General features: G+C 73.3%; 56 protein-coding genes and 1 pseudogene (2 of these 57 only partly in view). 33 read left to right on the top strand and 24 right to left on the bottom strand.

Features of this window, described 5'->3' with window-relative positions:
* Positions 1 to 142 carry the beginning of a helix-turn-helix transcriptional regulator gene (locus tag OC439_RS10385; RefSeq protein WP_262013208.1) on the bottom strand. It extends 851 nt beyond the left edge of the window, so 142 of the gene's 993 nt are visible here — the first part of the coding sequence; it begins with the start codon at positions 140 to 142; its stop codon lies beyond the left edge, outside the window.
* A gap of 40 nt (positions 143 to 182) precedes the next feature.
* Between OC439_RS10385 and OC439_RS10380 the strand changes: the two genes are divergently transcribed.
* Positions 183 to 974 (top strand): EI24 domain-containing protein, encoded by a 792-nt coding sequence (locus OC439_RS10380; RefSeq protein ID WP_262013207.1) that lies wholly within the window; start codon positions 183 to 185, stop codon positions 972 to 974.
* A gap of 1 nt (position 975) precedes the next feature.
* Positions 976 to 1,494 (top strand): O-acetyl-ADP-ribose deacetylase, encoded by a 519-nt coding sequence (locus OC439_RS10375; protein ID WP_262013206.1) that lies wholly within the window; start codon positions 976 to 978, stop codon positions 1,492 to 1,494.
* Here the strand turns inward: OC439_RS10375 and OC439_RS10370 are convergent.
* The 7 genes from OC439_RS10370 to OC439_RS10340 form a co-directional block, all read right to left on the bottom strand.
* Positions 1,487 to 2,392 (bottom strand): GNAT family N-acetyltransferase, encoded by a 906-nt coding sequence (locus tag OC439_RS10370; RefSeq protein WP_262013205.1) that lies wholly within the window; start codon positions 2,390 to 2,392, stop codon positions 1,487 to 1,489. The two genes, OC439_RS10375 and OC439_RS10370, sit on opposite strands and share 8 nt — an antisense overlap.
* Before the next feature lie 61 nt (positions 2,393 to 2,453).
* Complete coding sequence (locus OC439_RS10365; RefSeq protein WP_135242205.1) at positions 2,454 to 3,461, bottom strand: LacI family DNA-binding transcriptional regulator; 1,008 nt, start codon at positions 3,459 to 3,461, stop codon at positions 2,454 to 2,456.
* A gap of 19 nt (positions 3,462 to 3,480) precedes the next feature.
* A complete protein-coding gene (locus tag OC439_RS10360) occupies positions 3,481 to 4,848 on the bottom strand; it encodes a GH1 family beta-glucosidase (RefSeq protein WP_262013204.1) in 1,368 nt (455 codons plus the stop codon).
* Positions 4,845 to 5,678 (bottom strand): carbohydrate ABC transporter permease, encoded by an 834-nt coding sequence (locus OC439_RS10355; protein WP_030504579.1) that lies wholly within the window; start codon positions 5,676 to 5,678, stop codon positions 4,845 to 4,847. Before OC439_RS10355 ends, OC439_RS10360 begins: the two co-directional genes overlap by 4 nt.
* Positions 5,675 to 6,664: a carbohydrate ABC transporter permease gene (locus OC439_RS10350; RefSeq protein WP_262013203.1), complete on the bottom strand. Its 990-nt coding sequence runs from the start codon at positions 6,662 to 6,664 to the stop codon at positions 5,675 to 5,677. The genes OC439_RS10355 and OC439_RS10350 overlap by 4 nt, the downstream gene beginning before the upstream one ends.
* Before the next feature lie 70 nt (positions 6,665 to 6,734).
* The gene (locus OC439_RS10345) at positions 6,735 to 8,042 is read right to left on the bottom strand and encodes an extracellular solute-binding protein (RefSeq protein ID WP_262013202.1); all 1,308 of its coding nucleotides are present in this window, start codon (positions 8,040 to 8,042) and stop codon (positions 6,735 to 6,737) included.
* A 179-nt stretch (positions 8,043 to 8,221) separates the two neighbouring features.
* Positions 8,222 to 8,977, bottom strand: a complete 756-nt coding sequence (locus tag OC439_RS10340) for a maleylpyruvate isomerase family mycothiol-dependent enzyme (protein WP_262013201.1) — start codon at positions 8,975 to 8,977, stop codon at positions 8,222 to 8,224.
* A gap of 70 nt (positions 8,978 to 9,047) precedes the next feature.
* Here OC439_RS10340 and OC439_RS10335 point away from each other — a divergent pair, with 70 nt between their 5' ends.
* Complete coding sequence (locus OC439_RS10335) at positions 9,048 to 10,139, top strand: UDP-N-acetylmuramate dehydrogenase (protein WP_262013200.1); 1,092 nt, start codon at positions 9,048 to 9,050, stop codon at positions 10,137 to 10,139.
* Between the two features lie 308 nt (positions 10,140 to 10,447).
* Here OC439_RS10335 and OC439_RS10330 read toward each other — a convergent pair whose 3' ends face one another.
* Positions 10,448 to 11,230, bottom strand: coding sequence for a class I SAM-dependent methyltransferase (locus OC439_RS10330; protein ID WP_262013199.1), 783 nt, complete (start codon positions 11,228 to 11,230; stop codon positions 10,448 to 10,450).
* A gap of 115 nt (positions 11,231 to 11,345) precedes the next feature.
* A complete protein-coding gene (locus OC439_RS10325) occupies positions 11,346 to 12,110 on the bottom strand; it encodes an SDR family NAD(P)-dependent oxidoreductase (protein ID WP_262013198.1) in 765 nt (254 codons plus the stop codon).
* A gap of 171 nt (positions 12,111 to 12,281) precedes the next feature.
* Between OC439_RS10325 and mshA the strand changes: the two genes are divergently transcribed.
* The 3 genes from mshA to OC439_RS30280 all read left to right on the top strand — a co-directional run bounded on the left by mshA (position 12,282) and on the right by OC439_RS30280 (position 15,340).
* Positions 12,282 to 13,643: a D-inositol-3-phosphate glycosyltransferase gene (gene mshA / locus OC439_RS10320; protein WP_262013197.1), complete on the top strand. Its 1,362-nt coding sequence runs from the start codon at positions 12,282 to 12,284 to the stop codon at positions 13,641 to 13,643.
* A 51-nt stretch (positions 13,644 to 13,694) separates the two neighbouring features.
* On the top strand, positions 13,695 to 14,228 hold the full coding sequence (locus OC439_RS10315; RefSeq protein WP_262013196.1) for a YbjN domain-containing protein: 534 nt from the start codon (positions 13,695 to 13,697) through the stop codon (positions 14,226 to 14,228).
* Between the two features lie 287 nt (positions 14,229 to 14,515).
* A complete protein-coding gene (locus OC439_RS30280) occupies positions 14,516 to 15,340 on the top strand; it encodes a hypothetical protein (protein ID WP_410054906.1) in 825 nt (274 codons plus the stop codon).
* A 374-nt stretch (positions 15,341 to 15,714) separates the two neighbouring features.
* On the opposite strand, the gene OC439_RS10300 is transcribed toward OC439_RS30280, so the two are convergent.
* The gene (locus tag OC439_RS10300; protein ID WP_262013194.1) at positions 15,715 to 16,965 is read right to left on the bottom strand and encodes an MFS transporter; all 1,251 of its coding nucleotides are present in this window, start codon (positions 16,963 to 16,965) and stop codon (positions 15,715 to 15,717) included.
* Positions 16,966 to 17,045: 80 nt separating this feature from the next.
* A complete protein-coding gene (locus OC439_RS10295; protein ID WP_262013193.1) occupies positions 17,046 to 18,371 on the bottom strand; it encodes an MDR family MFS transporter in 1,326 nt (441 codons plus the stop codon).
* A 151-nt stretch (positions 18,372 to 18,522) separates the two neighbouring features.
* Between OC439_RS10295 and OC439_RS10290 the strand changes: the two genes are divergently transcribed.
* Positions 18,523 to 19,290 (top strand): phosphoglyceromutase, encoded by a 768-nt coding sequence (locus OC439_RS10290; protein WP_262013192.1) that lies wholly within the window; start codon positions 18,523 to 18,525, stop codon positions 19,288 to 19,290.
* Positions 19,291 to 19,336: 46 nt separating this feature from the next.
* Here OC439_RS10290 and phoU read toward each other — a convergent pair whose 3' ends face one another.
* The gene (gene phoU, locus OC439_RS10285; RefSeq protein ID WP_262013191.1) at positions 19,337 to 19,981 is read right to left on the bottom strand and encodes a phosphate signaling complex protein PhoU; all 645 of its coding nucleotides are present in this window, start codon (positions 19,979 to 19,981) and stop codon (positions 19,337 to 19,339) included.
* 200 nt (positions 19,982 to 20,181) lie between these two features.
* Here phoU and OC439_RS10280 point away from each other — a divergent pair, with 200 nt between their 5' ends.
* The 3 genes and pseudogenes from OC439_RS10280 to OC439_RS10270 form a co-directional block, all read left to right on the top strand.
* A complete protein-coding gene (locus OC439_RS10280) occupies positions 20,182 to 21,474 on the top strand; it encodes a sensor histidine kinase (RefSeq protein ID WP_262013190.1) in 1,293 nt (430 codons plus the stop codon).
* Positions 21,475 to 21,495: 21 nt separating this feature from the next.
* Positions 21,496 to 22,179 carry a response regulator transcription factor gene (locus OC439_RS10275; protein WP_262013189.1) on the top strand — a complete coding sequence of 228 codons (684 nt, stop codon included), beginning with the start codon at positions 21,496 to 21,498 and terminating at the stop codon, positions 22,177 to 22,179.
* Between the two features lie 449 nt (positions 22,180 to 22,628).
* Positions 22,629 to 22,967, top strand: a pseudogene (locus tag OC439_RS10270) (hypothetical protein); the annotation flags it as partial.
* A 43-nt stretch (positions 22,968 to 23,010) separates the two neighbouring features.
* On the opposite strand, the gene OC439_RS10265 reads toward OC439_RS10270, so the two are convergent.
* The gene (locus OC439_RS10265; protein ID WP_262013188.1) at positions 23,011 to 23,817 is read right to left on the bottom strand and encodes a hypothetical protein; all 807 of its coding nucleotides are present in this window, start codon (positions 23,815 to 23,817) and stop codon (positions 23,011 to 23,013) included.
* Positions 23,818 to 23,891: 74 nt separating this feature from the next.
* Between OC439_RS10265 and OC439_RS10260 the strand changes: the two genes are divergently transcribed.
* The gene (locus tag OC439_RS10260; protein ID WP_135242189.1) at positions 23,892 to 24,836 is read left to right on the top strand and encodes a Ppx/GppA phosphatase family protein; all 945 of its coding nucleotides are present in this window, start codon (positions 23,892 to 23,894) and stop codon (positions 24,834 to 24,836) included.
* Between the two features lie 75 nt (positions 24,837 to 24,911).
* Positions 24,912 to 25,718, top strand: a complete 807-nt coding sequence (locus OC439_RS10255; RefSeq protein WP_262013187.1) for a sugar phosphate isomerase/epimerase family protein — start codon at positions 24,912 to 24,914, stop codon at positions 25,716 to 25,718.
* A gap of 55 nt (positions 25,719 to 25,773) precedes the next feature.
* Here the strand turns inward: OC439_RS10255 and OC439_RS10250 are convergent, their stop codons facing one another.
* Genes OC439_RS10250 through OC439_RS10240 form a run of 3 tightly spaced genes read right to left on the bottom strand, consistent with a single transcriptional unit; the run spans position 25,774 to position 27,803 of the window.
* Positions 25,774 to 26,340 (bottom strand): CGNR zinc finger domain-containing protein, encoded by a 567-nt coding sequence (locus OC439_RS10250; protein ID WP_135242188.1) that lies wholly within the window; start codon positions 26,338 to 26,340, stop codon positions 25,774 to 25,776.
* Between the two features lie 19 nt (positions 26,341 to 26,359).
* Complete coding sequence (locus OC439_RS10245) at positions 26,360 to 27,526, bottom strand: glutathionylspermidine synthase family protein (protein WP_262013186.1); 1,167 nt, start codon at positions 27,524 to 27,526, stop codon at positions 26,360 to 26,362.
* Position 27,527: 1 nt separating this feature from the next.
* A complete protein-coding gene (locus OC439_RS10240) occupies positions 27,528 to 27,803 on the bottom strand; it encodes a hypothetical protein (RefSeq protein WP_225319763.1) in 276 nt (91 codons plus the stop codon).
* Positions 27,804 to 27,920: 117 nt separating this feature from the next.
* On the opposite strand from OC439_RS10240, the gene OC439_RS10235 reads away from it, so the two are divergent.
* Positions 27,921 to 28,841: a proline dehydrogenase family protein gene (locus OC439_RS10235; protein ID WP_030502864.1), complete on the top strand. Its 921-nt coding sequence runs from the start codon at positions 27,921 to 27,923 to the stop codon at positions 28,839 to 28,841.
* A gap of 1 nt (position 28,842) precedes the next feature.
* On the opposite strand, the gene OC439_RS10230 is transcribed toward OC439_RS10235, so the two are convergent.
* Positions 28,843 to 29,247 (bottom strand): VOC family protein, encoded by a 405-nt coding sequence (locus OC439_RS10230; protein ID WP_262013185.1) that lies wholly within the window; start codon positions 29,245 to 29,247, stop codon positions 28,843 to 28,845.
* A 76-nt stretch (positions 29,248 to 29,323) separates the two neighbouring features.
* On the opposite strand from OC439_RS10230, the gene OC439_RS10225 reads away from it, so the two are divergent.
* From OC439_RS10225 to OC439_RS10175, 11 genes are all read left to right on the top strand, one after another.
* Positions 29,324 to 30,118 carry an alpha/beta fold hydrolase gene (locus OC439_RS10225; RefSeq protein WP_262013184.1) on the top strand — a complete coding sequence of 265 codons (795 nt, stop codon included), beginning with the start codon at positions 29,324 to 29,326 and terminating at the stop codon, positions 30,116 to 30,118.
* Positions 30,111 to 30,680, top strand: coding sequence for a TetR/AcrR family transcriptional regulator (locus OC439_RS10220; protein WP_262013183.1), 570 nt, complete (start codon positions 30,111 to 30,113; stop codon positions 30,678 to 30,680). Before OC439_RS10225 ends, OC439_RS10220 begins: the two co-directional genes overlap by 8 nt.
* The gene (locus OC439_RS10215; protein ID WP_262013182.1) at positions 30,677 to 31,012 is read left to right on the top strand and encodes a YrdB family protein; all 336 of its coding nucleotides are present in this window, start codon (positions 30,677 to 30,679) and stop codon (positions 31,010 to 31,012) included. The genes OC439_RS10220 and OC439_RS10215 overlap by 4 nt, the downstream gene beginning before the upstream one ends.
* Positions 31,013 to 31,128: 116 nt before the next feature.
* Positions 31,129 to 32,763: a hypothetical protein gene (locus tag OC439_RS10210; RefSeq protein WP_262013181.1), complete on the top strand. Its 1,635-nt coding sequence runs from the start codon at positions 31,129 to 31,131 to the stop codon at positions 32,761 to 32,763.
* Between the two features lie 28 nt (positions 32,764 to 32,791).
* Complete coding sequence (locus OC439_RS10205; RefSeq protein WP_262013180.1) at positions 32,792 to 34,189, top strand: efflux RND transporter periplasmic adaptor subunit; 1,398 nt, start codon at positions 32,792 to 32,794, stop codon at positions 34,187 to 34,189.
* Positions 34,186 to 35,040: an ABC transporter ATP-binding protein gene (locus OC439_RS10200; protein WP_262013179.1), complete on the top strand. Its 855-nt coding sequence runs from the start codon at positions 34,186 to 34,188 to the stop codon at positions 35,038 to 35,040. The genes OC439_RS10205 and OC439_RS10200 overlap by 4 nt, the downstream gene beginning before the upstream one ends.
* Positions 35,037 to 36,221, top strand: a complete 1,185-nt coding sequence (locus tag OC439_RS10195; protein WP_262013178.1) for an ABC transporter permease — start codon at positions 35,037 to 35,039, stop codon at positions 36,219 to 36,221. The genes OC439_RS10200 and OC439_RS10195 overlap by 4 nt, the downstream gene beginning before the upstream one ends.
* A 213-nt stretch (positions 36,222 to 36,434) precedes the next feature.
* On the top strand, positions 36,435 to 36,644 hold the full coding sequence (locus OC439_RS10190; protein WP_013288759.1) for a helix-turn-helix domain-containing protein: 210 nt from the start codon (positions 36,435 to 36,437) through the stop codon (positions 36,642 to 36,644).
* A gap of 221 nt (positions 36,645 to 36,865) precedes the next feature.
* A complete protein-coding gene (locus OC439_RS10185) occupies positions 36,866 to 36,967 on the top strand; it encodes a 30S ribosomal protein bS22 (protein ID WP_007465623.1) in 102 nt (33 codons plus the stop codon).
* Between the two features lie 119 nt (positions 36,968 to 37,086).
* Positions 37,087 to 38,160, top strand: a complete 1,074-nt coding sequence (locus tag OC439_RS10180; RefSeq protein WP_262013177.1) for an NAD-dependent epimerase/dehydratase family protein — start codon at positions 37,087 to 37,089, stop codon at positions 38,158 to 38,160.
* Between the two features lie 341 nt (positions 38,161 to 38,501).
* Positions 38,502 to 39,359: a lysophospholipid acyltransferase family protein gene (locus tag OC439_RS10175; RefSeq protein ID WP_030269196.1), complete on the top strand. Its 858-nt coding sequence runs from the start codon at positions 38,502 to 38,504 to the stop codon at positions 39,357 to 39,359.
* 6 nt (positions 39,360 to 39,365) lie between these two features.
* Here the strand turns inward: OC439_RS10175 and OC439_RS10170 are convergent, their stop codons facing one another.
* The 3 genes from OC439_RS10170 to OC439_RS10160 form a co-directional block, all read right to left on the bottom strand.
* A complete protein-coding gene (locus OC439_RS10170; RefSeq protein ID WP_262013176.1) occupies positions 39,366 to 40,244 on the bottom strand; it encodes an HAD family hydrolase in 879 nt (292 codons plus the stop codon).
* Between the two features lie 111 nt (positions 40,245 to 40,355).
* On the bottom strand, positions 40,356 to 41,213 hold the full coding sequence (locus tag OC439_RS10165; RefSeq protein WP_262013175.1) for a DUF5667 domain-containing protein: 858 nt from the start codon (positions 41,211 to 41,213) through the stop codon (positions 40,356 to 40,358).
* Positions 41,214 to 41,496: 283 nt separating this feature from the next.
* Entirely contained in the window at positions 41,497 to 42,468 is a 972-nt protein-coding gene (locus OC439_RS10160; protein WP_262013174.1) for an ECF subfamily RNA polymerase sigma factor, BldN family, read from the bottom strand.
* Between the two features lie 494 nt (positions 42,469 to 42,962).
* On the opposite strand from OC439_RS10160, the gene OC439_RS10155 reads away from it, so the two are divergent.
* The 3 genes from OC439_RS10155 to OC439_RS10145 are packed head-to-tail and all read left to right on the top strand — an operon-like array spanning position 42,963 to position 45,549.
* Positions 42,963 to 44,639: an AMP-binding protein gene (locus OC439_RS10155; protein WP_262013173.1), complete on the top strand. Its 1,677-nt coding sequence runs from the start codon at positions 42,963 to 42,965 to the stop codon at positions 44,637 to 44,639.
* The gene (locus tag OC439_RS10150; RefSeq protein WP_013288752.1) at positions 44,629 to 44,883 is read left to right on the top strand and encodes a glutaredoxin family protein; all 255 of its coding nucleotides are present in this window, start codon (positions 44,629 to 44,631) and stop codon (positions 44,881 to 44,883) included. The genes OC439_RS10155 and OC439_RS10150 overlap by 11 nt, the downstream gene beginning before the upstream one ends.
* Before the next feature lie 24 nt (positions 44,884 to 44,907).
* Positions 44,908 to 45,549, top strand: a complete 642-nt coding sequence (locus OC439_RS10145; RefSeq protein WP_262013172.1) for an HAD family hydrolase — start codon at positions 44,908 to 44,910, stop codon at positions 45,547 to 45,549.
* A 9-nt stretch (positions 45,550 to 45,558) separates the two neighbouring features.
* Here the strand turns inward: OC439_RS10145 and OC439_RS10140 are convergent, their stop codons facing one another.
* The gene (locus tag OC439_RS10140; protein WP_262013171.1) at positions 45,559 to 46,215 is read right to left on the bottom strand and encodes a LuxR C-terminal-related transcriptional regulator; all 657 of its coding nucleotides are present in this window, start codon (positions 46,213 to 46,215) and stop codon (positions 45,559 to 45,561) included.
* A gap of 102 nt (positions 46,216 to 46,317) precedes the next feature.
* Positions 46,318 to 47,622 (bottom strand): sensor histidine kinase, encoded by a 1,305-nt coding sequence (locus OC439_RS10135; protein ID WP_262013170.1) that lies wholly within the window; start codon positions 47,620 to 47,622, stop codon positions 46,318 to 46,320.
* Between the two features lie 390 nt (positions 47,623 to 48,012).
* Between OC439_RS10135 and OC439_RS10130 the strand changes: the two genes are divergently transcribed.
* The 6 genes from OC439_RS10130 (at position 48,013) to OC439_RS10105 (ending at position 54,860) form a co-directional block, all read left to right on the top strand.
* Complete coding sequence (locus OC439_RS10130) at positions 48,013 to 48,783, top strand: redox-sensing transcriptional repressor Rex (RefSeq protein WP_262013169.1); 771 nt, start codon at positions 48,013 to 48,015, stop codon at positions 48,781 to 48,783.
* Positions 48,780 to 50,153: a glutamyl-tRNA reductase gene (locus tag OC439_RS10125; RefSeq protein WP_262013168.1), complete on the top strand. Its 1,374-nt coding sequence runs from the start codon at positions 48,780 to 48,782 to the stop codon at positions 50,151 to 50,153. The genes OC439_RS10130 and OC439_RS10125 overlap by 4 nt, the downstream gene beginning before the upstream one ends.
* Positions 50,150 to 51,136 (top strand): hydroxymethylbilane synthase, encoded by a 987-nt coding sequence (gene hemC / locus OC439_RS10120; protein ID WP_262013167.1) that lies wholly within the window; start codon positions 50,150 to 50,152, stop codon positions 51,134 to 51,136. The genes OC439_RS10125 and hemC overlap by 4 nt, the downstream gene beginning before the upstream one ends.
* Positions 51,133 to 52,713, top strand: a complete 1,581-nt coding sequence (locus tag OC439_RS10115) for a bifunctional uroporphyrinogen-III C-methyltransferase/uroporphyrinogen-III synthase (protein WP_262013166.1) — start codon at positions 51,133 to 51,135, stop codon at positions 52,711 to 52,713. The genes hemC and OC439_RS10115 overlap by 4 nt, the downstream gene beginning before the upstream one ends.
* Before the next feature lie 14 nt (positions 52,714 to 52,727).
* A complete protein-coding gene (gene hemB, locus OC439_RS10110; RefSeq protein ID WP_262013165.1) occupies positions 52,728 to 53,711 on the top strand; it encodes a porphobilinogen synthase in 984 nt (327 codons plus the stop codon).
* 486 nt (positions 53,712 to 54,197) lie between these two features.
* Entirely contained in the window at positions 54,198 to 54,860 is a 663-nt protein-coding gene (locus tag OC439_RS10105; RefSeq protein WP_262013164.1) for a multiprotein-bridging factor 1 family protein, read from the top strand.
* A 32-nt stretch (positions 54,861 to 54,892) separates the two neighbouring features.
* Here the strand turns inward: OC439_RS10105 and OC439_RS10100 are convergent, their stop codons facing one another.
* Positions 54,893 to 55,776, bottom strand: partial view of a lamin tail domain-containing protein gene (locus OC439_RS10100; protein WP_262013163.1) — the end only. It continues 2,386 nt past the right edge of the window; only the last 884 of its 3,270 coding nucleotides appear in the window; its start codon lies off the right edge, out of view — the gene reads right to left on this strand; the stop codon is at positions 54,893 to 54,895.

The raw sequence follows: 55,776 nt of genomic DNA, 5'->3' as shown, positions 1-55,776 counted from the left end.
GGACACCGGCGGCGGAGAGCGCCAGCACGTCCCGGTAGACGGTCCGCTCGGACACCTCCAGCTCGCGGGCAAGCTCGGCGGCGGTCATCGTCTCCCGCGACTGGAGCAGCAGCACAAGCGAGATCAGCCGGGACGCACGCACCCGCCCATTGTGGTGCACCGGCAGATTAGGCTGTGCCGTCGTGAACGCCTCCCGTACGATCGCGCCGGTCACCGGCGCGGCCACCCGCTTCCTCGGCGGTGCCGGGCTGCTGCTGCGCGGCTTCGGCATGTACGTCCGCAGCCCGAAGCTGATGCTGCTCGGCGTGATCCCGGCGCTGATCACCGGCGCGCTCTACGTGGCCCTGTTCGCCACGCTGCTCTACTTCGTCGACGACCTGGCGGGCTGGCTCACCCCGTTCGCCGACGACTGGTCGTCGCCCTGGCGCGGGCTGCTGCGGGTCGCCGCCGGGCTGGCGGTGGTCGGGGTCGCCGGGCTGGTCGGGGTGCTCACGTTCACCGCCGTCACGCTCGTCATCGGCGACCCGTTCTACGAGGCGATCTCCGAGCGGGTCGAGGACCGGCTCGGCGGCACCCCCGGCGCGGTCGACGTGCCGTTCTGGTCCTCGCTGCGGCGCAGCCTCGCCGACTCGCTGCGCCTGGTGGCGCTGTCCGCGCTGATCGGCGTACCCCTGTTCGCCGCCGGTTTCATCCCGGTGGTGGGACAGACGGTGGTCCCGGTGGTCGGTGCCCTGGTGGGTGGCTGGTTCCTGGCGCTGGAGCTGGTCGGCGCGCCGTTCTACCGGCGCGGGATGCGGCTGCCGGACCGGCGGGTGCGGCTGCGGGCCGACCGGCCGACGGCGCTCGGTTTCGGGGTGGCGGTCTTCCTGTGCTTCCTGATCCCGCTCGGCGCGGTGCTGGTCATGCCGGCCGCCGTCGCCGGGGCCGCGCTGCTGGCCCGCCGCTCGCTGGGCCAGCCGATCGAGGAGAGCTGAGATGGACACCGTCCTGATCGAGGGGGACATCACCGCGCAGCAGGTCGACGCGATAGTCAACGCCGCCAACTCGTCGCTGCTCGGCGGCGGCGGAGTGGACGGCGCGATCCACCGGCGCGGTGGACCGGCGATCCTGGAGGAGTGCCGCGCGCTGCGCGCCTCCCGCTACGGGCGCGGGCTGCCCACCGGCCAGGCCGTCGCCACCACCGCCGGCAACCTGCCCGCCCGCTGGGTGGTGCACACGGTCGGCCCGGTCTTCTCGCCGCGCGAGGACCGTTCGGCGCTGCTGCGCGACTGCTACGCCAACAGCCTGCGCATCGCCGACGGGCTCGGCGCGACGAGCGTCGCGTTCCCGCTCATCTCCGCCGGGATCTACGGCTGGCCGGTCGAGGACGCGGTGGCGCAGGCGCTCACCGTGCTGCACGCGGCCACCCCGGAGCACGTCACCGAGGCGCGGCTGGTGCTGTTCGGCGCCGACACGTACGCCGCAGCGGTGCGGGTGGCCGCCGGGCTCAGCTGAGCGTGCGCCGGCACGACCACTGGCTGTCCACCGGCCGGTAGCCGAGCCGCTCGTTCACCGCCAGCATCGGCGCGTTCGCCTCGTCGTTCGAGGTGTACGCGGTGCGTACCCCGCGCGCGGCGGCGGTGTGCAGCGCGGCCTGCTTGGCCAGCCGGGCCAGCCCTCGCCCCCGGTACGCGGGCAGCGTGCCGGTGAAGTCCGACCACATCCGGTCGCCGTCGCGCTTCACCAGGCTCAGCGCGACCAGGTCGCCGTCCACCTCGGCGAGCGTGCTCGCCTCCCGGTCCAGCCCCGGGTTGTCCCAGCACTCGTGCCGCCACAGGTCGAAGCCGAGCGAGTCCGTCGGCACGTCCCCCGGCTCGTCCCGGGACGCCTCGGCGTCGACCCGGTGCACCTGGCGCGGGTCGAGCCCGGCGGCGGACACCAGCCGTACGCCCGGCGGCGGCTGCGGCATCGGCGGGGCGGTGCTCAGGTCCAGCGCCGAGTAACGCAGCTCCCGGCTGGGTGTGAAGCCGTGCCGCTGCGCGAACGGCAGCGACTCGGTACACGCGTGGGTGAGCACCCGGGTGGTCCCGAGCGTCCGCAGGTGGTCCAGCGCGGTCTCGAACAGCGCGGTGCCGGTGCCCCGGCGGCGGTGCTCCGGATGGACGTGCAGCAGGGCCATCTCGCCCACGCCCGGTGTCGAGGTCTGCGTGTTGCGGTACGCCGACACCCAGCCCACGACCTGCCCGTCCGCCTCGGCGACCCAGGCCGCCCAGTCCTCGCCGGGCGGTGGTTCGGCGATCATGCGGTGGGTCGACTCGACGCCGCGCACCAGGTACGGGTAGACGAGCGAGCGCAACGCCACCACGGCGGGCGCGTGGTCGGGGCGCGCGGGACGGATCTCGGCTCCACTCATCCGGCGGACCCTAGCCCCGCCGCCGCCCGCCCGCGACCGGATAATCAGCGTGACCGGATGATCACGCGGACTCGCGCAGCACCAGCTCGGTCGGCAGCACCAGCGCCTGCTCGACCTGCTCGCCCGCGGCGATCCGCAGCAGTTGCCGGGTCATCGACCGGCCCAGCTCCACTATCGGCTGCCGCACAGTGGTGAGCGGCGGCTCCGTGTACGCCGCCGTCTCGATGTCGTCGAACCCGATCACCGCCACGTCCTCGGGCACCCGCCGCCCGGCCTCCCGCAGCGTGCGCAGGGCGGCGTGCGCCATCAGGTCGGAGGCGGCGAACACGGCGTCCAGTTCCGGGTCGGCGGCGAGCAGCTCCCGCATCGCGGCGGTGCCGGACTCGCGGGTGAAGTCGCCGTACGCGACCAGCTCCGGCAGCCCGGCCTCGGTGATCGCGGTGCGGTAGCCGATCAGCCGTTCGATCCCGGCGACCATGTCCTGCGGCCCGGCGATGGTGGCGATCCGCCGCCGACCGCTCGCGATCAGGTGCCGCACCGCAGTGCTCACGCCGCCTTCGTGGTCGACGTCCACGTACGGCACGTCGGCGCCGTCCAGCGGCCGCCCGCTGCACACCACCGGGATGCCGAGGCGGGCGAGCCGGCCGGGCAGCGGGTCCTCGCCGTGCAGCGAGGCGAACAGCACCCCGTCGACGTGCCGCCCGGTGGTGTACCGCTCGACCCGTTCGTGCCCGGCCGGCGAACCGGCGAGCATCAGCACGAGCTGCTTGTCCGCCGCCTCCAGCTCCTGTGCCGCGCCCCGGATGATGCCCGGGAACACCTGGTCGTCGGAGAAGACCCGGGTGGCCGCCTCGGGCATCACCAGCGCTACCGAGTCGGTCCGCTGGGTGACCAGGCTGCGGGCGGCGAGGTTCGGGACGTACCCGAGTTCCTCGACCGCCCGGCGTACCGCCTGCCGGATCGGCTCGGCGACTGTGGTCGAGCCGTTCACCACCCGGGAGACGGTGGCCCGGGACACGCCGGCCAGCCGGGCCACCGCCTCCAGGGTCGGTCGCTGTGCCGTCGTCATCCCCGTAACCACCACCTCGTCACAGCCCGTTCCGGGCGATCACCTCCTGGTACCAGCGGGCGCTGTGCTTTGGTGTGCGCCGCTGGGTCAGGTAGTCGACGTGGACGATCCCGAACCGCTTCCGGTAACCCTCGGCCCATTCGAAGTTGTCCAGCACCGACCATACGAGATAACCGCGCAGGTCCACGCCGCGGGCGATGGCTTCGTGTGCCGCGCGCAGGTGCCCGTCGAGGTAGGCGATCCGGTCGGCGTCGGCCACCCCGCCCTGCTCGTCGAGGTCATTGTCGGGGAAGGCCCCGCCGTTCTCGGTGATCATCAGGGGTAGTCCGGGATAGTCGGCCGCGACGCGCTCCAGCAGCCGGGTCAGCCCGGCCGGCTCGATCGACCAGCCCATGTCGGTCAGCGGCCCGGCCGGCGGCAGGAACTCGACGGTCCCGGCGGTCCCCGGGTACGCGTCGCCGCCCGCGCCGCCCGCACGCCCGGCCACGTAGGTGGGCGCGTAGTAGTTCAGGCCCAGCAGGTCCAGCGGCGCGGCGATCAGCTTCTCGTCCCCGTCCCTGACGAAGTCGGGCGTGACGATCCGGCTGACGTGGGCCAGCACGTCCGCCGGGTAGCCGCCGCCGGTGAGCGGGTCCAGGAAGATCCGGTTGTGCAGGCCGTCGACCAGCCGGACCGCCTCGGCGTCGGCGGCGCTGCCCGCGTCCGCCGGCTGCACGTCGGCCAGGTTGAGCGTGATCCCGAGCGTCTCCGCGCCGGCCGCGCGCAGCGCCCGCGCCGCCAGGCCGTGGCCGAGCAGCAGATGGTGTACGGCCCGGAACGCGTCACCGGCGTCGCGGCGTCCCGGCGCGTGCACCCCGGAGCCGTACCCGAGGTAGGCCGAGCACCACGGCTCGTTGAGCGTGGTCCAGGTGCGGACCCGGTCGCCGAGGCGGCCGTGCACGGCGAGCGCGTACTCGGCGAAGTGCTCGGCGGTCTCCCGGACGGTCCAGCCGCCCCGGTCCTCCAGCGCCTGCGGCAGGTCCCAGTGGTAGAGCGTGACGATCGGGTCGAGGCCGGCGTCCAGCAGCGCGTCGGTCAGCCGGTCGTAGAAGTCCAGCCCGCGCGGCTCCACCGGGCCGGTGCCGTCCGGCCGCACCCGGGGCCAGGACACCGAGAACCGGTACGCCCGCAGCCCCAGCTCCGCCATCAGCGCGACGTCCTCGGCGTACCGGTGGTAGTGGTCGCAGGCCACGTCGCCGGTGTGACCGGCGAACACCGCGCCCGGCGTACGGCTGAAGGTGTCCCAGATCGACGGGCCGCGACCGTCGTCGCGGGCGGCGCCCTCGATCTGGTACGCGGCGGTGGCCCCGCCCCAGACGAAGCCCTCCGGGAATCGGACGTTGCTCATGCCTTGACCGCACCTTCCATGATCCCGCCGATGATCTGGCGGCCGAAGACGATGAACACCAGCAGCAGCGGCAGCGTGGCGATCGCAGTACCGGTGAACACCTGCGACATGTCCTGGTAGTACCCGTCGGAGAGGGCCCGCAGCGACAGCTGCACCGTCGGGTTCTCCGGGTCGTTCAGCACCGCGTACGGCCACAGGAAGTCGTTCCAGGTGGTCATGAACGTGAGCAGGCCGAGGACGGCGGCGGCCGGGCGCAGCGCGGGCAGCACCACGTTCCAGTAGATCCGCGCGGTGTTGCAGCCGTCCATCCGGGCCGCCTCGATCAGCTCGGTGCTCACCGCCTGGCCGGCGTACTGGCGCATCATGAACACGCCGAAGCCGGTGACCAGCGCCGGCACGATCACGGCGGGCAGCCGGTCGTTCCAGTTCAGCTTCGTCATCAGCAGATAGAGCGGGATCACGCCGAGCTGGGTGGGGACCATCATGGTGGCGACGATGACCAGCAGCAGCGCGTTGCGCCCGCGAAAGCGCAGCTTGGCGAACGCGAACCCGGCCAGCGTGGAGAAGAACACCACCGAGATCGTGACGGTGGTGGCCACGATGGCCGAGTTGATCAGGCCGGTCAGGAAGTACGCGTCGGTGTTGTCGAACAGCCGGGCGATGTTGGCGCCGAGGTTGCCGCCGGGGGTGAGCGGCGGCGGCACCTGGCCCATCGTGTCGCTGGTGCGGCTGGCCACCACGAACATCCAGTAGATCGGGAAGATCGACAGGACGGCCGAGAGGGTCAGCGCCAGGTAGGTGAGCCGGCTTGCCGACCAGAGGCGGGTCATCGGGAGACCTCCTTGCGGGAGCCGCCGCCGAGCCGGCGCAGGAGCAGGACGTTTATCGCCGCGACCACGGCGATGAGCGCGAACAGCAGCCAGGCGACCGCCGATCCGTAGCCGAAGTTGTAGTGCGGCGCGAAGGCGTTCTCGAACATGTACATGGTCACCGTCTGCGACTCCCGCAGCGGCCCGCCGCGGATCGCGTTGGTGCCGGAGTTGAACATCCGCGGTTCGGTGAAGAGCTGGAGGCCACCGATCGTGGAGATGATGACCGCGAAGATGATCGTCGGCTTGAGCAGCGGCACCGTGATGGACCAGAACTGGCGGGCCCGGCCGGCGCCGTCGATCGCCGCCGACTCGTACAGGTCGCGGGGGATGGCCTGCATGGCGGCGAGGAAGATCAGCGCGTTGTAGCCGGTCCAGCGCCAGTCGACCATCGTGGAGATGGCGACCCAGGCGGCGAACCGGTTCGCCTTCCAGTCGATCGCGCTGATCCCGACGTGGTCGAGCAGCCAGTTGATCATGCCGAACTCGCGGCCGAACAGCACCGCGAACACGATCGCCACGGCGGCGGTCGAGGTGACGTTCGGGATCAGCACCGCCATCCGCCAGGTCGTCCGGGCCCGCAGCTGCCGGTTGAGCAGGTTGGCCAGCCAGAGCGCGGCGAGCAGCTGGGGCACCGTGGAGATCACGAAGATGCCCAGCGTGTTGACCACCGAGTGCCAGAAGTCCGAGTCGGCGAGCAGCTGCGTGTAGTTGTCGAAGCCGATGAACGGGTGCTCGGCGCCGAGCAGGTCCCAGTCGTGCAGCGAGACCCAGAACGTGTACGCCAGCGGGTACGCCCCGAAGACGCCGAACAGCAGGAAGAACGGGGCGATGAACAGGTACGGCGAGTACTTGGTGTCGATCCGGCTGAGCCGGTTGCCCAGGCCGGGACGGGTGGGGCGGGGTGCCGGTGCGACCGGCGGGCGGGCGTCGAGCTGGACGGCCATGACCCGGGACTCCTTTCCGCCGTGCGGGCGGCCCCCGTGGCCGGGTGGCCGCCCGCACGCGCTGCTCGGGTTACTTGGCGGCGGCCTTCTCGGCGTTGGCGACCGCGTCGGTCCAGCCCTGCTCCGGTGAGCGCTTGCCCAGCTCCACCGAGCGGACGGCGTTCTCGACCTCGGTGCGTACGGCCTGGTTCTTCGGTCCCATGTAGACCGGCTTCAGGCTCTTGGCGCCCTCGGCGAAGATCTTCCCGACCGGCGCCTCGGAGAAGTAGGCGTTCTTCGAGTCGATGATCGCCGGGTCCTCCAGCGCCTGCGGCGAGGAGGGCAGGGGACCCTTCGCCTTGAACGCGCCGATCTGACCCTTGGCGCTGGTCAGGAACTTGGCCAGCTCGATCGCCTCGGCCTGGTGCTTGCTCTGCTTCGGCACGGCGAGGAACGAGCCACCCCAGTTGCCGCCGTTGCCGGGGATCTGGGCGATGTCCCACTTGCCCTTGGCGCCGGCGCCCGCGTTGCCCTCGATCACGCCGGTCATCCAGGCCGGGCAGGCGATGGTGGCGAACTTCGACTGCTTGAACGCCGACACCCACTCCTCGGACCAGGAGCCGTACTTGCCGGACAGCCCCGAGTCGATGATGTCCATCGTGGTGTCGTACGCCTGCTTCACCGCCGGGTTGCTGCCGACGACCAGGTTGTTGCCGGTGTCGTAGTAGCTGTAGCCGCTGCTGTTGCCGGCGGTCTGGAGCAGGATCGTGTTGAACGTGTTGGTCGCGGCGTCCAGGAACGACGCGCCCGTCTTCTTCGCGGTGAACTGCTCACCGACCTTGATGTAGTCCTGCCAGGTGGGCCAGAGCTTGGACACGGCCTCCCGGTCGGTGGGCAGACCGGCCTTGGCGAACAGGTCGGTGCGGTAGCACATCGCCATGCCGCCGACATCAGTGCCGAGGCCGATGAGCTGCTTGCCGTCGGCGGTGAGCCCCTGGTTCCACTTCCAGTCGAGGAAGTTGCCCTTCAGGTCGGCCGCGCCGTGGTCGAGCAGGTTGACGAAGTTCTGCGGGTTGGCCTTGTACTCGACGAGCAGGCCCTCCTCGATGGCGACCACGTCGCCGGCGCCCTTGCCCGCGGCGAGCCACTGGGTGAGCTTCGGGGAGTACTCGTCGAGGTTGCCGCCGGTGCCCCGCTCGACGATCTTCACGCCGGGGTGGCTGGCCATGTACTCCTGGTAGAGATCGGCGTAACCGAACTGGCCGAAGACGTCGACGGTGAGCGTTATCGGCCCGTCGGCGGCGGCATCGTCACCGCCGCCGCAGGCGGTGGTGCCGAGCAATGCGGTGGCGGCGACCAGGGCCACCGCCGCCAGGCGGCGGCGCGTGAAGGTGAGCATGCTGTCCCTGACCTCTCGGGTCGTCGAAAAGGGTGGTGGAAGGCGGTTCCGGAACTAAGAGAGCGCTCTCACGACAGCGTGGTGGAGGGTCCCGGACCTTGTCAAGAGAGCGCTCTCAGAGCTGTCCGAAAAGAAACGGAGAGGGGCGGCCGCCGCCCCTCTCCGTCCGGTGCCCGTCGTCAGCCGACCCGCAGGCCCCCGAGCAGGGCCGGGTCGCCCGCCACGTCCAGCGCGTCGAAGCTGATCCGCCCCATCAGCGCCAGCAGCAGATCGCTCGCCGTACCGGACACCTGCGCCCGCGCGCGGTGGTCGTCGTGGTCGAGGATCGTCGCGGTGTCCAGCAGCGCGACCCCCTCACCCCGCAACCGCAGGTACCACTCCTGCGCCGCGTCTGTCGCATTCAGCTGCACCACGCCGCGCCACTGCCCGGGCTGCACCCGCCGACCCGCCGGCAGCCAGGTGTCCAGCACCTCGCTCACCCCGTCGGCCGCGAGCTTCGCCTCGATCGGATCACCCGCACCGATCGCGAGCTGGGCGTCCCAGCGGTGCACGGCCGTCTCGTGCGCCATCCGGCGCGGCCAGAAGGCTGCCTTCTTCGGCTGGGGCGCGAAGTTCCAGGCCGGCGCCTCCGGATCCGTCGCCTCCAGCAGCGCGGTGAGCCGCTCGTACTCCTGCGCGTACCACTGCGCCGCGGTCAGACCCGCCGGCGGCTCCGGGTCGTGCCGCTCCGGGCGCGTGGCGCCGCCCGTGGACAGCACGGTGCCCGCCCAGACGTACACACGGGTCAGGTGATGAGCGAGATCGGTGACAGTCCAGCCGGGACAGGACAGCACGGGTGTCTCGGGCGGCGCCTCGGCCACCGCCGCGGCGAAGGCGGGGCCCTCCGTACGCAGCGCGCCGATCCAGAAGTCCTTCGTGTGGTGCAGTCTGCTCATCGCCATCCTCCCGGGGGTGACCGGGCCACCAGTGGGTGCTCCGGCTACCCCTCAGCCTAGGGTGAAAGGCGTGTCAGACGTCTACGCCGAACCGGCTACTGCCGGTGACCCGACCGATCCGGCCACCCTGGCGCGCTACACCACGCTCCGGCTCGGCGGACCCGCCGGGCGGCTGGAGACCGCCGAGAACGCCGCCCAGATCGTACTAAAGGTGCAGGAAGCGGAAGCCCGAGAGCAGGCCGTGCTGGTGCTGGCGGGCGGCAGCAACGTCGTGATCGGCGACCAGGGCTTCCCCGGAACCGTCGTGCTCGTCCGCTCCCGGGGGTTCCAGGCCGTCGCCGAGGACGGCGACACCGTCACGGTACGTGTCGAAGCCGGCGAGCCGTGGGACGACCTCGTCGCCGCCACCGTCGAGCGCGGCTGGTCCGGGCTGGAGTGCCTCTCCGGCATCCCGGGCTCGGCCGGCGCGACCCCGATCCAGAACGTCGGCGCGTACGGCCAGGAGGTCGCCGAGACGATCGTCGCCGTCGAGGCGTACGACCGTACCCGCCGCGAGGTGGTGCGGATCGCCGCGGCGGACTGCGGATTCGTCTACCGGGGCAGCATCTTCAAGTACAGCGACCGCTGGGTGGTGCTCACCGTCGACTTCCGGCTCACCCGCTCCCCGCTGTCCGGCCCGGTCCGCTACGCCGAACTGGCCCGGGCGCTCGGCGTCGAGGTGGGCGACCGGGTGCCGCTCGCCGACGCCCGCGCCACGGTGCGCAAGCTGCGCGCCGGCAAGGGCATGGTGCTCGACCCCACCGACCCGGACACCTGGTCGGTGGGCTCGTTCTTCACCAACCCGGTGCTGCCGGGCGAGGTGTTCGAGCAGATGCGGGAACGCGCCGCCGACGTGGGGGAGCCGCCGCACTGGCCGGGTGCCGACGGCGCGGTGAAGGTCAGCGCGGCGTGGCTGATCGACAAGGCCGGGTTCGGCAAGGGATACGCGGGCCCGGAGGGCGTCGCCATCTCCAGCAAGCACACGCTGGCGCTCACGAACCGCTCCGGCACCGCCAGTACGGCCGCGCTGGTGGCGCTGGCGCGCGAGATCCGCGACGGCGTCCAGTCCCGCTTCGGCGTAACCCTCCACCCCGAGCCGGTCCTCATCAACTGCACCATCTGACCCATCCCCCCACCCTCGCCCGCCTCGCCCCCGCGATCTTGCACTTCCGGCCCTCGGTTTGGGCGGTTTAGCCCGCTTTGCCAGGGCAGCAAGTGCAAGATCAACCTGTCGGGAGAGGGTTCGGCCGAGATCAGGGCTCCACGGGGAGGGTGGTTTTCGCCGATCTTGGAGTTGTGGCGCCTCGAATGCCCGATAAGCGCATTTCGCGAGGCGCCACAACTCCAAGATCGGCGGCTAAACGGCTGGCGGCCAGCGGACAGCGGGCGCGGCGGGTGATGAGCGCGGGGGGCGGGGCGAGGGCGGCGCGGTCAGCGGGGGGCCACGGCGGGCCAGGGGAGCGTCAGGTAGCCGTGGCGCCAGGTGCGGGGGGTGTCCTGGATCGGCCAGCCTGACTCCTTCACCGCCTCGACCGTACGCAGCCAGCGCTGCCGAGGACCGAACGGGGCGTAGCCGGCGGCGGAGCGCCAAGCCTGTTCCAGCGCCTCGATCAGGTCGTGGACGCGTTCACCCGGCACGTTGCGGTGGATCAGCGCCTTCGGTAGCCGCTCGGCGAGCGTGGCAGGGCTCTCCAGCGTGGTCAGCTTCGCCGACAGGGTGAGGGTGCGCGGTCCGGTGGCGTCGAGCAGTACCCAGGAGCCGAGCCGCCCCAGCTCGTCGCAGGTGCCCTCGACCAGCAGCCCGCCCGGGGCGAGCCGCCCGGTGACGGTACGCCAGGCGTCGGCCACCTCGCTCTCGTCGTACTGGCGGAGCACGTTGAAGGCCCGGACCAGCGCGGGACGCAGTCCGGCCAGTTCGAAGCCGCCCCTGGCGAACGTCAGCCCGGGCGGGTCGGCGGCCGGCAGGGCGGCGGCGACGCGTACCGGATCGATCTCCAGGCCGACCACCCGCACGTCCGGGCGGACCTCGGCCGCGAGACGGGCCCGCAGTTCGACCGGGGTGACCGGGGTGGCGCCGTAGCCCAGGTCCACCACCAGCGGGTCGGCGGCGGCGCGCAGCGCGTCGCCGCAGGCCTCGACGATCCAGTTGTCCACCCGCCGGAGCCGGTTGGGGTTCGTCGTGCCCCGGGTGGCCACGCCGAGCGGACGTTCCATCAGTGCCTCCGGGTCAGCGACTGCGGGGCTCGCAAGACCGGCTCACTCCTCGCGCTTCACGCATCTTTAGGGTTCGCGACTGCGGGGCTCGCAAGACCGGCTCACTCCTCGCGCTTCACGACGTCCGGTGCACCTTGTGCTGCGCGGCCTGGGCCAGCGGGCGCACCACGAGCCGGTCGATGTTGACGTGCTGCGGGCGGGTCGCGCACCAGGCGACGCAGTCGGCGACGTCGTCGGCCACCAGCGGTTCGGCGACTCCGGCGTAGACCGCCTCGGCCCGGTCGGTGTCACCGCCGAAGCGGACCAGGCCGAACTCCTCGGTCTTCACCATGCCGGGGTCGATCTCGATCACCCGGACCGGGCGGCCGCACAGTTCCAGCCGGAGCGTGCCCGCGATCGCGGTCTGCGCGTGCTTGGCGGCCGTGTAGCCGCCGCCGCCCTCGTAGACCACGTGCCCGGCGGTGGAGCTGACGATGACGACGGTGCCGGCGCCGGAGCGCTCCAGCGCCGGGAGCAGCGCCTTGGTGACGCGCAGCGTGCCGAGCACGTTCACGTCGTACATCCATTGCCAGTCGCCCACGTCGGCGGTCTCGACCGGGTCCAGGCCGCGGGCGCCGCCCGCGTTGTTCACCAGCAGCGTGACCGGCCCGGGGGCGGCCTCGGCGGCGGCGGCCAGGCCGGCCACCGACTCGTCCGAGGTCACGTCGCAGGCCACCGCTGTAGCCGCGCCGCCGGCCGCCTCGATCTGGGCGACCAGCGCGGCCAGCCGGTCGGTACGCCGGGCGGCGGCCAGCACGTGGAATCCCTCGGCGGCGAGCCGGCGGGCGGTGGCCGCGCCGATCCCGCTGGACGCCCCGGTGACGATGGCGACTGAAGTCATCCGGACATTGTCTCCCGTCCCCGGGCCCTGCGGCGGGATGAGGTCCGTCACGCCCGGGACCCGGCGGAAAGCATTTCCGTACCCCGATGGGGAAGATGACATCCGGCACACGGGTTGACCGAGAAGCGCCGGTCGTGCGGGACGGCATCAACCGTGACAGAGGGAGCGGACGTGGCGGATTTGCACACCGGTGTCGGTCGTCAGCGAGGTGCCCTTCCGTGGCCGCGGCCCCGCCGTATCGCCACCCTGTCGGTGCACACGTCGCCGCTGCACCAGCCCGGCACCGGTGACGCGGGCGGCATGAACGTCTACATCCTGGAGGTGGCCCGGCGGCTGGCCGAGGCCGACGTCGAGGTGGAGATCTTCACCAGGGCCACCGCCGGTGACCTGCCCCCGGTGGTCGAGGTGGCGCCCGGGGTGTCCGTCCGGCACGTGACCGCCGGGCCACTGGAGGGGCTGACCAAGGAGGAACTGCCGGGTCAGCTCTGCGCCTTCACCGCCGGGGTGCTGCGGGCCGAGGCGGCCCGCCCGCCGGGCCACTACGACCTGATCCACTCGCACTACTGGCTCTCCGGCCAGGTCGGCTGGCTGGCCAAGGAGCGCTGGGGCGTACCGCTGGTGCACACCGCGCACACCCTGGCGAAGGTCAAGAACGCGCGCCTGGCCGCCGGGGACCGTCCCGAGCCGAAGGCCCGGGTGATCGGTGAGGAGCAGGTGGTCACCGAGGCGGACCGGCTGGTCGCCAACACCCGGGTCGAGGCCCGCGACCTGCTCGACCGGTACGCGGCCGAGCCGGACCGGGTGGCGATCGTGGAACCCGGCGTCGACCTGGACCGGTTCCGTCCCGCCGCGGGTGACCGGGACGCCGCGACCCGGGCCGCGCGCCGCCGGCTCGGCCTGCCGACAGACGGGTACGTGGTCGCGTTCGTCGGCCGGATCCAGCCGCTGAAGGCGCCGGACGTGCTGGTGCGTGCCGCCGCCGCGCTGCGTGAACGGGATCCGGCGCTGGCCGACGAGCTGACCGTGGTGATCTGCGGCGGGCCCAGCGGCAGCGGCCTGGACCGGCCCACCGCCCTGATCGAGCTGGCGCACGCGCTCGGCATCGCCGACCGGGTGCGTTTCCTCCCGCCGCAGACCGGCGCGGACCTGCCCGCCCTCTACCGCGCCGCCGACCTGGTCGCGGTGCCGTCGCACAACGAGTCGTTCGGGCTGGTCGCGCTGGAGGCCCAGGCGTGCGGCACGCCGGTGCTGGCCGCCGCCGTGGGCGGCCTGGTGACGGCGGTACGCGACGGCGTCAGCGGCATGCTCATCGACGGGCACGACCCGGTCGACTGGGCCCGCGCGCTGGCCCGGCTGCTGCCCGATCCGGTACGCCGTGCCGCGCTGGGCCGCGGCGCCGAGCGGCACGCCCGGGACTTCTCCTGGCACCGCACCGCCGCCGGCCTGCTCGCGGTCTACGGGGAGGCGATCACCGAGCACCGGGCCCGGCTGGCGCGGCGGCTCGGCGAACCGGCCGCGCTGTGCTCCTGGTGATCTCCACCGGCCACCGGGCGGCCCCGGTACGCCGGTCGTAGAGTGGGTGCGATGAGCCGCAGGAGTGAGGTCGCCGCGCTGATCGAGTCCGTCTGCGCGGAGCGCGAGCTGGAGTGGGAGTCCACCGGCGAGACGTCGTACGCGGTGACGCTGCCCGGCACGCACAAGCTCAAGACGATCTGCAACCTGATCGTGGGTGAGCACGCGCTGCGGGTCGAGGCGTTCGTGATGCGCCAGCCGGACGAGCGCCGCGAGGAGCTGTGGGCGTGGCTGCTCCAGCGCAACGCCCGCATGTACGGCGTCTCGTTCTCCATCGACGCGGTCGGCGACGTCTACCTGACCGGCCGGGTGAACCTGGCCGGGGTGGACGCCGACGAGCTGGACCGGCTGCTCGGTTCCGTGCTGACGTACGCGGACGAGTCGTTCGACAGCATGCTGGAGATCGGGTTCGGCACCGCCATCCGCCGGGAGTGGGAGTGGCGGGTCAAGCGCGGCGAGTCGACAGCGAACCTGGCCGCGTTCGCGCACCTCTTCGAGCCTTCCGCCGCTGCCGGATCGTCCGCCGGAGGTTCGGAGCCCTCCTGACGGGTATGCCGCCCCGCGCGGTGCGGAGCACTGGGACCCACCGCGGGCCGAGGACGGACTGTCGAGGAGCGTGTCCCATGGCTCAGCGCAACAGCTCAGGTCGCGGCACGACTGCGACCCGGATCAAGCGGCAAACCGGCAATCAGACGCCGAACACCCCGAGGGTGTCGGAGTCGGCGATCTCCCGGATGAAGGTGGACGACCTCCGCAGCCAGCTCAAGCGGCGCGGGGTCTCCGGGATCTCCGCGCTGCGGAAGCCGGAACTGGTGAAGACCCTGGCGCGGGCGATGCGCGGGGAGGGCGGCGCCGCCCGGCGGAGCACCGGCCCGGCCGGTCGGCCGTCGGCGACCCGCAAGAGCACCGCCGCGAAGAAGACCACTGCGGCGAAGCGGACCACGTCGGCCCGCCGGAGCGCCACGTCGCCGGCGAAGGCCGCGCCGGCCGCACGCGTCACCGGCGCCAGGGCCAAGGCGACGGGTACGCGCAAGGCGGCCACCGCCCGCGCCAAGGCGACCTCGTCGCGGGCGAAGGCGATGCCGGCTCGGGCCAAGGCGGCTCCGGCTCGGGCGAAGGCGGCTCCGGCTCGGGCGAAGGCGGCCCCGTCGAGGGCGAAGGCGGCCCCGTCGAGGGCGAAGGCTGCTCCTTCGCGCGCCAAGGCCGCTCCTTCGCGCGCCAAGGCCGCTCCTTCGCGCGCCAAGGCGGCGCCGGCTCGGAAGGCGTCGTCCGCCCGGGCCCAGGGGGCACCGACCCGTGGCCCGGCGTCCAGCCGGTCGATCGGGTCGTCGCAGCTCATCACGTCGCTCGCGGACCGGCCGGAGCGTCCGGGCCGGAGCCTGGTCACCCGTAACCACGAGGTGATCCAGCGCTGGGCGCGGGCGCGGGGTGCGAAGCCCGCCACCATCGCCGGCACCGAGCGCGAGGGCCGGGCCGGAGTACTGACGTTCAACATCCCCGGGTACCGGGAGAGCAGCCGGATCCGCGAGATCACCTGGGACGACTGGTTCCGCACGTTCGACCTGCGGCGGCTGAACCTGATCTACCAGGAGCAGATGCGGGACGGCCGGCAGAGCAACTTCTTCCGGACCGAGAACCCGAATCGCGAGGACGGCTGAGGTTTACGGGAATGGCCGACGGGAACGCCGTGTTTGCCACTCCAGGGACGACGACACGGACAGCCGGGTTTCCGACACGGGTGCTGTGACGGGCAAGACAGCGTTCTGGGTTGAATCCGGAATCCGGGCGAACTAACTTTATTGCACCGCGTCACGCTTGTTTACGTTCGGGGGAGCGGTGGATCGATCAGATCCGCGCAGGCGAGACGCGAAGATCGGGTGGAGCACGCCGTTGGGGGACGGTGCCACCCGTGGAACCGGCGGCGCGAGCGGGCGACGCTTACGGGGGTGAGTGTCGCCCGCCGCCGCCGGGCGTACGGTACGAGCGCCCATCTCGACGGGGGTCGGGGTGGGCGCTCTGCCGTTGCCTCCCCTCAGTGGGCGGACCTGACCGGTTCCGCCGCCGCCGCCCGCAGCGCGGCCACCCGCCGTTCCCGGCGCGGCCCGGCGAGCAGGTGCCCGGCGGCGGCCAGCAGGCCGAGCGCGCCCACCACCAGCCAGTGCCGCTCGCCCAGGTGTTCCAGGCTGAGCCCGCCGAGCGCCGGTGCCACGAACGACGCGGCCGGGAACGTCAGGTAGAACACCGACTGGTAGCGGGCGCGCAGCTCGGGCGGCGCGAGGTCGGCGTTGATCTGGGCGTTCGGCGGCGCGGCGAGCATCTGCCCGACCGTCCAGACCACCGCTGCGCCGAGGTAGAGCGGCAGCCCGTCGGCCACCGTCAGCGCGCCGAACCCGAGCGCCATCAGGCCGGTGGAGACGGCCAGCACGCTCGACTTCCGGTACGGCTCGATGAGCCGGGGCACGAACAGCTGCCCGGCCACGATTAGCGCCCCGCCGAGCGCCACCACCAGCCCGTACGCCGATGGGCGCAGACCGTCCTCGCGCATCGCCAGCGGCATGATCGTGGAGGTCTGCATGGTCAGCACGGCCAGCAGGAACGTCAGCCCGACGAACACCAGGAACGTGCGGTCGGTGAGCGCGGTGTGCAGCCCGGGACGGCGTCCCACCACCGCCCGTGGCGTGAGCGCGGGCCGCCGGGTGAGCGTCTCCGGCACCTTCAGCGCGATCACCACCGCCGCCGCCAGCGTGGCTCCGGCGTCGACCAGGAACAGCGCCGTGAAGCTCGCCTCGGCGAGGATGCCGGCCAGCAGCGAGGCCACCGCCATGCCCAGGTTGAACGCCCAGAACTGCAGGTTGAACGCGCGGGAGCGGCGCGCCTCGGGCACCACGTCCACGATGGCGGCCACGAACGCCGGGCTGGGCATCGAGTGCGCCACCCCGACCAGCGTGGCGAGTACGGCGATCGCCGCCAGGTGCGTGCTGAACGCCAGCGCCGCCATCAGGACGGCGGCGGCCAGGTGGGCGGCGAGTAGCGTGGCCCGCCGGCCCCACCTGTCGGCCAGGACGCCGCCGAGCAGCGTGCCGGCCGCACCGCCGATCCCGTACGCGCCGACCACCAGGCCGGCCAGCGACGGCGGGGCACCCCGCGCGGCGGTCAGGTAGAGCGACAGGAACAGCAGCGCGAACGCGCCGGCCCGGTTGATCAGCAGGCCGGACCAGAGGTACCAGAACGTGGCCGGTAGTCCGCCGGCCGTGTCGTCCCACCAGCGCCGCAGGCCGTGCACCAGTCCTCCAGGAAGGTTTCCTTACCGATTCCTTCCCGTACCGTATCCACCCGCCTCGGGGCGGCTGCGTCGGGGCGTACTCAGGAACCGGACCGGACCGGGGCGGCGGGTGCGGTGGCCGCGGCCTCGCCCGCCTCGGGCGCCGGGGACGCGGTGGCGGTGACCGGCGTGACGGGCGTGCCCACGGCGCGCAGCGCGACAGCGCGGCGCTCCCGGGCCGGGCCGGAGATCAGGTGGGCGACCGCCGCCACGACGCCGATGCCCGCGCAGCCGAGCCAGAGCGCGCTGTTGCCGGCGTGCTCGCGGACCAGGCCGCCGAGGATCGGCGCGGCGGCGCCGGCGAGCTGCCAGGACAGCGAGAAGACGCCCTGGTAGCGGCCGCGCAGCGCGGCCGGGGACAGTTCCGCGATCAGGGTGGCGTTGGACGGCGAGTTGAGCATCTCGCCGAGGGTCCAGATCAGCACGGTCAGGCCGTAGAGCCAGACCGTGTCGGCGAGCGCGGTGAGCCCGAACCCGGCGCCCATCACCAGCGACGCGAGCGCCAGCACGTGCGAGCGGCTGCGGCCCTTGATCAGTCGGGGTACGAACAACTGGCCCACCACGATGAGCACGCCGTTCAGTGCGATCACCGAGCCGTACGTGGCCGGGCTGAGCCCGGAGTCGCCCATGGCGATCGGCAGCATCGAGATGTGCTGGAGGAACACCAGCGCGGCGAGCAGGTTGAGCGCGACGAAGCCGAGGAACACCCGGTCGGCGAGGATGGTGCGCAGCGCCCCGGCCGGTGCCGGCATCCCCTTGACCGGGAGCGCGGTGACCGGGCCGCGGGTCTCGCCGACCTTGGCGAAGATGATCAGTGCGGTCACCAGTGTGGTGGTCGCGTTCACCAGGAACAACAGCAGGTAGCTGCCCTGGGCGGCGAAGCCGGCGAGCACGGCGGCGCAGGCGAAGCCGAGGTTGATCGCCCAGTAGTTCAGCGAGAAGGCGCGCAGCCGGTCCTTGTCCGGCACCACGTCGACCATCATGGCGCCGAAGGCGGGGCGGGCCGCCTCGGCGAACGCGCCGAGCAGCAGCGCGCCCACCGCGACCGCCCAGAGCGGGCGGGCGAAGCCGAGCGCGATCATCATGCCGGCCGCGCCGACGTGCGCGACGAGCAGCGTGGGCCGCCGTCCCCAGCGGTCGGTCAGCGTGCCGCCGATGGTGGTGCCGACCGCGCCGCCGGCGCCCCAGAGGCCGATCACCAGCCCGGCCTGGGCGGCGGAGAAGCCGCGTTCCTGGGTCAGGTAGATGGCCAGGAAGATCAGGACGAACGAGCCGAGCCGGTTGATCAGCGTGCCGGCCCAGAGGTACCAGAACGTCCGTGGCAGGCCACCGACTGTGTCCTGGAACCAGCCCCGTACCGTCCGCATCCCGACGCCCCCCGAATGGTAATGACCGACCTCTTTAATGCGCCTTACAACCTAGTGCCGGGCCGGAGCCGTGGTCATCAGGTTTTCCACGTGGTGGTCGTCACCACAGGTCGCCGCGTGTCCGCCCGCGTCGTACGGCAGGATGATCGGCATGACTGCGAGCGAGGGGCCCACCGTCGGGACGCTGGTCCTGCTGCGGCACGGCGAGAGCGACTGGAACGCCAAGAACCTCTTCACCGGCTGGGTCGACGTCGACCTGACCACCAAGGGGGAGACCGAGGCGCGGCGCGGCGGCGAGCTGCTGCGCGAGCACGGCCTGCTGCCGGACGTGGTGCACACGAGCCTGATGCGCCGAGCCATCCGCACCGCCGAGCTGGCGTTGAACGCCGCCGACCGGCACTGGATCGCGGTGCGCCGGTCGTGGCGGCTCAACGAGCGCCACTACGGCGCCCTGCAGGGCAAGGACAAGAAGCAGACCCTCGACGAGTACGGCGAGGAGCAGTTCATGCTCTGGCGCCGCTCGTACGACACGCCGCCGCCGCCGATCGACGACGCGGACGAGTGGTCGCAGGTCGGCGACCCCCGGTACGCGCTGCTGCCGACCGAGCTGATGCCGCGCACCGAGTGCCTGAAGGACGTCGTCGAGCGGATGCTGCCCTACTGGTACGACTCGATCGTGCCGGACATCCTGGCCGGCCGGACGGTGCTGGTGGCCGCGCACGGCAACTCGCTGCGTGCCCTGGTCAAGCACCTCGACCAGATCTCCGACGAGGCGATCGCCAAGCTGAACATCCCCACCGGCATCCCGCTGCGCTACGACCTGGACGCCGACCTGCGTCCGCAGGTGCTCGGCGGGACGTACCTGGACCCGGAGGCGGCCAAGGACGCCGCCGCCGCGGTCGCCAACCAGGGCCGCTGACACGGCGTGGGCGGGGCCTCCCCCGAGGCGGCCCCGCCCACGGTTCTCAGCCGGACGTCGAGCCGGTGATCAGGTAGACCACGTGCTCGCCCGCGTTCACCGCGTGGTCGGCGAAACGCTCGTAGAAGCGGCCCAGCAGCGTCGCGTCGATCGCCGTCTCCACCCCGTACGGCCAGTCGTCGCCGAGCAGCACGCCGAACAGGCTCTTGTGCAGGTCGTCCATCGCGTCGTCGTCGCTGTCCAGTTCGGCGGCCACGTCCGCGTCCGGCTTGGCCAGCACCGAGCCGATCTTCTCGGCCATCCGGTCGGCGATCCCGGCCATGTCGGTGAAGACCGGCCGCAGCTCCGCCGGCACCGCCGGGGACGGGTGCCGGCGCAGCGCCGTCTTCGCCACGTGGTCGGCCAGGTCGCCCATCCGCTCCAGATCGGCTGCCACGTGCAACGCGGTGATCATCGCCCGCAGGTCGGAGGCCACCGGCGCCTGCCGGGCCAGCAGGTCACAGACCCGCTCCTCCACGTGCCGGTAGAGGTCGTCGATCTCGGCGTCCCGCGCGATCACCGTCTCGGCGGCCGTCCGGTCGGCGGTGAGCAGCGCCTTGGTGGCCTGCCGCATGGCCGCGCGTACCGCCTCGGCCATGTCCACCAGCAACTGGCTGACAATCTGCAGGTCGGCCCGGAACTCGTCGCGCATCGTCACTTCCTGGGGTCGGTGGCCGCCACCCCGAGGGGTACGGCAGGAGCAGGTGCGCGCCCCACGCTAGGCCGAACGGTCGGCACCAGGGTGAACGCGGATGAACGACGCTGGGCCCGCAGGTGAACTTTGCCGAAAGCGAGAGTGGTTCGTCCCTTTGTGCCCGATACCCGGGTTAACAATGACCCTACGATCGCCGGGTGGAATGGGCGGTGGCCGTCGTGGTGGCCGGAGCGCTGGTGACCGGGCTGGTCGCCGGGGCGCTGCTGTCCGGACCCGTTGACGAATGGCGGCGCCGCCGGGCGTCGCGGGGCGGCGGGACACTCCGCCGTGACGCAGGGAGGGCGACGATTCCGGACGAAGCGCAGGGGGGCCTATCCGGGCTCGGCCGCAAGACGATCGACTCGCTGCGCGCGGGCGTGGTGGTGCTCGGCCCGGACGACGTGCCGGTGCTGGTGAACCCGGCCGCCCGGGCGATGGGTCTGCTCCGTACCGGGGCGACGCCGGGGTCGATCGCGGCGCACCCGTTGATCCGTACCCTCGCCGGGCAGGTCCGCCGCACGGGCGTGCGGCGCGAGATAGAGCTGGACCTGCCGCGGGGTCGCGACGGCGGCGGCGACAACCCGCTCGGCGTGCACCTGCGGGCGATGGGACTGGGCTCCGGCTACATCTCGATCGAGGCGGTCGACGTCACCGAGTCGCACCGTCTCGCGCGGGTACGCCGGGACTTCGTCGCGAACGTCAGCCACGAGCTGAAGACGCCGATCGGCGCGCTGCAGCTGCTCGCCGAGGCGCTCGTCGACGCCACCGAACCGGCCGCCGACGGCGCGCCCGACCTGTCCGAGGACCTGGTCGCCGCGCGGCGGTTCGCCGAACGGATCCAGCACGAGTCGACCCGGCTCGGCCGCCTCGTGCAGGAACTGCTGGAACTGACCCGCCTCCAGGGCGCCGAACCGCAGCCCGCGCCCGAGCCGGTCTCGGTGGACTGGGTGCTCGCCGAGGTCGTCGACCGCACCCGCACCGCTGCTACCGCGCGCCGGGTGGAGATCGCCGTCGGCGGGCAGCGGGGCCTGACCGTGTACGGCAGCGACAGCCAACTCGCCACCGCTGTGGCGAACCTGGTGGAGAACGCGATCAACTACTCCGGCGAGGACACCACGGTACGGGTGACTGTCACCGGCACCGACGAACACGTCGAGATCGCCGTGGCAGACCAGGGCATCGGTATCGCCCCGAACGAGGTCGACCGGATCTTCGAGCGCTTCTACCGGGCCGACCAGGCTCGCTCCCGGTCCACCGGCGGCACCGGCCTGGGCCTGGCCATCGTCAAACACATCGCCAGCAACCATGGCGGCCGGGTGGACGTGTCGAGCACCCTTGGTGGGGGGTCGACGTTCACTCTCCGGCTGCCCGCACGCCCCCCGGACGACCTGGAGACGACACTCGCCTCCGCTGGGATCGAGGCCGGCCCGGCCGAGCTCCGGCAGGTCTGACCACAGGAAAGGAAACACCCGTTGAGCCGCGTACTGGTGGTCGAGGACGAGGAGTCGTTCTCCGACGCCCTGTCCTACATGCTCCGCAAGGAGGGGTTCGAGGTCTCCGTCGCCGCGACGGGCCCCGCCGCCCTCACCGAGTTCGACCGGACCGGCGCCGACATCGTGCTGCTCGACCTGATGCTGCCGGAGATGTCCGGCACCGAGGTCTGCCGGCAGCTCCGCCAGCGCTCGCACGTGCCGATCATCATGGTCACCGCGCGGGACAGCGAGATCGACAAGGTGGTCGGGCTGGAGATCGGCGCCGACGACTACGTGACCAAGCCGTACTCGCCGCGTGAACTGGTCGCCCGCATCCGGGCGGTGCTGCGCCGGCACAGCGCCGAGTCGAACGAGACGGGCGCGCCGACGCTCGCCGCCGGCCCGGTCCGGATGGACATCGAACGGCACGTGGTGACGGTCGGCGGCGCCGGGGTGCAGCTTCCGCTCAAGGAGTTCGAGCTGCTGGAGCTGCTGCTGCGCAACGCCGGGCGGGTGCTCACCCGGGGTCAGCTGATCGACCGGGTGTGGGGCGCCGACTACGTGGGCGACACCAAGACGCTCGACGTGCACGTGAAGCGGCTGCGCTCCAAGATCGAGCCGGAGCCCTCTGCCCCGCGCTACATCGTCACGGTCCGAGGCCTGGGCTACAAGTTCGAGCCCTGATTCCGCCGCCGCGCGTCGAGCCCCTTTTCGCCGATCTTGGAGTTGTGGCACCCAGGATGCCCGAGTTGGCGCCGTTCGCGAGGTGCCACAACTCCAAGATCGCCGACCCCCGGGGCCTTTCGGGGGAGTTCTCGGGCCCCGGCCCCGCCGAGACCCTGAGTGCGCGATCTTGCACTTTGGTGCCCCGCAAACCGCGCGAATGGGGCGCGCGGAGGGCGCAAACTGCAAGATCGCGGGGCTCGTCGGCGGCCGCTGGTTGCGTCGATCATGAACTTGGCGGCGCTTGGTGTCCGTTTTGTCGGCGCTAACCTCATGATCAACGCTGTGCGGGTCTGGGAGGGCTTGTTCGGGGTGATCAAGGAGTTTGTGGTCTCGTGGGTGCCGGAAGGTGCCGGAAACTCCTTGATCATGGGGCGCAGGGCGAGGTGCTCGGCTGGGCTCGGTGAGGGAAGGCCGGCATGGACGAGCGTGCCGCGGTCGTCTCCATCGCCACCGCGTTGCAGGAGTCGAAGCTGGAGAACCTCGGCCACCTGGGTGACCGTAACGACCACGACTCGCAGGGCCTGTTCCAGCAGCGCCCCTCCAGTGGTTGGGGCACGGTGGAGCAGATCACCGACCCGGAGTACTCCACGACGGCGTTCCTGAAGGGTCTGAAGCAGGTCGACGGCTGGCAGGACATGCCGCTGACCAAGGCCGCCCAGACCGTCCAGGTGTCGGCCTACCCGGACCACTACGCCCAGTGGGAGCAGCAGGCCGCCGACCTCGTCGCCGAGCACTGGAACAAGTAAGAGATACGAAGGCCGGCACCCCGAACCAACGGGGTGCCGGCCTTCACTCGCTTGCGGGGTGCGGGGCGATCGGACCCTGGCGCTGCCGGGCGGCGCAGAGTTCGGCCAGCTTCGCGTACGCGGGCGCGCCGATCAGCGCGGTCAGCTCCGGCCCGTACGAGACGTACATGGGCTCGGCGCCGACGTGCGCGTCGGTGGAGGACGTGCACCACCAGTCGAGGTCGTGCCCGCCCGCGCCCCAGCCGCGCCTGTCGAACTCGGCCAGCGTGGAGATCAGCACCTTGGTGTTGTCGGGCCGCTTGTGCCACTCCTGGTCGCGGCGTACCGGCAACTGCCAGCAGACGTCCGGCTTGTACTCCAGCGGGTGCACCCCGTCGCGTAGCGCCTGGGCGTGCAGCGCGCAGCCGCCCCCACCGGCGAAGTCGGCGTCGTTGAGGAACACGCACGGGGCGTCCACGTCGCGGGTGGCGGTACGCCGGGCCGGCGTCTTGCCGTCGACGGTGTCGTTCTCGGTCCAGTTCTTGAACCCGCGCCGGAAGTGCTGCCACGTCTCCGGCGTCAGCCGCTTCACCGCCGCCCGGACGCGCTTCTCGTCGTCGGAGTCGGTGAAGAACGCGCCGTGCGAGCAGCACCCGTCGGCGGCCCGCCCGGCGATGATGCCGTGGCAGCCCTTGCCGAAGATGCACGTCCAGCGGGACAGCAGCCAGGTCAGGTCGGCGCGGACGACGTGCTTCGCGTCGGCCGGGTCGACGAACTCGATCCACTCCCGTGGGAAGTCCAGCCCGACCTCGCGGCTGCGCGGGTCCTCGGGGTCGTCCACCAGCACGTGAAGCTCGATCTGCCCTGTCACTCGGACCAGCGTACGCGCGGTGACCCCGCCCGGCCGTCGAGCCGACGAAACGTGTTGGCCCTAGGGTCTTCCCCATGCGACTGGGTGTCCTCGACGTCGGTTCCAACACGGTGCACCTGCTGGTGGTCGACGCCCACCACGGCGCGCATCCCTGGCCGGCGCACTCGGAGAAGGTGGTGCTGCGGCTGGCCGAGCAGATCGGGCCGGACGGCGCGCTCACCGACGGCGGCGCGGACGGCCTGGTGAAGGCGGTCGGAATGGCCCGGGCGGCGGCTGACGGGCTGGGCGCCGAGGATCTGCTGGCGTTCGCGACGAGCGCGGTCCGCGACGCCACGAACGCCGCCGACGTGCTGGCGCGCGTCCGCGACGAGACTGGCGTACGCCTGGAGGTGCTCTCCGGCGCGGACGAGGCGCGGATGACGTTCCTCGCGGTGCGGCGGTGGTTCGGCTGGTCCGCCGGCCGGCTGCTGGCGATGGACATCGGCGGCGGCTCGCTGGAGCTGGCCGCCGGCATCGACGAGCACCCTGATGTGGCGATCTCGCTGCCGCTCGGCGCGGGGCGGCTCAGCCGGGAGCGGCTCGCCGTGGATCCGGCCGGCACGGCGCCGCCGTCGGCCGAGGCCGTGGAGGAACTGCGGGCGTACGTGGACGCGCAGCTCGACCCGGTGGTGGAGCAGTTGACAGCGGTGGGCTGGGAGCGTCCGGTCGCCACCTCGAAGACGTTCCGCACGCTGGCCCGGCTGGCCGGCGCCGCGCCTTCGGGTGCGGGTCTGTGGGCGCGCCGCAGCCTGACCCGTACCGGGCTGCGGCAGGTGCTGGGGTTCGTGCGGCACATCCCGCCGGCCCAGCTGCCCGAGCTGGAGGGCGTCAGCGCGCAGCGGGCGCACCAGCTCCTCGCCGGCGCGGTGGTGGCGGAGGCGGTGATGCGCCGCCTCGACGTGGACTGCGTGGACATCTGCCCGTGGGCGCTGCGGGAGGGCGTCATCCTGCGCCGGCTGGATCAGCTCGCGCCGATGTGACCGTACGAGCGCTCTGGGTTGCTTTGCGGTTGCTCGTCCCGATGCTCGCTGGCGGTTGGAGCTACCCTCGAAGGCGTGACCTACCGCGTTCCGGTGCTCCTGTCCACGTCCTCGGTCTTCCCCGAACGGACCGCGGCGGCGTTCCAGCTCGCCGCCGAGCTCGGCTACGACGGCATCGAGGTGATGGTCTGGACCGACCCGGTCAGCCAGGACGCGGGCGCGCTGCGCGGCCTCGCCGAGCACTACGGCGTCCCGGTGCTGTCGGTTCACGCCCCGTGCCTGCTCGTCACCCAGCGGGTGTGGAGCCCCGACCCGTGGGAGCGGCTGCGTAAGGCCGCCGAGCTGGCCGAGACGCTGGAGGCGCCCACTGTCGTGGTGCATCCGCCGTTCACCTGGCAGCGTGACTACGCGCGCACCTTCGCCGACGGGCTCGACACGATCGCCGGGCAGTTCGGCGGCGTGCACTTCGGGGTGGAGAACATGTACCCGGTACGGATGGCGGGGCGGCAGTTCGTCCCGTACGCGCCGGGCTGGGATCCCACCGAGATCGGGTACGCCTCGTACACGCTGGATCTGTCGCACTGCGCGGCCTCGCACACGGACGCGTTGGCGATGGCCGACCGGATGGGTTCCGGGCTGGCGCACGTGCACCTGGGCGACGGCACCGGCGAGGGGCGCGACGAGCACCTGGTGCCCGGTCGCGGCGGGCAGCCCTGCGCGGAGATGCTGCGTTCGCTGGCCGGGCGGGGGTTCACCGGCTCGGTGGCGGTGGAGGTGACCACCCGGGGCGCGAAGAGCCGCGCGGTCCGGGAGGCGGACCTGCGGGAGTCGCTGGAGTTCGCCCGGGCCAACCTGACCGCGCCGTCACCCGTCGACGTCTGACGGGCACGCGCCGCCCCGGCCGCCGCTCGCACAGGGGCGGCCGGAGCGCCGGGGGTCAGCTCACCGGGGACAGCGGCTGCGCCGGGACGGCCTGCTCGCCGACGGCGGCGCGCTTGCGGGCCCGATGTGCCGCCACGTGGGAGCGGGTGGCGCAGCGCTCGGAGCAGAACCGCCGGCAGCAGTTGGACGAGGTGTCCAGGTAGACGTTGCCGCAGCGGTCGTCGGCGCAGACCCCGAAGCGGGCGCTGCCGTACTCGCACAGCCACACCGACAGGCCCCAGACCGCGCCGGCCAGGTATTCGGAGGAGACCGACGCACCCCGGCTGGTCACGTGCATGTGCCAGTCGGAGGAGTCGTGCCCGGAGATGCGTGGCTGCACCGGGAACGCCTCCAGCAGCGCGTTCAGCTCGGCGACCGCGTCGGCGTCCCGGCCCGAGGTGCCGTACTCGAAGACGTCCCGGAGGCGCTTCTGGGCCCGCCGGAAGATCGCCAGGTCCCGTTCCGCGACCTCGTCGCGCATCCAGCCCTGCTCGTCCGAGAAGACGGCCCGCAGGCCGTCCAGGTCGTCCAGCCGGGCGTTGACGAGCTCGACCCCGGTCCGGGCGTACGCGTCGAAGTTCACGACACCAACGGTAGACGACTCAGAGCACACGCGGTGCGTCGATGTAGTGGGGCAGGAACCGCGCGTAACCGTCAGTGATGAGGCTCTCGCTCTCGCGGACCCCGGCGCCTGCCGACTCGCCGTCCACGATCCAGCTCCCGAGCACCGTCCGGTTGCCCTCGAACTCGGGCAACGCGCGGAACTCCTGGAAGCAGAAGCCCTCGTCGCCGTAGATCCCCGGGTTGGTGATCTCCGTGTCGCCGGTCACGATGCGTACCGAGCCGCCCTCCCGGCCGAGCAGCGGCTTGGCCACGTACTCGGTCATGCCGCGCGGCGAGTCCAGGTACGCGGGCAGCAGGTAGTCGTGCCCCGGGTACATCTCCCAGAGCACGGCGAGCAGCGCCTTGTTCGACAGCAGCAGCTTCCACGCCGGCTCGATCCAGGTGGTGGGCGTGCCCGGGTCGAGCGCCGGCCGCCCGTACGGCTCGGCCAGCATCCACTCCCAGGGGTAGAGCTTGAAGCAGGTGGTGATCGGCCGGTCGTCGGCGTCGACGAAGCGCCGCCCGTCCCAGCCGACCTGCTGGATCGGCATGAGCGTCACGTCCAGCCCGGCCTGGCGGGCCGTCTCGGCCAGGTAGCCGGCGGTGATCTGGTCCTCGCCCGACTCCTCCTCGGAGGACCAGAGCACGTGCGCCCGCGGCTCGTGCAGCCCGGCGCCGATCTTGGCCCAGGCGCCCACCAGGCGTTCGTGCAGGCTGTTCCACTGGTCCGCGTCCGGGCGGGTGTGCTCCAGCCAGTACCACTGCACGATGCTCGCCTCGACCAGGGCGGTCGGGGTGTCGGCGTTGTACTCCAGCATCTTCGGCGGCCCGCTGCCGTCGTACCAGAGGTCGAACCGGCCGTAGAGCGTCGGCGGGGACTCCCGCAGCGAGCGGGCGACCGCCTCGGCGGCCCACTCGGGGATGCCGAACTCGGCGTACCGGCGGCGGGCCACCACGTGCTCGGCGGCGGCCACCGACATCCGGTGCAGTTCCTCCGTGGCCTCCTCCAGCCGGAGCACCTCGTCGAGCGTGAACGAGTACGCGGCCGTCTCGTCCCAGTACGACATGATCTCGCCGTCGGGCAGCTCGGTGTCGACGTACACCAGGCCCTGGGCCCGGATGGTCTCGTCCCAGCCGGGGCGCGGAGTGCTCACCTCGCGGCGCACGTCAGCCGCCGCAGGAGGCGAGGTGGGTGCCGAACCCGCCGCGCTCGGGCAGCGCGGCGGTCGGGGCCGGTTCGCCGCGCGCGGCGGTGGCCGGCGCGGGCACGAGCAGGGCGACCGCGACGGTGTCGCCGCCTCCGCCGGCCGGCCCGAGCGCGCAGTCGTCATCGTCGTCGTCGTAACCGTTGTTGCAGCCGGAGAGCGCGAGGGCCAGCGCGGTCAGCGCGCCGAGCTGCACGGAGGCCGAGCGGAGCCGGCGCCGGGGGTGTCGTCGATCCACGTGAACGTTGTAGCCGATCCCCGCCAGCCGGGGGTGCCCGGCCCGGCCGCAGGAAGGGAGGGGACGGGCCTCGGACGCACCCGGCGGGGGCCCGGTGGTGAGCGTTACGCTCGGCTCATGCTCCGTTCCGTCATCCTCGCCGCCTCCCGGTCTTCCCAGGTGGAGCGGCTCGTCGCGACGGCCCCGTTCACCCGGGACGTCGTCCGCCGGTTCGTCGCCGGCGCCGCCACCGACGACGCGCTGCGCGCCACCCGCGAGCTGGTCGCCGACGGTCAAGCGGTCACCCTCGACTACCTGGGCGAGGACACCACCACCCCGGAGCAGGCGAACGCCACCCGGGACGAGTACCTCACGCTGCTGAGCCGCCTCGCCGCCGCCGGGCTCACCCCGGCCGCCGAGGTCAGCGTGAAGCTGTCCGCGCTGGGCCAGATGTTCGACGAGCAGCTCGCGTACGACAACGCGCGGGCGATCTGCGCGGCGGCCGACGCGGCGGGCACCACCGTCACGCTGGACATGGAGGACCACACCACCACCGACTCGACGCTGGACATCCTGGCGAAGCTCCGCAAGGACCACCCGTCGACCGGTGCGGTGCTCCAGGCGTACCTGCGGCGGACCGAGTCGGACTGCCGGGAGCTGGCCTCGGCCGGGTCGCGGGTGCGGCTGTGCAAGGGCGCGTACAAGGAGCCGGAGTCGGTGGCGTACCAGTCCGCCCGCGAGGTGGACAAGTCGTACGTGCGCTGCATGAACGTGCTGATGTCCGGCGACGGCTACCCGATGCTCGCCACGCACGACCCGCGGCTGATCGCGATCGGCGAGGACCGGGCGCGCTGGTTCGACCGCGACCCGGGCCGGTTCGAGTTCCAGATGCTCTACGGCATCCGCCCGGAGGAGCAGCAGCGCCTGGTCGGCGAGGGCTACACGGTGCGGACCTACGTCCCCTACGGCGACCAGTGGTACGGCTACCTGATGCGCCGGCTCGCGGAGCGCCCGGCCAACCTGGCGTTCTTCGGCCGCGCGGTGCTGTCGAAGAAGTGAGTCAGTCGTTCGACCAGGCCCGGGTGCACAGCACGAGGCGGTAGCCGTCCGGGTCGGCGAACGTGACACCCCACCTGTCCCAGTACGGGCCGGCGGAGACCCTGGTCCCGCCGGCCCGTTCCACTCTCGGGACCACCTCGTCGTCGGCGGGGCCGTCGAGGTAGAGCACGAACAGGTCCTCCCCGGTGGGACGCGGCTCGACCGCGAGCGTCGAGCCGCCGACCAGCTCCAGGTGCCAGCCGGCCCCGGGCAGGCCGAGCATCACCAGGTCGTGCTCGTCCGCGTGGCCGCCGTCGCTCCGGTAGAGCACGTCCAGGCCCAGCCCCTGCGTCCAGAACCGTTCGGCGGCGGCCAGGTCGCGGCTCGGGCGGGCGAGGCGTACGTGGGTGTCGGCGGTGATCGGCATGCAGGCGATCGTGCGACCTCACCTCGGGTTGAGGTCAAGCTTGACGAGCCTGGCTAATAGCCTTAGCTTCAAGGCTATGACAGTTAGCCAGGTGGCGCGGGACGGCGGCACTATCGCGTACGAGGTGCACGGGTCGGGACCGCTCGTGGTCCTCGCGCACGGCATGGGGGAGAACCGGGCTGCCTTCCGGCACCTGACGCCCCGGCTGGTCGCGGCCGGCTACCGGACCGCCTCGGTCGACGTCCGCGGGCACGGCGACTCCAGCCCGCACTGGCCCACGTACGCCCCGGAGCACGTCGGCGGCGACCTGCTCGCCGTGGTGCGGGCGCTCGGCGGCGAGCCCGCCACCCTGGTCGGCAGCTCGTCCAGCGCCGCCGCGATCGTCTTCGCCGCCGCCGAGGCACCCGACCTGGTCAGTGGCATCGTGCAGGTCAGCCCGTTCGTCGGCACGCCGAAGCCGAACCCGCTGATGCGTGTGGCGCAGGCGGCAGTGCTGCGCAGCCCTCGGCTGTTCGGGCTGTTCCACCGCACGCTGTTCCCCTGCGGGCGGCCGGCGGACGACGCCGCGTACCGCAAGGAGCTCGTCGCCAAGCTGCGCGGCCGGATGGCCGCGGTGCGCGGCGTGATCGCGCCGGCCGACCCGCACTGGACCGCCCGGGCGCCCGAGGTGCGCCGGCCGGTGCTGGTGCTGATGGGTACGAAGGACCCGGACTTCCCCGACCCGGGCGCCGAGGCGCGGGCCGCACGCCGGCTGTTCGCCGTGGCCGAGGCCCGGATGGTCGCCGACTCCGGGCACTACCCGCACGCCGACCAGCCCGAGGCCACCGCCGCCGACCTGGTCGAGTTCCTGGCGGTGACCGCGCGTGCCTAGGGCCGGCCTGACCCCGGCGACTGTCGTGCGGGAGGCCGCCGCGCTCGCCGACGAGGTCGGCTACGAGAAGCTGACCCTGGCCGCGCTCGCCGCCCGGCTCGGTGTCGCGCTGCCGAGCCTCTACAAGCACGTCCGGGGCGCGGACGCGCTGCACCAGAAGCTCGCGGTGCTCGCCACCGCCGAGATCGCCGACGTGCTCACGGCCGCTGCCGCGGGTCGCTCCGGCGGCGACGCGTTGCGCGCCGTCGCCGCCGCCTACCGGGAGTACGCACGGCAGTACCCCGGCCGCTACCCGGCCGCCCAGCGGGCACCCGACCCGGCCGACCCCGACCACCTGGCCGCCGGGCAGCGCGCGGTCGGCGCGGTCCGCGCCATCCTGCTCGGGTACGGCCTCGACGGCGACGCCGCCACCGACGCCATCCGGATGTTCCGGGCCGCCGTGCACGGCTTCGTCGCCCTGGAGGCGGCGGGCGGATTCGGGCTGCCCCGCGACACCGACCGTTCCTTCGGCGAGATGATCGCCGGTCTGGACCGCGCCTACCTCTCCTGGGAGAACCGATGAAGGCCCTGCTGCTGGGCGTGATCTTCCTGCTGGAACTGGCCCTGCTGGGCTCGGCCGGATACTGGGGCTTCACGCTCGGCGCCGGCTGGCCGGTACGCCTGCTGGCCGGGCTCGGCACGCCGCTGGTGATCGCCGTGGTGTGGGGCCTGTTCTGCTCGCCGCGTGCCGCGGTGACGCTGCCCGACCCGGCCAAGCTCGCCGTCCAGGCCGCCTGCTTCCTGACCGGCGGCGTCCTGCTGACCCTGGCCGGCCACGCGGCCCCCGGAGTGGCCCTGGTGGCCCTGTGGGCGGCCGACAAGACCGCGTTGACGCTGACCGGCACCCCGATCTGAGAGATCTTGGAAGGATTCGGCCCCTCCGGGGGCACTTTCCTACCAAGATCTCGGGGCGCGGCGGAACAGTGACGGGACTCTTTCCCGGAACGCCCGATTGGTCGTACCCTTCGCCGGTGACCGACGGCGACGAGCAGCCTCCCGGCCGGACGACGGACGGCGACGAGCCTCGCCCCGTCGATGCCGCCGCCGCGAGCGCCGACAAGGCGAGCACCGCCGACACGAGCACCGACGCCGACCGCGCCGCCGACACGAGCGCCGCCGAAACCAGCGCCGACGCCGACCGCGCCGCCGACACGAGCGCCGCCGCCGTCAGCGCTGACGACACCCCCGCTGACGACGCCGCCCACACCGCCGAGGCCGCCGCCGCCTCCGCCGAGGTGGACGCCGCCGTCGGCGTGCCCGCTCCGGCACCGGACGCGGCGTCGTTGCCGCACCCCGCCGCTGGTCCGGCGCCGTACCCCGTACCGCCGGCGCAGCCGGACCCGGCACGGACGCGGACGGTGCGGCAACGGCGGCGCTGGCTGCTCTGGACGGTGCTCGGACTCGCGCTCGGCCTGGTGGCGGGCGCGGTGCCCGGCGTACTCCTGCGGGAGTCGGCGCCCGACGCGGCCGGGCGGCCGGCCGCGAAGGGCGACCCGGGCACGGCGGCGCAGCGGCGGCTCGGCGAGCGGATGCTCGCGCTGCTGGACCGGCAGGCCGTCGCGCTGGTCGGCGCGGACCGGGCCGGCTTCCTCGCGGTCGCCGAGCCGGCGGCCCGGCCGGCGCTGAGCCGCCGGTACGCGGCGCTGCGGGCGCTGCGGGTCACCGTGTGGCGGCCGGCGGCCGACGGGGTGCCGCAGGCCGTCGAGGGGCGGCCGGGGGAGTGGCGGCAGACGGTGACTGTGGGCTACTGCTTCGTGGTGCCGGACTGCGCGCCGAGCACTGTGGAGCTGGGCGCGCGCTGGCGGCTGGCGGGGGAGGAACCCCGGCTGACCGCGCTGGAACCGTCCGAGGCGGACCCGGCCGGGGTACGGCCGTGGCAGGCGAACGACCTGGCCGTGACGGTCGGCAAGCGCGTGGTGGTGGCCACCACGGCGGCCCAGCGGCGCAAGCTGCCCGGCCTGCTCGCCCAGGCCGAGACCGCGGCCCGGGCCGCCGACCGGTACGCGATCGGCGGCCGGCCGCCGGACCGGTACCTCGTCTACTACGCCGGGAAGGGCGAGTGGCAGCGCTGGTACGGCGGCGGGCGGCCGAAGTGGACGGCCGGTTACGCGGTGGGTGTCGGCGGTGGGCGTCACGACGTGGTGCTCAACGCCCAGATCGTCACCCCGGCCGGCCTGGACGACCTGCTCCGGCACGAGCTGACCCACGCCGCCTCGCTGCCCGACCGGGGCTACGCCGACCGCGCGGACTGGTGGCTGGTGGAGGGGCTGGCCGAGTACGCCGGTGCCGACGGCCAGCCGGTGCACCGCTACGACGGCCTGACCGAGGTGCGGGACCTGCTGCGCGGCGGGTGGTCCGGGCGGCTGGACGAGGTGGCGCCGGCCGACGACGCGAGCGACGACCGGGTCGGCGGCGCGTACGGCGTCGGCTACCTGGCCGTACGCCATCTCGTCGACAGGTACGGCGAGCAGCGGATGCTGGACTTCTACCGGGCCGTGGTGCACCAGGGAAGGACCCCGGAGCAGGCCGCCGACGAGGTGTTCGGCGACCAGTGGTCGATGCTGCACGACGACTGCGTGGCCTACGTGCGGGCCGTCGTCGGCTGAACGTCGACACCTGTCGACGGGTCGTAGCATGGGCCGGGTGGCCCGCACTCCCTCGCCGCGGCTGCCCGCGGCCCGCCGCCCCCGTCTCGTCACCGCGGTGCTCGCCGTCGTCGCGCTGACCGGCACGACCGCCGCGTCCTGCGGCGACGACGCCCCGGCGGTGACAGTCGCCGAGGTGGGCCGCGCGCCGGTGAGCGAGGTGATCGACGCCCCGGCCACAGTCACCGCGCGGGCCGCGGCCACCCTCACCGCACCCGCCGACGGCACGCTCGCCCGCCTGCGGGTGCAGCCCGGGCAGCGGGTGACCCGAGGGCAGGTACTCGCGGTGATCGACTCGCCGTCGGCCCGGGACCGCCTGGCGAAGGCGCGGGACGCGTTGCGCGCGGCTAAGCGGGCCGGGCGGGGCACCGGCACCGGCGACCTGGGCGGGAGCCGGCGCGGCACCGACCGGGCCGCCGACGAGGCGTTCGCCGCCGCCCGCGCCGCCGCCGGCAAGGTCGGCGACCCGCAGGTACGCGCCGCGCTGCTGCTCCAGGTCCAGTCGGCGCAGCGGCAGTACGAGTCGGCCGCCCGCGCCGCCGACCGGGCCGTGGCCCAGGTGCAGCGCGGCGTCGCCGGCCTGAACAGCGCCGTCGGCGCGTTGTCGGCCGCGCAACGACTCCAGGCCCAGCAGGCGTACGACCTGGCGAAGGCGACTGTGGACGCGTTGACGTTGCGCGCGCCGATCGCCGGTGTGGTGCAGCCGGGCGGCACCCGGTCGGCGGCACCGGCCGACCTGGCCGGGCTGCTGGGTGCGGCGGGTGGCGCCGGGGTGCCCGGTCTGGATCCGTCGGCGCTGGCCGGTGGCGGGCAGGGCGGCCCGCCGCCGGGGGTGGACGACGCGATCCCGGCCGGTGGCCGGGTCACCGCCGGCACGCCGGTGCTCACCGTGGTGGACATCGGCCGGCTCGGCCTGCTCGCCGAGGTGGACGAGACCGACGTGCTGCTGGTCCGGGCCGGGGTGCCCGCGTCGGTCGAGCTGGACGCGGTGACCGGCGCGACGTACGACGCCACGGTGCGGTCGGTCGACGTACTGCCGACCAGTTCGGCGCGGGGTGGCGTCACCTACCGGGTCCGCCTCGACCTGGGCGCCGGACGCCTCGGTGAGGCCGAGGCCGCCCCGGCGCCCCGCCCCGGCATGAACGCTGTCGTGCGGCTGCGGGTGCGGGAAGCAGCCGACGCGGTGGCGGTGCCGGCGTCGGCGGTGTTCTCCACCGACGGGCGGGACGCGGTCTGGGTGCTGCGCGACGGCCGGGCCGACCGGGTGCCGGTGACGGTGGGCGTGCAGGGGCAGGACCTGGTGCAGATCGTCGACGGCGTACGGGCCGGTGACCGCGTGGTGGTGCGCGGCGCCGACCAGGTGCGCGACGGCCAGGAACTGCGGTGACCGTACCGGCGGTCGAGGCGGTCGACGTCTGGCGCACGTACGAGCTGGACGGGGTCTCGGTGTCCGCGCTGCGCGGGGTGTCGCTCACCATCGACCAGGGCGAGTACGTGGCGGTGATCGGTCCGTCCGGCTCGGGCAAGTCGACGCTCATGCACCTGCTCGGCGGGCTGGACCGGCCCAGCGGCGGCCGGCTGGTGATCGGCGGGCGGGACGTGACCACGCTCACCGCGCCGGAGCTGGCGACGCTGCGCAACGAGACGATCGGCTTCGTGTTCCAGGCGTTCCACCTGCTGGCCCGGACGTCGGCAGTGGACAACGTGGCGTTGCCGCTGGTCTACCGGGGTGTCTCGGCGCGGCAGCGGCGGGAGCGGGCGGCGGCGATGCTGGGCCGGGTCGGGCTCGGCCACCGGCTGCACCACCGGCCCAACCAGCTCTCCGGCGGCGAGCAGCAGCGGGTGGCGATCGCCCGGGCGCTTGTGACCGAACCGGCGGTGCTGCTCGCCGACGAGCCGACCGGCAACCTGGACAGCGCCACCGGCGAGGCGGTGCTGGAACTGCTGGAACAGCTGAACGCCGAGTCCGGGGTGGCGCTGGTGATGGTGACCCACGACCAGGAGGTGGCCGCCCGGGCACACCGGCGCATCGCGGTACGGGACGGGCTGATCCGGTCCGACAGCCTTCATGATCGACCGCCGTCGGACGGCTCCGGCGTACCTGCGACACTGGACCCCGCTCCCAGCGCGGAGCCCCGGTCCGCGTCCGGAAGCGGCCCGGGGCACCCGCCCGGTGGCCCCGGTGGCGCCACCAGGGCCACCGGGCGCCTTCCGCGCGGCGGGGGCGACGCCGGATGAGGCTGGCCGAGGCGTGGCGGGGGGCGTCGGACGCGTTGCGGGCCAACCGGATGCGCAGCCTGCTGACCATGCTCGGGGTGATCATCGGGGTGGCCTCGGTGGTGATCCTGGTAGCCATCGGCACCGGCACGAAACAGCAGGTCGAGCAGCAGGTCGAAGGGCTCGGCTCGAACCTGCTGCTGGTGGTGCCGGGCCGGATCGAGGTGGGCACCGCGCCGGTGGTCTCGCCGCTGGACCTCAGCGACGCGGACGCCGTCTCCCGGGTGGTCGGCGACCCCGGCCGGGTCGCCGTCACGGTGGCCTCCGGCGCGACCGCCCGGGCCGGCAACCGGTCCGACTTCACCACCGTGCAGGGCGTCCTGGAGACCACCCCGTCGGTGTTCACCAGATCGCTGTCGCGGGGCCGCTACCTCACCGGGGCGGACGTGGACACCAGCCGCCGGGTGGCGGTGCTCGGCGACTCGGTGGCCCGGGCGCTCTTCCCCGACCGTGACCCGCTCGGCCAGCAGGTGACGCTGGCCGGGGTGCGGTTCCGGGTGATCGGCGTCTTCGCCCCGCTCGGGCAGAGCCTCGGCGTGGACCGGGACGACGAGGTGCACGTACCGGTGACGGCGGCGCAACGGCTCTGGGGCACCCAGCGCATCGACGGCATCGCGGTGAAGGCGCCGGACCGGGAGCGGATCGACGAACTCGGTGACCGGATCGTCGCGGAACTGTCCCGCCGGCACCCGGACACCGAGTTCAGCGCCGTCACCCAGCGGCAGATCCTCGGCGTGCTCGGCGACATCCTCGGCGTGCTGACCGGCGTACTGGCCGCCATCGCGGGCATCTCGCTGCTCGTCGGCGGCGTCGGTGTCTCCAACATCATGCTGGTCTCGGTACGCGAGCGGACCCGCGAGATCGGCCTGCGCAAGGCGGTCGGCGCCCGCCCCCGCGACATCGGCGTGCAGTTCCTGCTGGAGGCGGTGTTGCTGACCTCGGTGGGCGGCCTGACCGGGATGGCGCTGGGCGTGGGCACCGCGCTGCTCGTGGACGCGTTCTCGCCGATCCCGGCGGCGATCACCTGGTGGTCGCTGGCGCTGGCGTTCGGTGTCTCCGCGGCGGTCGGCATCGTCTTCGGCGTGGTGCCGGCGCAGCGGGCCGGACGGCTCGATCCGGTGGTGGCGCTGCGCGCCGAGTAGACGGCGGTCGCCCGGATCGGACGAGACACCCGTCCGGGCGAAAAAGCCCTGGTGGACATCGGGTGAACGGCTGCCTCGCCATGATCAAAGGGTGGAAGGGATCGCGCAGGTCACAGCCGTCCCGCTACCGTACTGGTTACACGCGCGTCGCTCGTCGAGGCGGGAACACCTGCCCGGTGACACGCGCCGGGCACGGGAATGGGTCGGTGAGCCATGGCCGGGTCGCAGTCCGACGCACGGCTGTCGGATGTCAGGTTCCTGACCGTCGCCGAGGTGGCGACGGTCATGCGGGTCTCCAAGATGACCGTCTACCGCCTCGTGCACAGCGGTGAGCTGACCGCGGTACGGGTCGGCCGGTCGTTCCGGGTGCCCGAGCACGCCGTGCACGAATACCTCCGGGGCGCCTTCCAGGAGTCCGCCTGAGCCCTCGGCGCACCGGTCCGCCGAGTGCGACGAAAAGGGGCATCGACGGGGGCGCGTTGGTCCTGCTGACGCACTCCGGTTAGGCTGGGCCACGACCGTGACCGCTCTCTGGTGTGCCCTGCCCACCACGCTGGTCCGGTCCGTTGTCCGCAAGCGGTCACGGCGCCACCCGTGGTGGTGCCGTCCGGTCCGCCCCGCACGTTGCATCGAAAGGCTTTCGTATGGGCTCGGTGGTCAAGAAGCGCCGCAAGCGCATGGCTAAGAAGAAGCACCGCAAGCTGCTGCGCAAGACCCGCGTCCAGCGTCGCCGTCTCGGCAAGTGACCGGGGCCGGGCAGCAGCCCGGCACCGGCACCACTTGCCAACTGTCGACCCTCGGAGGCTCAGGTGATCAGGCCGCGGACGTCCCGGCTCGATCCCGCCTGCCGCGCTAGGCGCACGACATGACCCCCGGTGACACCTCCGGTGCCCCGGGGGTCGTCGTCGTCACCGGGGTCGGCCGCTGGCTCGGCGCCCACGTGGCCGCCCGGCTCGCCGCCGACGAGCGGATCGAACGCGTCATCGGGGTCGACCCGGCACCAGCCAACCCCGAGCTGACCGACCTGCTCTCCGACGTCGAACGCATCCGCCTGGACCTCGACTCCCTCGGCGGCCTCCTGCACGACCTCGACGTCGACACCGTGGTGCACCTGGCGCTCGTCACCGCCCCCGACCCGCAGCAGGGCGGCCGGGCGGGGATGAAGGAACAGAACGTCATCGGCACCATGCAGCTGCTCGCCGCCGCGCAACGCGCGCCCCGGCTGCGCAAGCTCGTGGTCCGCTCGTCCACCGCCGCGTACGGGGTGTCGTTCCGCGATCCGGCCGTCTTCACCGAGGAGACCGAGCCGCGCGAGGTGCCGCGCGGCGGCTTCGGCCGCGACATCCTCGACATCGAGGGGTACGTCCGCGGGTTCCGCCGCCGCCGGCCCGACGTCACCGCGACGGTGCTGCGCTTCGCGCCGTTCATCGGGTACGCCGCCGACACCACGCTCACCCGCTACTTCTCCCAGCCGGTGGTGCCCACCGTCTTCGGCCGCGACCCGCGCCTGCAGTTCGTGCACTTCGACGACGCGCTGGAGGTGCTGCACCGGTCCGTCGCCGAGGACCACCCGGGCACGTACAACGTCGCCGGGCCGGGGGTGCTGTCGCTGTCGCAGGCGATCCGCCGGGCCGGCCGGGTGGCGGTGCCGGTGCTGGAACCGGGCCTGGCCGGGGTCGCCGCGATCGCCCGCAGTCTGGGCTTCGGCCGCTACGGGTTGGATCAGGTGGACCTCTTCGTGCACGGTCGGGTGGTGGACACCAGCCGACTGGAGCGGGAGTACGGCTTCACGCCCCGCTCGACCGCCGCCGCGTTCGAGGACTTCATCCGCGCCCACCACGGCGGCGTCGTGGTCACCCGCGATCAGCTCGCCGCCGCCGAGCAGTTGGTGCTGGAGAGCATCCGACAGGTCCGCTCGACCGTACGGGAGCGTTCGTGAGCAGCCCCGACGAGCGGCGTGACGGGCGCTTCGACGTACCGCTGGGTGTGCCGGATCCGGGCGCGGAGCCGGCGCGGCGCAACGGGCACCGCCGGGTGACCGCGCCGTCCGCCCGCCCGGCGGCGCCGCCGGACGAGCCGGACACCTCCGCCGACGAGCCGGGCGCCGCCGCCGGCGCGGGCGTGCCGGGCCCGGCCACGCTCCACCAGCCGGCGAAGAAGACGGTCGCCAAGAAGACCGTCGCCAAGAAAGCCGTCGCCAAGAAGGCGGTGGCGAAGAAGGCAGTGGCTGAGCCGACGGCCGGGAGCAAGCCGGCCGGTGAGACGCCGACCGGGCCGGCGGTGGCCGACCGGCCGGGGGACCACTGGGACCGCAAGGTGGCCCAGGGGCTGGCGTTCCTGCGGCGGCGGCTCGCCGGTGACTACGAGGTCGACGAGTTCGGCTTCGACCCCGACCTGACCGACGCGGTGGTCCACCCGCTGGTCCGGCTGCTCTACCGGGACTGGTTCCGCACCGAGGTCAGCGGCATCGAGCACGTACCGGACGAGGGCGCCGGCCTCGTCGTGGGCAACCACTCCGGCACCGTGGCGCTCGACGCGCTGATCCTCTCCACCGCGCTGCACGACCGGCACCCGGCGCATCGCTACCTACGGCTGCTCGGCGCCGACCTGGTCTTCCGGATGCCCGTCGTCTCCGAGATCGCCCGCAAGACCGGCGGCACCGTCGCGTGCAACCCGGACGCGGAGCGGCTGCTCGGCAACGGCGAACTGGTGGGCGTCTTCCCGGAGGGCTTCAAGGGCGTCGGCAAGCTCTACGCCGACCGCTACAAGCTCCAGCGCTTCGGGCGGGGCGGGTTCGTCTCCGCCGCGCTGCGCACCGGTACGCCGATCGTGCCGGTCGCGATAGTCGGCGGCGAGGAGATCTATCCGATGCTCGCCGACATCAAGCCGCTGGCCCGGCTGCTCAAACTGCCGTACTTCCCGGTCACGCCGACGTTCCCCTGGCTGGGTCCGCTGGGCATGGTGCCGCTGCCGAGCAAGTGGCTGATCGAGTTCTGCCCGCCCATCCCGACCGCGCACCTGCGTGACGCGGCGGACGACCCGCTCGTGGTGTTCAACCTCGCCGACCAGGTGCGGGAGACGATCCAGCAGACGCTGCACAAGCTGCTCGAACGCCGGCCGGACCCGTTCGGCCCCTGAGCCCGTTCAGGCGTCGCGGTGCCGGCGCCGGTGCAGCGCCAGGCCGGCCGTGACCGCGCCGGCGAGCAGCCCGGCCGCCGCGGTGGAGGGCACGGCGATGCGTACGGCCCGCCGCCCGGTGCGGAAGTCGCGCACGTCCCAGCCCCGCTCGCGGGCCTGCCGCAGCAGTGCCGGATCGGGGTTGACGGCCACCGCGCGGCCGACCGCGCAGAGCATCGGCAGGTCGTTCGCCGAGTCGCTGTAGGCGGCGCACCGGGTCAGGTCCAGCCCCTCCACGGCGGCGAGCTGGGTGACCGCCTCGGCCTTCGCCGGCCCGTGCATCAGGTCACCGACCAGTCGTCCGGTGTACGCGCCGTCGACCACCTCGGCCACCGTGCCGATCGCGCCGGTCAGGCCGAGCCGGGTCGCGATCACCCGGCCGATCTCGACCGGGGCGGCGCTGACCAGCCAGACCCGCTCGCCCGCGTCGAGGTGGCGCTGGGCGAGGCGACGGGTGCCGGCCCAGATGCGCGGCGCCATCAGCTCGTCGAAGATCTCGTCGGCGAGGCGTTCCATGTCGTCGACCCGCCAGCCCTGGACGAAGGCCAGCGCGGCCTCCTTGGCCTGCGACATGTCGCCCGCGTGTTCGGTGGCGAGCAGCCGGAACCGTGCCTGCTGCCAGGCGAACCGGGCCAGGTCGCCGGTGGTGAAGTACTTCCGGGCGGCCAGCCCGCGGGCGAACCAGTAGATCGACGCGCCCTGCATCATCGTGTTGTCCACGTCGAAGAACGCGGCGGCGGTGGGGTCGGGCGTGACAGTGGTCGCCGGCGCCGAGGGGGTCTCCGACCAGCCCGCGGTGTGCCCGTGCGCGTCGGTGCTGACGGTCACCTTCCGGCTCCCGGCCACGGCGACCTCCCTGCCTCGACGACGCGTACATGCTCCGAGTCGAGCGTATCCGGCACGGCGTGACGGCCGGGTGTCCGCCGGGAGAAGTGTGGCGCGGTAGGCGTCGACCGTTCAGCGGTCGGCCGGGCAGGTCGACGGAGCGGGCCCGAGCATGTCGCTGGCCTGCGGCGCGGGCAGCCCGCAGGCGATCGCCTCGCGGAGCGCGTCGGCGCGCTTGCCGGCCGCGTCGAGCAGGGACAGCGAGCGCCGGGTGCGCTCCCGGTCGGCGTGGTCGGGCCGGTCGAGCAGGCCGCTGACCACCCGGCGCTGGCCGGCGAGGAAGGTGTCCACCGCGTCCAGCGCCGCCGGGTCGGAGCGCTGCGCGGCGACAGTGGTCAGCAGGCGTACGCCCTGGCGGGTGTCCGCGTCCATGTCGTCCAGGACGGCGCTGAAGCCGAGCCGGTCGTCGCGGACCGAGGCGGCCTCGTCGAGCCGGGTGCGGGCGAAGTCGAGGAAGAGCTGCCCGCGGCTGATGTCCGAGCTGGCGAGCGCGAGCTGGGCGCGCTCGGTGGAGCGCTTCATGCCGTACAGGGCGTCACCGGGCAGCGCGTTCTCGCTGGCGGCGGAGATGCCGGAGAGGGCGACCGCCCCGGCCGCCACGCCGACCAGGATCGCGCCCCGGGCCCGCGCCCGGCGGCCGGTGATGGCGGGCAGCAGCGCGCCGCGTACGCCGGAGGTGCCGGTCTTGTCCGGAGCGCCGACGCCCTCGCGCTCGGCGGTGGCCACGAGCATCGCCCGCAGGCCGGTACGGAACTCGGCGTCCACCTCGACGTCGGGCCGCTCGGCGGTGATCCGGCGGCTCACCTCGACGAGCGCGGTGAGTTCACCGTCCGCCTTGGACCGGACGTGGTGCCGGCGTCCGCCGTTGGCCTCGTCGAGGAGTTGCGCGAAGCGCTCGGCTCGCCGACGGGAGAAGAGGTCGCTGTCCACCGCGGCACCCCCTCTCGCTGGTCACGGCCGGGCGGCCGTCGTCGTCACCAGCGACCGGTGGCAGCGTGTGGCCCGAAGCCGACCGGAACGGCCGACCTGACCCGCCGGACCGGGTGGCCCGGGGGACGCCGGGACAACCACTGGTCGCACCCGGAGAAACGGACCGCGCCGGTCGCCGGTTACGGCTGGGGCGGCGGCGAAATCACCGGGAGTGAGGGGCGGGGTGGGGTACGTCGGGCATGCGACACCGCCCGGCGAGCGTGCGCCGGCCGGGCCGGACCGATCAGGATTGGAAGCCGTCGGGCAGCAGCCGGGCCAGCGCCCGGACCGCCCGGTATTGCAAAGCCTTGATGGCGCCCTCGTTCTTGCCCATGGCGCGGGCCGTCTCGGCCACCGAGAAGCCCTGGAGGAACCGCAGCACGATGCACTCCTGCTGCTCCGGGTTGAGCTGCTTGACGGCGGTGAGCAGGGCGACGTTCGTGATGTGCTCCACCACCGCGGCCTCGGGGCTGCCCTCGGGCCCGCGGTCCTCCCGGTCGGCGTCGAGGACGTCACCGGTGGTGACCTCCAGCCGGTAGCGCCCGGACTTGAAGTGGTCGGCGACCAGGTTGCGGGCGATGGTGACCAGCCAGGCGCCGAGGTCGCGTCCCTGCCAGGTGAAGCTGCCGATCCGCTTGAGCGCCCGCAGGAACGTGTCGGAGGTGAGGTCCTCGGCGAGCTGGCGGTTGCCGACCCGGAAGTAGACGAACCGGAAGACCGTGTCGACGTACCTGTCGTAGATCAGCCCGAACGCCTCGGACTCGCCCGCCTGCGCGCGTTCGACCAGCGTCCACACCTCGGTGGCCGGGTCGGACGGGTCGGGGCGGCTGGGGAAGCCGGTGGCGGGCGCGGCGGCCGGTACGGCGGGCAGGACGGCGGTGTCACCGGCGGTCACCGCCGGCAGGATCGCGGTCTCGGCGGCGGACGGCTCGGTCCCGGTCGCCGCGTCGCCGCGTCGCGCCTGGGCCGGCATGGTCGGGCGGGCCGGGCTGCCCAGGCGGCCGGTGGCGGGCTTCGCGTTGCCGCCCGGGGTCGCGGGGCGGGGTGGTGCCTCGTTCGTGTGGTGCGCGCGGCTGCGGACACGCCGCCCGTCGCCGCGTACCGCGAGCGGGCCGTCGGCGCTCCGCGGGCCGGGGTCCGCGCGCTCGTTGAGCGGGTTGCGCTGGGCTGGGCCGGTGACGCCGGCCGGTCGTTCGGCGTAACCGAAGGTGGTCACCGCGCCTCCCCAGGCTTGGCGGACAGTGACCGCGCCGGAGGACCGGGTAACACCCGGTCGGGCACGGCCGGGTCGGGACGTGCCGACGGGCGGCAGATCCCCTTGAGGTGCTGGTCCAATGCGCTCACGGGCACGGGGGCCTCCTCGGGCTGAGGGGTGTCGACTCACGGCAAATGGGGTGAGCCGACCCGAGTGATGATAGGGCCAACGTCACCCACGCGTGGCAAGTCCGTTACACAGAGCGGAAGTATTTCCCGCCAGGTCGCACACATGGCGGACCGGTTGTCCGTCGCGTGTGGTTGACTTTCGCGCCGGAACCTGGTCCGCAGTGGAAAGTCCTGGTCGGAGCCGATTTTCTTTTCGCTCGGCGTGTCGCGGCGGCGGTGCGGGCCGGTCGCTTCCGGCTGTTCGCCCGGGCACCGTGGAGATCCTCATCCCGTGGCTAGGAATCCCACCGTACGGCAATTGCAGTCTCGTGCGACGGACCCGGCGCCGTGTCCGGGCATGGCCTGTCGGACACCGCTGTGCCAGACTCAGCCACCGTGCAGGACGCCGCCGAAAGCTCCGCGCCGAACCTCGCCGACCGGCTCCGCCGCGCCGCCGAACAGCGGGGCGACCGGGCCGCGCTGCACTGGCGCGACCGGACGCTGACCTGGTCCGAGCTGGACGACGCGGTCACCGCCACCGCCCGCGCGCTGCTCGCCGACACGCCGCCGGCCGACGGAACCGGCCACCCGCCCCGGGTGGCGATCGCGTTCGGCAACACACCGGACTTCGTGGTCACCTACCTCGCCGCGCTCCGGGCCGGCCTGGTGGCCGTACCTGTCAACCCCACGCTGACCGCCCGCGAGCTGCGGCACGTCCTCGCCGACTCCGGTGCCGCCGTGCTGATCGGCGCGCCCGAGGTGACCGGCCGTGTGGACGCCGCCGAACTGCCCGCGCTGCGCGCCGTGCACACCACGCCGCCGGTGGCCGGCGACGACACCCCGGCCCGGTTCCCGGCCCGCTCCGGCGACGACCTCGCCGTCCTGCTCTACACCTCCGGCACCGAGGGCCGGCCCAAGGGCGCGATGCTGCCGCACCGGGCGCTCGCCGCCAACCACGACCAGGTCGACCGCATCGAACCACCAGTGGTCGGCCCCGGCGACGTCGTGCTGCTCGCCCTTCCGCTGTTCCACGCGTACGGGCTGAACTCCGCGCTCGGCGCCGTCGTGCGGCACGGCGCGACCGGGGTGCTCGTCGACGAGCCCGGCCCGGCCGGCGCGCTGGACGACATCGCCCGGCACCGGGTCACGGTGCTCGTCGGCGTACCGTCGATGTTCCTGACCTGGGCCGAGGCGGAGCGTGACCCGGCCGCGGCGCTCGCCTCCGTGCGCGTCGCGGTGTGCGGCGCGGCGCCGCTGCCGCTCGCGGCCGGCGCGCGCTTCACCGAGCTGACCGGGCATCCGGTGCACGTCGGCTACGGGCTCACCGAGACCGCGCCGGTGCTCACCTCGACGCTCGTCGGCGGCGAGCCGAAACCGGGGTCGATCGGCCGCCCGCTGCCCGGCGTCGGGCTGCGCCTGGTCGGGTCCGACGGCACCGAGCTGTGGCGCGACGGGGTGCCCGCCGACGCCCCGGACGAGGACGAGATGGACCTCTCCGACGAGGCGGCCGGCACCGACCCCGGGCAGATCGTGGTACGCGGCTCGAACCTGTTCGCCGGTTACTGGCCGGACGGGCGGGGCGCGCCGGACCCGGACGGCTGGTGGGCGACAGGTGACGTGGCGTACGCCGACGGCGACGGAGACCTGTTCCTGGTCGACCGGCTCGGCGAGCTGATCCTGGTAAACGGCTTCAACGTCTACCCGCACGAGGTGGAGCTGGTGCTCCGGGCCCACCCCGGCGTGGCCGAGTCGGCAGTCCTTGGCGTGCCGCACCCGCGGACCGGCGAGACTGTGCGGGCGTACGTGGTCCGGGCGGCCGGCCCGCCGGTGACGGCGGACGACCTGCTCGCCCACTGCGCGCGTAACCTGGCCCGGTTCAAGTGCCCGACCGCCGTCGAGTTCGTCGACAGCCTGCCGTACTCGGCGATCGGGAAGGTACGCAAGACCGAGCTGCGCCCGGCGCCCGCGGTGCCGTCCCCGGCGACGCCGACCGAGATCCGCACGGAGGTATCCGATGTCCAGTGACCCGAGGCTCATCCTGATCACCCGGCCCGGCTGCCACCTGTGCGACGACGCGAAGGCCGCGCTCGACCGGGTGGTGGCGGTCACCGGTGACCGGTGGGTCGAGCGCGACGTCACCGGCGACCTGGAGATGGAGCGCGACTACGGCGACCGGCTGCCGGTGGTGCTGCTCGACGGCAAGGAACACGGTTACTGGCGGGTCGAGGAGGACCGGCTGCTGCGCGACCTGACCACGCCGCAGCTCTAGCACTATGGTGCTCGGGTGACGGGTATGCGACGCCACCTCGTGTGGGACTGGAACGGAACGCTCCTCGACGACCTCGACCTGGTGGTCCAGGCCACGAACGTCGCCTTCGCCAGCGCCGGCGGGCCGGCGGTCACCGCGGCCGAGCACCGGGTGCGGTTCCGGCGGCCGATCGCCGACTACTACGCCGAGATGCTCGGCCGGGCCGTGGACGCCGAGGCGTTCGGGACGCTCGACCGGGTCTTCCACGACGCGTACCGGGCCGGGCTGACCACCTGCGCCCTGGCCGCCGACGCCACGACGGCCATCGAGTCCTGGGAGGGCAGCCAGTCGCTGCTGTCCATGTGGTTCCACGACGAGCTGGTGCCGACCGTGCACACGTACGGGCTGACCCCGCACTTCCGCCGGGTGGACGGGCTGCGCGCCACTGTCGGCGGCGGGCACAAGGCCGAGTGGCTGGAGAAGCACCTGGCCGAGCTGGGGCTGGGCGGGCACGAGGTGGTGCTGATCGGCGACTCGCTCGACGACGCCGACGCGGCCGCCTCGGTCGGCGCCCGCTGCGTCCTCTACACCGGGGGCCTGTCCGACCCGGACCGGCTGCGCGGCAGCGGCCACCCGGCCGCCGACACGCTCAGCGAGGCGGTGACGCTGGCCCGCACGCTCGCCTGACCGGCCCGGTCAGGCGCGCAGGTGGGCCAGGACGGCCAGGACGCGGCGGTGGTGGGTGGTCGCGTCAGGGGGCAGGTCGAGCTTGGTGAAGATGTTGCGGACGTGCTTCTCGACCGCGCCGTCGCTCACCACGAGCGCCCGGGCGATGGCGGTGTTCGAGCGGCCCTCGGCCATCAGCGCCAGCACCTCGCGTTCCCGCGGGGTCAGCGACGCCAGCGGGTCGTCGCGCCGCCGCCGGACCAGCAACTGGCTGATCACCTCCGGGTCGAGCACGGTGCCGCCGGCCGCCACCCGGGCCAGGCCGTCCAGGAACTCGTCGATCGCCGCGACCCGGTCCTTGAGCAGGTAGCCGATGCCGCCGCCGGCGCCGCCTGCGGTGTCCAGCAGGTCGTCGGCGTACGACACCTCGACGTACTGGGACAGCACCAGGATCGGCGTACCCGGCACCCGGCGGCGGGCCTCCACCGAGGCGCGCAGTCCCTCGTCGGTGTGTGACGGCGGCATCCGCACGTCCACCACCGAGACGTCGGGCCGGTGCGCCACCACCGCCTCGACCAGCGCGTCACCGTCACCGACGGCCGCCACCACCTCGTGCCCGAACTCGGTCAGCAGCCGGACCAGCCCCTCCCGGAGCAGTACGGCGTCGTCCGCGATCACCACCCGCATGGGTCCGGTGTCTATCACGCCCGGACCCGGCGCCGGGCCGGCGGCCCGGATACCGGGCGCGCCGCGTCACCGCGCGACGGCCCGGAGTCCGGGCGAACCGGGTCACCTCGGCAGTTCGGCGTGGATCCGGGTCGGCCCGCCGGCCGGGCTGTCCACCTCCAGCGTGCCGCCGGCCGCCCGGACCCGGTCGGCGATGCCGCTGAGCCCGTGCCCCTTGGCCACGTGCGCGCCGCCGTCTCCGTCGTCGGTGACGGTGATCTCCAGCCGGCCCACCTTCCGGGTGACCTCCACCCGGCAGGCGGTCGCCCGGCTGTGCTTCGAGACGTTCGTCAGGGCCTCGGCCACCACGAAGTACGCGGTGCTCTCCAGCCCCGGGTCGAGCCGGCCGGCGGCGGTGCCCAGGTCGTCGTCGAGCGCCAGCTCGGTGGGCACCAGGGCGCGGGCGGCGAGCGCGGCGAGCGCGCTGGGCAGGCCCCTGTCGACCAGGATCGGCGGCGCGATGCCCCGGGACAGGGCGCGCAGCTCGTCCAGCGTCTCCCGGGTCTGCGCGACCGCCTCGTCGAGCGTCTGCCGGGCCGCCTCCGGGTCGGCGGCGAGCTGGTGGCGGGCCCGGCCGAGGTCCATGGCGAGCCGCACCAGCCGCTGCTGCGGGCCGTCGTGGATGTCGCGCTCCAGCCGCCGCAGCGCAACCGCCTCGGCCGAGGCGGCGGCCCGCTTCTGCTCCTCCAGCGTGATGATCCGCTGCCGCATCTCGGCCACGCCGGTGAGCAGCGAGTACGCCAGCCCGGCCTGGAGCCGGGCGCAGCCGCGCGCCACCAGCGGAAGCGTGAACAGGGCGAACAGCCCGATCGCGGTGTTCAGGGTGATCCGCGCGCCCGCGCCGTCGCCCATCCCGAGGAGCTGGCTCAGGTCCTGGTCGTCGGTGCCGCGCGGGATGGCCCAGTCGTAGGTGATGTAGAGCGTGCCGCCCAGCGCCAGCACCCACCAGACCACGAGCAGCACGAACGTGGGCAGCGCCACGAGCAGCCGGACGAACGCGTGCAGCAGGTCCAGCCACGACTGCGCGTCCCGGATCGGGGTGAACACGCGGCGCCAGAACCCGGCGCCCGGCTCGGGCGTCCGGTAGACCGGGCGTACCCGGGGCCGGTCCAGCACCCCGGCGAGCCGCAGCCGCTCGATGTCGGCCAGCCCGCGGGCCGCGTAGAGGAAGCCGGCGAGGATCGGCAGGCCGAGCGTGGTCACCAGCAGCCCGGCGCTGAGTGCGATCCCCACCACGGCGAGCACGAAGCTGACGATCGCCAGCGGGAAGCCCACGAGCACGTAGGTGGTGTCGCGGGCGAGGCGGCGCAGGAGCCCGTGGACGGGGGACAGCGGAGTGGGCGCGGTGGCCAGTGGTGCTGCGGTCATGATTCGAGGCTATGGGCGCGTGCCCCGCCCACCCATCCCGCACGCTGGCCTGTTCGGGGTGGGGTTCTCCCTACTCGAAAACGTGAGACTCGCCTCGCCACGCCGGTCACGGAGCGCTACGGGCCCCGCGCGATTGGTCAGGGAAGTCTGGATTGAGCAATAATCGCCACGCGCCGCCGAGAGACGCGGTTGATCGATCTTGCGGGAATGGAGGGGCAGGTGAAGGCGCGTCGCGAGCTTTCAAGATCGCGATTTGTGCACCCCTTCACAAACACCTACTCTGTAGTTCCGACGCGCCCTGCTAGCACAGCCGGCAATCTCGGTCGCCAGCGGGAGTCCCGAAACGACCGGCCCCCGTCGCTGGTCGAGGATCGCACCGCACGGAGTCTCATGAGCCAGCACCGTCAACCAGGCGCGCCCGGTCGCACCGGTGCCGTACCGGCACTTCCGGACCTGCCCGAGGCGACCGTGTCCCGGCTCCCGGAATACCTGCGTGCGCTGCACGCACTCGCCGACGCCGGGCACGAGACGGTGTCCAGCGAGGGCCTGGCGAACGCCGCGGGCGTCAACTCCGCGAAGCTCCGCAAGGACCTGTCCCACCTCGGCTCGTACGGCACCCGCGGCGTCGGCTACGACGTCGCGCTGCTCGTCGACCAGATCTCCTCGGTGCTCGGGCTCACCCAGTGCCGCGCCGTCGCGCTCGTCGGCGTGGGTAATCTCGGTCACGCCCTGGCCGGCTACGACGGCTTCGCCAACCGCGGATTCCGCATCGCCGCGCTCGTCGACGCCGACCGGTCCCGCGTCGGCGAAGTGATCAACGGCCTGGTCGTACGGCACGTCGACGAGCTGCCCCGGATCGTCGCCGAGGAGTCGATCTCGATCGGCGTCATCGCCACGCCCGCCCCGGCCGCCCAGGCGGTCGCCGACCAGTTGGTCGCCGTCGGCGTGACGAGCATCCTCAACTTCGCGCCGTGCGTACTCTCGGTTCCGGACGGGGTCGACGTGCGCAAGGTCGACCTCGCCATCGAGCTGCAGATCCTGTCCTTCCACGAGCACCGCAAGGCATCGCTGACCGCGCTCCCCGCCACCGGCGGGTCCGCCCTCACCGCCCTGCCCGGCGGACTCGCGGCAACCGACACCCAGGAGGCGATCGGCACGTGAAACTGCTCGTCGTCGGCGCGTCCTACCGCACCGCCCCGGTCGCCACCCTGGAACAGCTGGCCGTCCCGCCCGCCGACCTCACCCGCACGCTGGACCGCCTGATCGCCCAGCCGTACGTCGCCGAGGCCGTCCTGGTCTCCACCTGCAACCGGGTGGAGGTCTACGCCGCCGTCTCCGGGTTCCACGGCGGACTCGGCGACATCTGCGCGGTCCTGGCCGACCAGGCCGGCTGCCAGCCCGCGGCGCTCGCACCGCACCTCTACGTGCACTACGACGCCGCCGCCGTGGACCACGTCTTCCGGGTGGCCGCCGGGCTCGACTCGATGGTCGTGGGCGAGGCGCAGATCCTCGGCCAGCTCCGCGACGCCTACCACTCCGCCGGTGGCGCCGACTCGGCCGGCCGCCTGCTGCACGAGCTGATGCAGCAGGCGCTGCGGGTCGGCAAGCGCGCGCACGCCGAGACCGACATCGACCGGGCCGGGCAGAGCGTCGTCACCGCCGCGCTCGACCTCGCCGCCGAGCTGCTCGACGGCGACCTGGCCGGCCGGCCCGCCATGGTGGTCGGCGCCGGCGCGATGGGCTCGCTGGGCGTGGCCACGCTGTCCCGGCTGGGCGCCGGACCGCTCACCGTGACCAACCGGGGTGCCGCCCGTGCCGTCCGGCTCGCCGAGTCGTACGGCGCGTCCGCCGTGCCGATGGCCGAGCTGATCACCGCGCTCGCCGCCGTCGACGTCGTGGTCGCCGCCACCGCGGCCACCGAGCCGGTGCTCACCCGCGACGTGGTGACCCGGGCGCTGGCCCGCCGGGACGCCGACCGCGGCCCGCTGGTCCTGCTGGACCTGGCCGTCCCGCGCGACGTCGAGCCCGGCGTCGACGAGCTGCCCGGCGTCGAGGTGATCGACATCGACCGGATGGCCGCCGTCCTCGCCGACGGACCGGCCGCCGCCGACGCCGCCGAGGTGGCCCGGATCGTCACCGGTGAGGTCGAGGCGTTCCTGAGCTGGCTGCGCGGCGCCGACGTCGCGCCGACAGTGGCCGCCCTGCGCGGCCGGGCCGAGGACGTCGTCAGCGCCGAGCTGCGCCGGCTCGGCCAGCGCCGCCCCGACCTCAGCGACGACCAGCGCGCCGAGGTCGCCCGCACCGTGCACCGGGTCGTGCAGCGCCTGCTGCACCAGCCGACCGTACGGGTCCGCCAGCTCGCCGCCGAGCCCGGCGGTGACCAGTACGCGGCGCTGCTGCGCGAACTGTTCGACCTGGACGTCCCGCAGACGTCCCCGGTCGACACCGTCCCCGACGTGGTCGCCACCGACTCCGACGGCCGGTCGTCGTTCGACGCCGCCGACGTCCCGCCCACCGGAGGTGCGCGATGACCGCCCCCCTTCGCCTCGGTACCCGGGGCAGCGCCCTGGCGATGGCCCAGTCCGGCCACGTCGCCGAGGCCCTCACCGCGGCCACCGGCCGGCCGGTCGAGCTGGTCGAGGTGGTGACCGCCGGCGACAGGTCCACCGCCCCGGTGCAGCGGCTCGGCGTCGGCGTGTTCGTGTCCGCGCTGCGCGACGCGCTGACCGCCCGCGAGATCGACTTCGCCGTCCACTCGTACAAGGACCTGCCCACCGCGGCGGCGCCCGGTCTGCACGTCGCGGCCGTACCGCCCCGGCAGGACCCGCGTGACGCGCTGGTGGCGACGAACGGCCGTACGCTCGCCGAGCTGCCGCCCGGCGCCCGCGTCGGCACCGGCGCGCTGCGCCGGATCGCCCAGCTGCACGCGCTGGGCATGCAGTTGGAGGTCACCCCGATCCGGGGCAACGTCGACACCCGGCTCGGCCGGGTGCTCGGCCCGGACGCCGACCTCGACGCCGTCGTGCTCGCCCGCGCCGGGCTCAACCGGATCGGCCGTGCCGACGTCATCACCGAGACGCTCGACCCGATGCTCATGCTGCCCGCGCCCGCTCAGGGTGCGCTGGCCGTCGAGTGCCGGGCCGACGACCAGGACGTGATCGAGCTGCTCGCGCTGCTCGACCACGCACCGTCCCGTGCCGCGATCACCGCGGAACGGGCGCTGCTGGCCACCCTTGAGGCAGGATGCAGCGCACCCGTGGCCGCGTACGCCGTCCTCGCCGAAGGCGAGCCCACCGACGAGGGCGACGTCAATCAGGAGATCTACCTGCGCGGTGCGGTGATCAGCCCGGACGGTTCGCGTGACCTCCGGCTGTCCCGCACCGGAACGCCCGCCGACGCGGCGGAGATCGGCAAGGCACTCGCCGCCGAACTCCTCGAACTCGGCGCCGACTCGATCCTCGGCCAGGACGCACAGGCCGGCCCGGGGACCCAGCAACTTGGGAGCACAGAATGACCCGCACCCGTAAGCCCGTAGGCCAGATCGCATTCGTCGGGGCCGGTCCCGGCGACCCGGGCCTGCTGACCCGCCGGGCGCTGGACGCCCTGGTCGACGCCGACCAGGTGGTCTACGACCGGGGCGTACCCGAGTCGCTCCTGGCGCACGTCCGCGCCCAGGCCCGGCCGGACGCCGAGTTCAGCCCCGCCGAGGGCGTGCCGGGGGACGTGGCGAAGGTGCTGATCTCCGCGGCCCGGTCCGGGCAGAACGCCGTGCACCTCGTCGCCGGTGACCCGTTCGGCCACGACTCGGTGGTCAAGGAGGTGCAGGCGGTCGCGCGTACCGCGGCGCACTTCGAGGTCGTGCCGGGCGTCGGCCAGGCCGAGGGCGTGGCCACCTACGCGGGTGTCCCGCTGCCGGGCGTACGCACCGCCGCCGACGTCGAGGACGTCACCGCGCTGGACTTCGAGGCGCTCGCCACCGCCGTCGGGCGGGGTTCGCTGGCGCTCGCCGTGGACGCCGGTGACCTGGCCGCCGTCCGGGACGGCCTGCTGGCCGCCGGGGTCGACGGCACCACAGCGGTCGGGGTGACCGGCGACGGCACCGGCGAGACGCAGTACACCACCACGTCGAGCGTCGACTCCTTCGTCGCGGCGGCGCTCGGCTTCACCGGCCGGGTGGTGCTCACCGTCGGCGCGGCCGTCACCGACCGCGACAAGCTGAGCTGGTGGGAGAACCGCCCGCTGTACGGCTGGAAGGTGCTGGTGCCCCGCACCAAGGAGCAGGCCGGCGTGATGAGCGCACGGCTGCGCGCGTACGGGGCGATCCCGTGCGAGGTGCCGACCATCGCGGTCGAGCCGCCGCGTACCCCGGCGCAGATGGAGCGGGCCGTGAAGGGCCTGGTCGACGGCCGGTACGCCTGGGTCATCTTCACCTCGGTGAACGCGGTCCGGGCGGTGTGGGAGAAGTTCGCCGAGCACGGCCTCGACGCCCGCCACTTCGGCGGCGTCAAGATCGCCTGCATCGGTGACGCCACCGCCGAGGCGGTCCGCGCCTTCGGCATCCAGCCCGAGCTGATCCCGTCCGGGGAGCAGTCCTCCGAGGGCCTGCTGGCCGAGTTCTCGCCGCACGACGAGATCCTCGACCCGGTCGGCCGGGTGCTGCTGCCGCGCGCCGACATCGCCACCGAGACCCTCGCCGCCGGCCTCACCGAGCGCGGCTGGGAGGTCGACGACGTGACCGCGTACCGGACCGTGCGCGCGGCCCCGCCGCCCGCCGAGATCCGCGACGCGATCAAGTCGGGCGGGTTCGACGCGGTGCTGTTCACCTCGTCGTCCACCGTGCGGAACCTCGTCGGTATCGCCGGGAAGCCGCACGCGCGGACCGTTGTTGCAGTGATCGGGCCCAAGACGGCGGAGACCGCCACCGAGTTCGGCCTGCGCGTCGACGTGCAGCCGCCGCACGCCTCGGTGCCCGACCTGGTGGAGGCGCTCGCCGCCTACGCCGTCGAACTGCGGGAGAAGCTCGCCGCCATGCCGGCGAAGCAGCGCCGGGGCTCCAAGGTGCAGGGCCCGACCGCCCTGCGGTTCCGCTGACAGGAGGCCCCGTCATGCCGTACCCCGAGATCCGGCCCCGCCGGCTGCGCCGCAACGCGGCCGTGCGGCGGCTGGTCTCCGAGACCCGCGTCGACCCGGCCGAGCTGGTCGTGCCGATGTTCGTCAAGGAGGGCCTGACCGAGCCGCGGGCCATCGCGTCGCTCCCGGGAGTGCTTCAGCACTCCCGGGACTCGCTGCGCAAGGCCGCGGCGGAGGCGGTCCAGGCCGGGGTCGGCGGGATCATGCTGTTCGGGGTGCCCGAGACGCGGGACGAGACCGGCTCCGGTGGCATCGACCCGGCCGGCGTGCTCAACACGGCGATCCGGGACGTGATCGCCGAGGTCGGCGACTCGACTGTGGTGATGAGCGACCTGTGCCTGGACGAGTTCACCTCGCACGGGCACTGCGGTCTGCTCACCCCGGACGGTGGGGTCGACAACGACGCCACGCTCGCCGCGTACGCCGACATGGCGGTGGCCCAGGCCGCCGCCGGGGTCCACGTGGTCGGGCCGTCCGGGATGATGGACGGCCAGGTCGGCGTGGTCCGCAAGGCGCTCGACGCCGCCGGGCACCAGGACGTGTCGGTGCTCGCGTACGCGGTGAAGTACGCCTCCGCCTTCTACGGCCCGTTCCGCGACGCGGTGGAGTCGGCGCTGGAGGGGGACCGGCGCACCTACCAGCAGGACCCGGCGAACCTGCGCGAGTCGCTGCGCGAGGTCGAGCTGGACGTGGCCGAGGGCGCCGACATGGTGATGGTCAAGCCGGCGCTGCCCTACCTCGACGTGGTGTCGGCGGTCCGGGACGCGGTGCACGTCCCGGTGGCCGCCTACCAGGTCTCCGGCGAGTACGCGATGGTCGAGGCGGCCGCCGCGAACGGCTGGATCGACCGGGAGCGGGTCATGCTGGAGACGCTCACCTCGATCCGCCGGGCCGGCGCCCAGATCATCCTCACCTACTGGGCCGTCGAGGCCGCCCAGTTGCTGCGCGAGCGTTACTGACCTACTGACCGCTGCTCGGCCGACGTGGCCCGTGCTGTCGGCTCGTGCGGCGGCGGCCGGGGCTCGGCTCGCCCAGTTCCTCGGTTTCGCCCTCCCCGTTGTGGTCGCCGCACGTTGTCCACAGCCCAAGGTGGTCACTGAGCGTATCTTTTTGGTCGGCAGGACAGTTCACCCCTCGCCGACTTTGCTCTGCAGCCATTGGCGCAACTGTCACGAACCGTGAGCGCTGCCTCGGTGGCTGCAAAGCAAAGCCTGCCGAGGTAGTCATCCCTGCCGCAGCGTTCGCGAGGTTTATGTCCGTTTAAGTCGGGTTTACGCTGAGGCCGGGTCACTCGCTTTGTTGGCAGCTATTAACGCTGAGTGAGCGTCACCCTCTGTGTGTGCCGGCGGTCGCTGCCAAGCGGGGTCGGACGTCGCATCCCGGGTTTTCCACAGGGGTGGAGAGCGGGGTTGCCCGGTCGGTGCGGGGGCGGGACCGTGGGCGGCGTGACAGACATCGCCGACACCGAGCCGGAGGCGTCCACCGCATCCGGCACGCCCACCGCATCCGGCACGCCCACCGCATCGGGCACGCCCACCGCATCCGGCACGCCCACCGCACCCGGCGTGCCCGCCTCGGCGGCGGCAGACGGCGGGCCGGCTCTGCTCACGGAGCCGTTCGACGTGCCGTTCCCGGCGCCGGGGATCGTCCGGGCGGTGCGTCGCCGGGCCGACACCAGCCAGCGCGAGCTGGCCCGGTTCGCCCGGGTGCATCCGAGCACTATCGGGCGTATCGAGGCGGGGACGCTGACGCCGAGCCTGGCCATGCTGTCGCGCATCGTCGGCACGGCCGGCTTCCGGCTCGTGGTCGTCGACGAGGCCGGCCGGGTGCTCAAGCCGATGCGTGACCGGGCCGACCTGCGCGACGGCGCGGAACGGCGGTACCCGTCCCACCTCGACATCGTCACCGACCCGGAGCCGGGGGAGTGGTGGGCCGACCGGTACGGGCTGGCCCGCCCGCCGGAGACGTTCTACCGCAACCGGGAGGTCCGGGACTGGCTGCGCCGCCGCAGCCAGTGGGAGGTGCGGGTGGCCAAGTACCGGAGTGTGCCGCCCCCGCCCGACCCGCAACGGTGCGGATACCGCGGCGGCCCGCCGATCCGCCCATGAGGGGATCGACGGGCCGCCGCGCGGCACACCGCTCAGTCGTCGTTCAGGATCGTCCCGACGCCGGACGGGTCGGCCAGCCGCAGGCCCGGCACGCCGGCCACGTACAGCGTGAGCTTCTCGTCCGCCTCGCGCTTACGGTCGCCGCGCACGGTGACCGGGAACGTCAGCGAGGTCCGGCCCGCGGCCAGCACCCGGCAGCCCACGTACGGGTCGTAGTCCGACCCGGCCTGGGCGGTGGTGCCGTAGGTGGTGGCGCAGATGAGGGCCGGCTCGGAGAGCGGGCGGGACACGGTGACGGTGAACGTCATCGTGCTGGTGCCCTTGTCTCCCTCGGTGACCGAGGTGTCCGCGACCCGCAGCGAGGCGCGCGACCGGAACCGGGCCACCTGCGGGTCGTGGTCGCTGGCACCCCGGTCGCCGAGCTCCGGCGCGTCGGTCGGGTAGTCGGCGTTGACGTGCGCCGTCCGTACCTGCACCAGGTCGTCGTGCATCGGGTCGTTCACGAACAGGTTGTCCAGCGTCTGCGCCTGGCCGCTGAAGGTGTACGAGTACGCCGACGCCGGCGCCTCCTTCACCAGGTCGTCCCAGAGGTTGTGCAGCCCGGCCTCGTAGAGCGGGGCGAGCTGGTCCGACGGGGTCGGGTTCTGGGCGGTGGCGATCGGGTCGTCCGGGCGGGGGAAGACGTTCAGGTCGCCGCCGTACACCACGCGGGCGTTCGGGTCGCTCGCCTCGACCGCCTGCACGATCGCCGCACCGTACGCGGCCTGCTCACGGCGCTGCCCGACCCGGCTGTCCGGCCCGGACGAGAAGTGGTTGGCGACCGCCCAGAGCGTGAACCGCTCGGTCGACCCGGGGCCGGCCTTCACGGTGAACCGGGCCACCTGCGCCGCGCGGGTGTAGACGTTGCTGCCGTCCA

It is taken from the genome of Micromonospora sp. Mcm103, assembly GCF_024519755.1.
GTDB lineage: Bacteria > Actinomycetota > Actinomycetes > Mycobacteriales > Micromonosporaceae > Micromonospora > Micromonospora aurantiaca.
This window is presented reverse-complemented; position numbering and strand designations above follow the sequence as displayed.

Excerpts from the sequence above, each read along its gene's own strand:
- OC439_RS10215 (WP_262013182.1), top strand. The coding sequence starts at position 30,677 with ATGAAGGCCCTGCTGCTGGGCGTGATCTTCCTGCTGGAACTGGCCCTG.
- OC439_RS10360 (WP_262013204.1), bottom strand. The coding sequence starts at position 4,848 with ATGAGCAACGTCCGATTCCCGGAGGGCTTCGTCTGGGGCGGGGCCACC.
- OC439_RS10290 (WP_262013192.1), top strand. The coding sequence starts at position 18,523 with ATGACTGCGAGCGAGGGGCCCACCGTCGGGACGCTGGTCCTGCTGCGG.
- OC439_RS10260 (WP_135242189.1), top strand. The coding sequence starts at position 23,892 with ATGCGACTGGGTGTCCTCGACGTCGGTTCCAACACGGTGCACCTGCTG.
- OC439_RS10130 (WP_262013169.1), top strand. The coding sequence starts at position 48,013 with ATGAGCCAGCACCGTCAACCAGGCGCGCCCGGTCGCACCGGTGCCGTA.
- OC439_RS10375 (WP_262013206.1), top strand. The coding sequence starts at position 976 with ATGGACACCGTCCTGATCGAGGGGGACATCACCGCGCAGCAGGTCGAC.
- OC439_RS10180 (WP_262013177.1), top strand. The coding sequence starts at position 37,087 with ATGACCCCCGGTGACACCTCCGGTGCCCCGGGGGTCGTCGTCGTCACC.
- OC439_RS10340 (WP_262013201.1), bottom strand. The coding sequence starts at position 8,977 with ATGAGCAGACTGCACCACACGAAGGACTTCTGGATCGGCGCGCTGCGT.
- OC439_RS10315 (WP_262013196.1), top strand. The coding sequence starts at position 13,695 with ATGAGCCGCAGGAGTGAGGTCGCCGCGCTGATCGAGTCCGTCTGCGCG.
- OC439_RS10145 (WP_262013172.1), top strand. The coding sequence starts at position 44,908 with ATGCGACGCCACCTCGTGTGGGACTGGAACGGAACGCTCCTCGACGAC.
- OC439_RS10325 (WP_262013198.1), bottom strand. The coding sequence starts at position 12,110 with ATGACTTCAGTCGCCATCGTCACCGGGGCGTCCAGCGGGATCGGCGCG.
- OC439_RS10235 (WP_030502864.1), top strand. The coding sequence starts at position 27,921 with ATGCTCCGTTCCGTCATCCTCGCCGCCTCCCGGTCTTCCCAGGTGGAG.
- OC439_RS10190 (WP_013288759.1), top strand. The coding sequence starts at position 36,435 with ATGGCCGGGTCGCAGTCCGACGCACGGCTGTCGGATGTCAGGTTCCTG.
- OC439_RS10230 (WP_262013185.1), bottom strand. The coding sequence starts at position 29,247 with ATGCCGATCACCGCCGACACCCACGTACGCCTCGCCCGCCCGAGCCGC.
- OC439_RS10295 (WP_262013193.1), bottom strand. The coding sequence starts at position 18,371 with ATGCGGACGGTACGGGGCTGGTTCCAGGACACAGTCGGTGGCCTGCCA.
- OC439_RS10370 (WP_262013205.1), bottom strand. The coding sequence starts at position 2,392 with ATGAGTGGAGCCGAGATCCGTCCCGCGCGCCCCGACCACGCGCCCGCC.
- OC439_RS10365 (WP_135242205.1), bottom strand. The coding sequence starts at position 3,461 with ATGACGACGGCACAGCGACCGACCCTGGAGGCGGTGGCCCGGCTGGCC.
- OC439_RS10225 (WP_262013184.1), top strand. The coding sequence starts at position 29,324 with ATGACAGTTAGCCAGGTGGCGCGGGACGGCGGCACTATCGCGTACGAG.
- OC439_RS10350 (WP_262013203.1), bottom strand. The coding sequence starts at position 6,664 with ATGGCCGTCCAGCTCGACGCCCGCCCGCCGGTCGCACCGGCACCCCGC.
- OC439_RS10355 (WP_030504579.1), bottom strand. The coding sequence starts at position 5,678 with ATGACCCGCCTCTGGTCGGCAAGCCGGCTCACCTACCTGGCGCTGACC.
- OC439_RS10330 (WP_262013199.1), bottom strand. The coding sequence starts at position 11,230 with ATGGAACGTCCGCTCGGCGTGGCCACCCGGGGCACGACGAACCCCAAC.
- OC439_RS30280 (WP_410054906.1), top strand. The coding sequence starts at position 14,516 with ATGCGCGGGGAGGGCGGCGCCGCCCGGCGGAGCACCGGCCCGGCCGGT.
- OC439_RS10140 (WP_262013171.1), bottom strand. The coding sequence starts at position 46,215 with ATGCGGGTGGTGATCGCGGACGACGCCGTACTGCTCCGGGAGGGGCTG.
- hemC (WP_262013167.1), top strand. The coding sequence starts at position 50,150 with ATGACCGCCCCCCTTCGCCTCGGTACCCGGGGCAGCGCCCTGGCGATG.
- OC439_RS10345 (WP_262013202.1), bottom strand. The coding sequence starts at position 8,042 with ATGCTCACCTTCACGCGCCGCCGCCTGGCGGCGGTGGCCCTGGTCGCC.
- OC439_RS10150 (WP_013288752.1), top strand. The coding sequence starts at position 44,629 with ATGTCCAGTGACCCGAGGCTCATCCTGATCACCCGGCCCGGCTGCCAC.
- phoU (WP_262013191.1), bottom strand. The coding sequence starts at position 19,981 with ATGCGCGACGAGTTCCGGGCCGACCTGCAGATTGTCAGCCAGTTGCTG.
- OC439_RS10135 (WP_262013170.1), bottom strand. The coding sequence starts at position 47,622 with ATGACCGCAGCACCACTGGCCACCGCGCCCACTCCGCTGTCCCCCGTC.
- OC439_RS10195 (WP_262013178.1), top strand. The coding sequence starts at position 35,037 with ATGAGGCTGGCCGAGGCGTGGCGGGGGGCGTCGGACGCGTTGCGGGCC.
- OC439_RS10185 (WP_007465623.1), top strand. The coding sequence starts at position 36,866 with ATGGGCTCGGTGGTCAAGAAGCGCCGCAAGCGCATGGCTAAGAAGAAG.
- hemB (WP_262013165.1), top strand. The coding sequence starts at position 52,728 with ATGCCGTACCCCGAGATCCGGCCCCGCCGGCTGCGCCGCAACGCGGCC.
- OC439_RS10115 (WP_262013166.1), top strand. The coding sequence starts at position 51,133 with ATGACCCGCACCCGTAAGCCCGTAGGCCAGATCGCATTCGTCGGGGCC.
- OC439_RS10205 (WP_262013180.1), top strand. The coding sequence starts at position 32,792 with ATGGGCCGGGTGGCCCGCACTCCCTCGCCGCGGCTGCCCGCGGCCCGC.